Raw genomic sequence first — 55,933 nt, 5'->3', positions numbered from 1 at the left:
CCACAAGCGCATCACCTGTTCCAGCGGACGAAACGCAAAGACCGTCTGGAAAAACTCGCCCAAGGTTCCAATCGCCGCCATCACCCGTTCGCCGAGCCCGACAAAAAATGCCGAAATCGGCTTCCAGTTGGCAACGATCAAGCCTGCCGCCACGGCAATGCCTACAGCCACCAAAACTATCGGATTGGCGCTGAGCAGCAGCTGCATCAAGCCCAGTGCCTGAGACACGCCGGTGACGGCCGCCTGCATCGCGGTAAACGCTACTGCGCCGGCAGCCAGGCCCTGCACCAGTTGCGGATTTTCGGTGAGCACCTGGGCCACCGTCGTCAGCAACGGCTCCAACCCGACCACCACCGCCGTGACGGCCGGCAACAGCGCAGTACCAAACGCCACCGACACCTTGTCCAGCGACGCGTTGAAATCCTTCAGCCCTTGCGCCGCCGTTTCGGTAACGCCCTGCCCCACGGCGGCATTGACCTCGCCGACCTCAGCCTTGAACGCCAGCGCCGATTTGATACCGCTGATAAACGGTGCCGCCAGCCCACCGCCCTTTACCAAACCGGCGATATCCAGCTTGCCGAGACCGGTCTGTTCCAGGTTCTGCCTGAAGCGCCCGACCATGGCCTGCAGCGCAGCGAGCTTGGGCGACAGCTGGTCGATGCCGGTCAGGCGCACGGCGGTACTTTCTACTTTCTGAGCTTCTGCCATCACTGCACCTGCTGCATCGCATTGATCCGTTGCGCATGCTCCAGGGATTCCCGGAGCGTATCCAAAGGCCTGGCCAGCATCTGTTCGGGATCAACCTTCCAGAACCAGGCCAGGTCATAGGCCACCGCAATCAGCTCGGCGACGGAGCCTGCGCCGCACTCATGAAAAAACCGGCGACGGCCCAGCTCAGCGCGTTGAAGTCCATCAGGTCGAGCTGGTTGACCGACGACGGCGGGATACCCGCGCACACGGCGATGTACTTGGCGGCGACGTCAAGGTCCAGACTCACGTCTTCGCCCTTGTCGATCTTGTACGGCAGCGCCTTGATTGCCCGCACCTCTTGCACCGTCGGGCGGCGCAGGGTGAGTTCGGTCAATGACTCGCCGTGGGCCTCGATGGCCGCTTGCAGCTTCACCGTATCGGTCATTGCCAGGTCCCCTTGATGCCTTCGAATTTCAGCTCGATCACGGCATCGTCGCCCTTGGCCACCGGCTCTTCCACCAGGTAGGCACCGGCCAGCACGTAGACCTTGCCGTTGTTGAATTCGCAGGTGACGGTCATGTCGGTGCCGGCGATCAGTTGCTTCAATGGAAAGTCCGGCGTGTGCAGCGCGGTAACTTTGAAAGACGGGGTGATGTCGGTTTCCTTATAGAAACCCGGCACCACGGTTTCCCGCTTGACGGCCATCAACGGTGCTTCGCAGCCGCCGTTGATGGTCAGTTGAGCGCCGTCCACTTTGACGTAGCAGGTGCCCGCAATCAGTTGACCCATGATGTTTCTCCCAAAAATAAGCCCGCACTCGGCGGGCTGGAATCAGTTGCGAAAAGCGCGGGGCCTACACCGCCGCGTCGTACTGCAAACGGAACTGGTTGAGCAGCGCGAACACCCGCAGCCCGTTGACGTAATCCGGCGGAAACAGCACGTTGACCCGGCTCGGGTCCTGGCTGTCGCGCTCGACGATCAGGTGCTCGGCGAACAGCTCGGCGTTCTCCACATGGCCTTCCAGTTCGAGCTTGGCGTACTGGGCAATCAGCTCACCGCGGATAGTGCTCGGGGTGACGATCGGCTGGCCGGCGCCAAAGCGCGTGCCGTCAGCAGCGAGTTTGTGGCGCCCGTACTTGCTGGTGATCACGCTCTGCAGGCGGCGCACGATAAAGGCCGACTGGTGCAGGGTTTCGCTGTCCAGATAGGAATTGTCCGCCTGGCCGAACGCGTTCTTCTGGTAAGTGGTGATCGCCCGCTGAATGCGCACGTAACCGCCTTCGTAGTAAGCGGTGGCGATGCCGTAGTTGAGCAGCGATTGGCGCTCGGTCAGAGTGAAGCGCTCGCTCGCGTCGGCCGGATCGAGGCCCGGCAAGCTGCCGCTTTGGGTCGGACGACTGGCATCGGCAGAGATGAACACCGCCGTGCGTGCAGCCAATGCTGCGGCCTGGACCCAGAACGGTTGCGGCACGCCCGGCTCCATGGCCTGGATGGTCACGTGCTGGTCATTTCGCCCTTGCCCGGCCGCCACCAGGGTGCCGATAGTGCCGCGCTTGGCGGTGTAGACGTGGCCGAACAGTTGCTTGGCCCACGACCAACGACCGCTGTTGTCATCCATCACCGCTTGCCAGGCGTTGAGGCTGGTGGTGTCGGCCCAGGGCATGCAGATGAACTCGAACGGCTCGTCGCCCAGCGCAGCCAATGCCGCGAGCTGGTCCGGCACACCGGCGCCCGCCGCCATTTTTCCGAGCACGGCGGTCAGGCCGTCGGGGGTTTGTTCGCCGTTGCTCTGGCCCAGGCGGTTGAGCTGCAGGCTGATGTCGTTGCCACTCTCACCGGTCCACTTGGCGGTCAGGGTGACGGTGCCATCGGCGGCTACCGCATTGACCGGCAGGTCGGCACTGGCGTTGATTTTCAGCGCCAGGGCGGTGGCAGCCACGGCAGCCGTCGCACCATTGATCACGGTCGCTTGAACCCGGGTGCCGCCGACGTACAGGCTGAGAATGCCACCTTGGGTCGCGGCGCCGGTCAGCTTGAGCTCGGCCTTGGCCGCGCTGCCTTCGGTGCTGTGCAGCGGCAGGCACCAGATTTCGCCCACAGGATCACTCTTGCGGAACGTCTCGTACATCGATGCCAGCATCGAACCCTGGCCACCGATACGTTTGGCCATGGCCTCGCTCGACACCAGCACCAGACTGCCGATTTCCGGGCTGGTGACGTTGTCGTTGACCTGGGCCACGATCAATCGGCGCAAGGCGGACGACGCACTATTGGCTGCCGAATTGTCCATCTCGGCGTAGAACAGCGGCACACGAATGTCCGCCGGAATATGACTGAATCCGATCGCCATTACTTGGCTCCCTGTGTTTTTGCCGCCTTGACGGCTTTGGTTGTGATGTCGCCATCGGCCAGACGTCGACGCCACCAGGCGTTGTCCGGGACTTCGCGGCCTTCGGCGGGCAACAGATCGCCCGCCTCCGGGTCAGGTACGGCACGGCCGGAAACCGGCAGTACGGTGATGCGTTTGCTCATGGTTTTACCTCGGCAGAAAACGTCATTTCCAGGCGCCCGTCGGGGCCTGGGCGTTGCAGGTTGGGGTCGGCTGGGTCGATGGCATCGACCCGCACCGTCACCCCGTTGAAGGACGGCAAAGCGTCCAGTTCAAGCTCGAGCCAGGTTTCCGCCGGCTGCGTGCTGAGGTTGCGTCCCAACTGGCTCTCGAGAAAAAACCGCAGCCGGTACAACCCGCGAACCTTGCTGAGCAACAGCCATTCGCCAGCGTCGTACTGGATGGGCTCGTAGAACCCCTCGGGCCTGTAGCCCACCAGCGCCCGCCAGACCTCGGCGCGCAAGGCATGCAGCTGGTCCATCGCCTGGGCTTGCTGGCCCTCCGGCAAATCCAGCACCAGCACCACGCCAAAATGCTCGCGCAGGGATTGGCGACTGCTGTTTTGCGCAGCGTTAGGGCTGGCCTTGTCACTGATCGGCGTCACGACCGCCTGGGGTGAGTCGAGCACTGGCAGGTTTTGCAGCGCGTCGAGGTCGAGGCCGGCGCGGATGTGTTGGTTGAACGATGGACAGTGATCCCGAAGATGACTGACCAGGGAGGTGATCTTCATGGCATCTCACCGGGCAATAAAAAACCCGCAACGGCGGGTGGGTGAATGGGGATTATTGGAGGTGTCATTCAGGTGCGGACAACCCGCTCGCCTTGACTGTGCAGCGGTAGCTCTCTTTGCGCTTGCCGCTGGCCGTCACCGTATCGATCGACCAGCGCCCTTGCATGAAGCCGGGCCAGGTCTCATCCAGCAGTAACAGCCCTTCAGCCCCCAGCGCCGGATCGCCCGGGCAGACCACATTGATGACCAGACCTTCACGGCCAACCCTGCGCATCTCGCCTTCAGCCGCAGCCCGGGCTTCTTCTTCGCTTTGATAACGCTGCGACAGAATTTTGAACGGCGCGAAACCGACCTCTACTTCACGTTTTTTACCGGCAGATGCATCCCACCAGGACGCCTGACCACCATTGAATTTAGCGCGGCTTGTCTCGGTAAAGCTGGCACTGATGAACGCATGGTCGCCGGGGCGATTATCGCGGGTTACCGACAGCGGCACGTCTGGCAACACCTTGCCCGACAATGTGGTGATCTGGCCTTTGCGGCCCAGTACGTACAGCTCGTCAACCGGCTTGGCCACTGCATCAAAACGCCGGGCAAGCCGGGTCAGGAAGCTCATGTCGCTTTCATTGGTCTGGTCGATATGGCTGATCATCTGACCGTCCAGGTCCGGCGCCACGCGCGGTGAAAATCCATAGCGTGTCGTCAGTTGGCGAAACAGTGCGCCCAATGTGATCGGTCCATGGCTGGCGGTGCGACGCTGTTTGAATTCGTGCTCGTCAAACGGCGCCGCGGTGGCGACCAGTACCAGGCGCATGGGAAACAGGTATGGCGTGCGCTGAGTAATCTTGAACAGGCCTTTATCTACCAGGCCCGACTCGAGATACCCGACACGCAAACCGATCCTGCCGCCCAGATCGGGCAAGCCCTCAAGCCCTTCAATGTCGAGGGTCAGCTTGAGCTGGTCAGACACGAAACCCGCAGTGTCGGTATGTTCCCACTCCAGCAGTCGCTCGTTGAGCAACACGGCATTGGCCCCGTAAATCTCCACTACCGGTGTGAATCCTAGTGCCATGAATCCTCCTTAATCCCACGCCGAAACCGGACTTTTCGCCACAGGGCGCACGCTCAGTTCCGGCACGATCACGCCAATGCCGGCAGGCAATACCGCGCCATGCTCCGCAAGCTCGGGATTCAGGCTCCACAGTGCTTCCTCCGCCGCATCATCGCTGCGGCCCAGTTCACGGTAGAGCAGCAAGTTCACCGAGTCACCGGCAATACTTCGAACTTTACGCATTGACGAACTCCTCCAATGTCAGCGTCCAATTGATCAGCATCGCCGTGCCGTCGTCGATCACGTTAGCCTGCTTCTCGTCCACCGACTTGATCGTCCACAACCCCCAGTTACGACCTATGCCATCTACCAGCGGCAACGGCGTACGCATGGCTTGCAACGCACGAAGTTCATCCAGCCGCGCCATCCCTGTCGCCCGCGCCGCCTTGCCACCGAAGGTCAATGTCTCCAGGGCCTGGCCGGTCTGGCTGGATTTGGGTTTGCCGGCAATAATCTCCAGACTCACCCAACCACCACTGCTCACACGACCAAGCGTGTCGTAGGCAAACCCGCGCGACAGCCCGAAAATAAAACTACCCAACACCATTTGTTGTCGCATCACACCATTCCATCGGTCAGTGCTGCGTCGCGTCGCGTCGCCAGCAGGTTGTCCATCGATAACGGCCTGAACTGCGCCTCGATCTGCTGCACCACGATTGCCGCCAGCTGTTGATAGTTGGCCTGCTCGGGCGCGGTGATGGTGATCTGCGGGGCAAAGTTGATTTGCCGATTATCGGCTTGAGCATTGGAGAGGTTTTTGCTGACATCTGTGGGTGGAGGGAGGCGGTCGGCAGGGCTCGAAAACTTTTCACCTAACCACGCGCTGATGTTGCTGCCGATGTCGCTGCCGATGACAGTGCCCAAGGCACCACCGACATACCTACCGACTGCACCGCCCACAACCAACCCCACCCCATTGCCGATAACGGGTACAACGGTACCCAGCAACCCCCCGGCGGCTGCACCCACGACCTGGCCAATAGCCGCGCCGGCGAACTGGCCTGCAATCCCACCTGCCGCAGAACCGGCGGCGGAGCCCATCAGCTGTTTATCTCCCGTCACAGCACCCTTGACGAAATCGAAGCCGGCGTCTGCCATGACCATCGCAGGACCTGCCCATTTGGCGAGCTTGGCGGTTTTGCCGGACAAGCCCCACGTCGGGCCGGCAGAAGGCTTGGCATTTTTGGACGTGCCCTTGCCTTTTTGGCGGTTCTTGTTTGTGGAGTTGCCTTTCTTCCTGGAGCCGCTGCCGGGACTTGTATCGCCTTCGCGCAAAATCTTCCCGGCCACCTTGTCGAAAACCTTGTCCTTCACGGCATCGAACACGCCGCTTAAAAGCGGCCCCATTACCGCGGCAGCCACCGTGACAGTGGCAGTCGTCTTGGGCAAAGCTTCAGCCAACCAACCCACGCCGTTGACCAACGCGGTCATCGCCGTCAGCGTGGTATTCACGATCGGTGCCATCGCCGTATCGCTGGCAGTGTCCAGCCGTGTGGTGCTTGCGTCGAAGGCCTGCCGGCGCGCTTGTGTGGAGTCGGCACGAAGCTCCGCCGAACGCACGACTGAACCCTGCGCGCCCACGGCCGAGGTGGCATACGTCGACTTGTCCGCCACCAGCGAGAAGGCCTGCTTCACACTGTCGACTGCCGGCATCAGGCTCAGGATCGACTGGTTGCCGTCGAACAGCTGTGTGGCCAACGCCGCCTGTCGTTGCGCAGGCTGCGCCTTGAGCGCTTCAAGTACCGTCACCAACGTTTGCGGTGCGTCTTGCTTCATCTCGCCCGCGAGTACTTTGGGGTCAAGCTTGAGTTCTGCCCAAGCACTGCGCTGGGCCTCTGAGGCGTTTTCACCTTTTGCCAGGGCGGCGCTGATTTTTTCCACCCCAACACCCGTGGCACCTTTGCTGTTGCCAGCGTTGAGTAACGCTGCCGAGAGTGCCGCTATCTGTTCAGGGCGCATGCCAGCCGCCATCGCGGCGGCACCCTGGCCTTGTACAACGCTACCGATATCTGCAGCCTCAGCGTTCAGCGAGACGCTGGTGCCCAACACGTTTGTCGCGTCTGCCAGATCCAGAGCTTGCCCACGGTCGAGCTTCATCGACGCGCGCCACCCGCCGATGATTTCGCCAGCATTTTTAACGTCGATCTTGAAAGCCGTGGCCATGATCGCGGAGTCACGGGCGAACTGTGTCAGGTCAACCTGGCGCGCCGCGCGATCGATGTTCCCCGAAGCGTCGACGCGCTCACTGCCGATACCGGACTTTGCCGCCACATACTCGACCTTGGCCAGATCGACCGCACTTGCACCACTCGCCGCCACCACCGGCTCTGTCGCCATGGCAAGGTTAGTTTCGCGCAGATGTTTGCGCTCACGCCCTGCAAACCCCAGCAACTGATCCAGGTCGGTCATCGCCGCGTCCAACATCTGCGACCGCGTCCCCGAATCAGGAACTTCGGAGGCCTTGGCACCGCTCGCCGCGTTGCCAGATTCGATTTGTCGGGCGTCCATCAGGTTCAGCAGCGAGGCGTTGAACAACTCCAGCGTGTCAATAAGTCGAGCCTGCCCTGCAACCAGTTGGCTGATCTGCTGGCCGGCCGAGTCGCCCGGGACCGTATCCAGAAAGGAGGGTGTCACAAGCGTTGGCGCAATAGCGTTGATACTGGCGTAGGACTCTGCTCGATCAAGTGAGCCAAAAGGCGCCCCGCCATCCTTGGCGATGGCCGACCTCAGTCCATATTCACTGTTTGCCATCCGCTCTACTCCTGTTTGACGCCAAGGCGAGTGATCGCGATGTCGTAGCGGCGCAATGCTTTTCCAGCGTCCCAATCGAGGATCTCCGCTTCATTTACCGAGTAAATGAGCGGAACGATATCGAGGATTACTTCGATATCGCGCTCCGAAAGAAGTCCGCCGGCTTGTTTAAAAAATCGTCGATGCGCTCCTGCAGTTCCGTCCAGTCAGGCACGGTCAGGCCGGCGAGATCGGGAATCATCAAGCCAGTGCAGTGGGCGGTGATGAACTCGGCGCGCTCTTTGTTGGTGGCGAGTTTTTTCATCACTTTGGTGGCACGCAATGCAGGCATTTCCAGGGTGACGGCGGTGAGGCTGCGACCGGCCGTATCGAGTGGCAGCAGCAGCGAGACGTGCTCGCTGGTTTGCGACTCCCGTGGCTGATCGTTAGCGTTGAGGAAAAACGAGGCCGGGCGGGTCGACATCTCGTGCACGTACTGCGCGATGCTGACGTAGTCCGGACGCTTGAGCTGGTCGAGCTCATGTTCAGAAAGGCCGGTGGCGAGTTTTGCGAGTTCGAAAAATTGGTCGTCTTCGTCGTCGCCAGCGCGAGCCAGGGCTTCTTTCTGTGGCGCGTAGAACAGCGGCTTGAGTTGGATCTTCTCGATCGTCTCACCGGTATCGGCGGTGATCGGGGACAGCAGGATGTGCAGCGGAGGCATCCAGGCCATGGGACAATTCCTTGGTGAAGTATGGGAGCGAGCACACTCGCTCCCAGGGGCTTACGGCATCAGTACCGCGCGGCGGGCGTCGCCCAGGATGTCGACGCCATTGAGCACGAACTTCTGCGTTCGCACATCGATGTCGATCACCGGGATGCCGTTTTCGAGGCGGTTGTAGGTGCGGCAGGTCAGGATCAGCGTGGTGGTGACCTTATCGCCCATCTTCAGCTTGGATTCGGTCAGGGTTTTCAGCTTGCCGCCCACCGTGTGGTAGATGAAGTAGGTCTTGCCGTCCTGATCCTGGCCGGCTTCACGTACGTTCAGCAGGATGTCATCGCCTAGCTTCACACCCAACGCCAGCATGATTTCGGGCCCCACGCCCTGCAGCGCCAGGGTCGCGTTCAACACCTTGCCGCTCTTGGCCATTTCTTCGGCAATGAAGCGGCCACCGGTCATGGGTTCCATATCAAAATCAATCACCGGCGGGGTGAACTCTTCCACGGTTGCGGACAACGGCAGGCCTTGAAGGGTGGCCGCCATGGCCTGTCTGATTCGGTTGGTAAACATTAGAGAACGTCCTCCAGGAACTGCTCGATGATTTCATCGCGGGCGTTGAGTTGATAAATCATGTGTTCGTTCGGCGCGTAGCGGCCGTAGTCGATGACGATGAACCAGGTGCCGTTCTTGTACTTCTCGACACTGTTCAATTCCGGGTGCAGGTACACGCTGCCGCCGGGAATGGTCTCGTCGGCCACCAGGGTTTGCAGCCAGTCGTTGATGCGCTTGACCTCCTGGTCCATGAACGACTTGGTGAGGTTCTTGGCCATGGCTTTCTGCCCGGCCTTGACCAGCTTGCGGCTGATCGCATCTTCCAGGCCTACGTAGCTGATGAACTTGCCGGTGATGGAGCGGTTACCCAGCAGCGAGAAACCGCCGAGGATGGTGCGGGCGTAGTAGCTCACGCCGTAGCGGTTGAGCAGGTCGCCTTCGGTGGAGGTGTCGAGGATGTTGTACTCAACCACGCGGGACACGTCTTCGGCGAAGGTCACCTGATTGCCCGGGCTTTCCCATTGCTTGACCTTGGCCAGCGCGGCGATGGCCAGGGACGACGGCGCCAGGAACACGTTTTTCTTCGCGGCCTTGGAGTACACCGACGGCATGTTGTGCACCAGCAGGCAACGGTCGAAACCGAGATCGGCACCGCCCAGTTCGCCGCTGTAGGTCACCTGGTCGGCGACGGTTGCGTCCTTGCCGTCCAGCACCACACGGGCCTTGATGCGCTTGCCGAAGGAGGCGAATTCGCCGGCCACGGCCTTGGTGCCGGTGAAGCCCGGGGCGCCGATGATGGTCAGGTCTTCGGGGACGCTGGCCAGGGCGGCGAGGCCCAGTTTGCGGCCGGTGACCGGCTCTTCACCGCCGATTACGTTATTGATGGTGTCGGCCGGGGTGGTGCCCTCGTCGACGATCACAACGTAGACCGGCACCTTGACCACTTTGAGGATCTGGTACACGGCGTGGAACAGCGTGCCGGTTTCAGCGCCGGTGGGGTCCAGCAGCGCCTGGGTGGTGAAGCTGTTGATGCGGAACGGGGCATTTTTCGGAATCGACGCATGGGCGTTGGGGGCAGTGCCCACCAGGCCGATGACATTATCGCCCAGGCCACCCATGGCCTCGGGGGATTCGGTGGCATTCACGGTGATGCCGTTGTGCTCGAAGTTCAAAACCTCAGCCATGATCAGTCAGCCTTCTTCGGGGTGGAGTTGAGGACGCTGGTCAGTTCCAGGCGGCCAGCGGTGCGCAGGGCGGATGCTTCGACGTCCAGCAGTTCCAGCTCCTCGGCGGCGGTAGACCAGTGGCCGTTGCCGGTGGGGAATGGAATGAGGACGGTGTAGGTTTGGCGGTTAAACATGAGTGGGATTCTCCGGGTGGAAAACGCCAAAGCCCCTGCGAGAGGGGCTTTGGGCGGGCGAAAAAAACCGCTTTCGCGGTGGCTATCGTTATTTAAGGAAACCAGGCTTTTCTGGCCATACAACAGTGAAGGGATCGCCTACATCTTGCGGGACATCCCGCAACAGTTTGCGGTAAGCAGCGACTTCCGCACGCTGAACTTCACTCAGAGGGCTGTCCTGGACTTGGGTATGGTCTGTTTCTCGCAAAAGTTGATCGCGACGGACGCGAATGGAGGACCACTCCAAACATTCAAGACCTTCTTTGCTGGGAATATGAGATGGCGCTAGCGTAATAAGTGCTTCAGTCATTAGAAAACCACCGTAGGGGAAAGGGAAAGTTTCGACTTGATCTCACCAACTTTGATCGCGCGATAGCCACCAACCTGCATAGTGTCAATTCGCAAGGACGTCACATATACATTGGGAACTTTAATACGGCAGATTGCATTACCAGCCGTATCAGCATAAATAGCGGGTGCAAACTTCCCAAAGCAAGATTGATTTATGACCGCACGCTGAGGTGCATACACGTACCCAGCAAATGTCTCGTCCAACACCAACGAACTGCCGTAACTATAACCACGAATATTGAGCCAGAACATCTGGTCATCCGTATTGATGGAGAATGGCAACTTGAAGTGGACATAAACCTCCATCGAGGAGCCAAGATCCGTCGCTGTCATCCCCCCGGAAGCACCGACGTTATAAGGCGCTCCCGTCCCCCAAATCAGCCCTTGAAAGACGCTCATCAACAATGTCCCTGGGGCACCGGGCTCTCCGACAACGTCCTTAAGTGCACGAAACTGATCAAATTCCGCACGGGCTTGATCCATTCGTTTATCAATATCGCCAATCTTGCCATTTACGGCGGTGGTCAGGTTATTGGAGGCCTGAACCAAGTTGGCTATCTGCGTTTCCGTACTCAAAATAGAAGCTCCTTTACTTTGTCATTCTCAGACCACTCAGTACCGGTAATTAGCCATAACTAAAGAGGCCAGCCCAATATCTAGTTCGCAACCCTAGCATCTTCCAACTTCATAACACGAAACAAAACCCCCAGATGACGAGCCATATTATCAATATTGGCTGTAGCCACAGCGGCCAATTCTTCTGCAATTAAAATATTAAGATTTTCCATACCCACTACTACCGTGACACTATCGACCGGCAGTGGTGTTAGGTCCAGCGTGAACTTCTGCAATACACGGGCCGCGGCCGCTTTGTAGGTGAGCAGTTTCCCGGCAACAGAATAAACTGCCAGCAAGGTCCCGCTAGCCAGGTAAAACCCAAACTCTCCAATCTCATACTCAGCCTCGCCATCAAACAGCGCGGCCATTCTGAGTTGTTGATTACCCAGGTCTTCGTAATCGGCAATTGCTACCCGCTGGCGTTCATCCCGCAAGGCAATCTCACTGCCGTCGGGGTTATAACGGCCAGTCCCGGCGCCTATATGGGTAATTTCACCTTTCAAACCCTGGTTTTTTGCCTGCAACACTTCACCCAAACCTTTGGAGGTGAAGCGCACCAGCCGCGTAATATCTTCTGTCATGGCTGCGCCCTGAGGTCGTAATCGTTAATGGTGTAGTACCGGGCGACCCCGGTGCTGTGAAGTCGGGCGCCAAGCACGAGTACAGGCAGCGCCCCCGCAAGAGAAAGCTCGCTGTCGCAAAGTGCAGCATGAGCAACACCGCTCAGCGCCAGCCCACCAGCCGTCTCGTGCACGATGGTGATGGTGGCCAGGTCCCGCTCGCTCTTGGCCGCGTTGATGCGGCGGATCAAACGGTTGTGATCGCCACTGGACCAACTGCGACCGATGATTGCCTGCACATCAAAGGTGTAAGGCAGGCCGGTTGGCCGCTGTTGATACCAGGCACTGATATTGGGGGTGAATCCCAGGGATTCGACGGCGTAGCTCAGCGCCTTGGGCGTACCGGCCTGACGCTGGATTTGCCAGGACAAGGCCACGGTGAGGCGCTTCTCCGACTCGCTGGCAGCGGCGTCCCATTCACTGACGCCGCGATCAGCGGCCAGGTAGGGAAGGAATTCAGCCGGCGTCTGCAGCGGGTTCATCAGGGCGGGAAAAGGGGGCGTCACCCGATCGAGCAATTGCCCGAAACCCAGGTCCAGCGCCTTCTCCAACGGCGAACTGTTGGCGGGCAGCAAACTGCCTTTGGGCTCGTTCATAGCGTGCGCACCTCCACCTCGACGCCCGTGCAATACGGGGCCTGGAACGCGGTGGTGACGATCGGCTCCAGCGGTTCAAGGATTTGCAGTTGTGCAGCTCCCGCCGAGTGGATGGCGTAGTCGATCCAGCTCGGGTCCACCCGCCCTTCCAGGCGATGACAGGACTCTGCATAGTCTTGCAGCAGTTTCCGCGCGGCGACTTGAGTGAGCCCGGAATCCGGGCCCGCGTTGATCTTGGCCACCACGCGGATTTTGTAGCGCAGGATCTGCGCCCCCTGCACCGTGACGAGATCCGTTTCCGGTCGCACGTCAGGCCGGGCGAAATGCCGACGTACACCGTCAAGCAGATCAGCAGAAGGTGTGCCATCCCCGTCTCGGGACAGGACCGTGACCATCACTTCGCCGGGCGCGGTTCGACGGCCATTACCATCCTTGACCCGTGCCGCGTAGCCGTCCGGGTCGAAGGTATAAGTGACCGTCACCACACCCGGCGTAGCACTTTGCACTTTCACCGATGGACGCTCACCGAGGGTGAAAACCTCTCGGCGATACTGCATCCGCGAACCCGCCGCCGGAGCGTGAGGCGCGAGGTAATAACGCAACCGGGCGTCATCGTCGCTCTCCAATGTTGGCGGTACCGGCGGGAAAGCCGCCGGGTCACCATGGTCGAGCACCTGGCGCTGCAGGCCCATGTCCGCCAGGCGTGCATCGAGGTTGCTGCCGGTGGCCCACCACGCCAGCATCTGCTTGATGCGGGCGTTGTATTTGCGCTCGTGGGTTTGCAGGCGAACGCAAAAAGCTTCCAGCGCCAACGTCAGCAACTCGCTCTCGTTCTCCAGGCTGATCTTCAGCTTGGCGGCATTTTCTGGTGCACGAGTGGCGACGTAATCGACGACAAACGCCTTGAACTCCGCCAGCAACGGTTCGAACTCATCGACGGCAATGATCGCTGGCTCAGCCAACTGGTTCTGGCCGGGTATCAGCATGCTCATGTCACCACCTCGAAGGATTGCTTGCGGTTTTTCCAGGTGCCGGCGAAGCGCAGCAACAGGCCGGCGCCCTGGCGGTTGGCGACGATGACTTGCGGCTCGAAGTCGGCGATGCCGTTCTGCGGGTTGTAGAACGCCTGGGCGGCATGGCTCTGGGCGAGAATCAGCAGGTCATCGCCGAGGTTTTGCCCGAGCAGCTGCGGGATCATCGAGCCGTACAGCGGGCGCTTCTGGCGAGTGCCCAAGGGCGTGGTCAGCGCTCGGGTAGCGCGCTGCACAAATTGCAGCCAGTCATCGACCGCCGCCCCGGTGTTTCTATCGATTCCGATCATGGGATGTCCTTGTCAGGGGCTGATGACTCGACCCTGGTGGTCCACCACCGGGCCGCTGAAGTGCGCGCCGCCGGCGTCCAGCAACAGGCTGGTGCCGCCGACTTGCAGCGTGATGCCCTGGGCGCTCATCGTGAGGCTGGCGGCGCCGACCTTGATGTCGACCTGTTCGCGGGAACCTGTGAACGTGGTGGGGCCATTGACCCAGTTGAAGGTATGGCTGGCGTCGTCGTAGTCGCTCTGGGTACCGTCCTGATGGCGGCGCCGGGTCAGTGTCGAAGCGCTGGAGACCGGTGGAAAGCGGTCGCTGTTCAAGCCGAACAAGGCCACCGATTGCGCCCCGCCCTCCCCGGCACCGTAGTTGAGCAGCAAACATTGCTCGCCTACTGACGGGATGCGGGTTTCCGTCTGCGCTCCGGCGCTGGGGTTGAAAAAGCGGATCGCCGGGGTGAGCAGTTCGCCGTGGCTGACCTTGCAGGTATTGCTGGCGGCGTCGACCTCCTGGCACACGCCGATTCGGCAGAAACTTTCGGCGCGTCGATACAGGTCTTCGAGCTGGCTTTCCATTTCCGCCAGGCGCTCCACGATCGGCCCCAGCTGCATGCGTAACAGCGCGTCGAACATGGGCTACTCCGCCAGCGGCTTGTATTGGTCGGGGTCGTCGATGTTCGAGACGTCCCAGGTGCAGGCAAAAAGCGGCTTGCCTGTGGGATCGTTGAGCAACGGCGGCCCGATATAGAGGGTTTGGGTGAAGGTGACGGTCCAGGTGTCGTAGTCCGTCTCTGCGCTGGTGCGTATTGAAGGCGCAGCGACAATGCTGGTCGGCAGGTCGCACTGCGCCTGCGGCAGGTTCCAGCGGTTATCCAGCACCAGATCCATCAGTTGGCTGGCCAGGTCGCAGGCATCAAAGGGCAAAGCACCCGGGGCCACCATGGCCTTGAGTGAAATCCCCAGGGCATGTGCCTTGCGCCCCTCGCGGGAGCGAAGGCCCGGCCCATTGCCTTCGACCGTGATCAACACGCCGGTGTTGTTCGCGGCGCCCTGAAAGTCCTGATGAGTGCCGACCTTAAGTTCCGGAAACGCCCTGCGCAGTGCCTCGCTGATGGCCTGGGGCAATTGGGAGGGTTTTTCGATAAGTGTCATTTAAGTAGCGTCCTTGCAACGGTTACTGCGGGTCCCGGCCAGGGCCTTCGTTGACGCCGATGCGCTTGGCCGCCCAGCGTTCATAAAGGCCGATGGCCACGTCGGCGCCGGCCATGGCGGTCAGGCACCCAATGGCGCCGGCCGTCCAGATCGACATGCCGGCGGCGTAGCACAGCATCAGGGCCGATACCCCGCACACCATGCAGGCCCCCGAACGCAGGGCCAGGCGCCGCATAAGCGACCAACCGCGGGCGCCTTCCTTGTCGGCGCGCCACATTTCTCCGGAAACCCCGCCAATCACCGCCAATACGATGACCAGCCAGATAGGCATTTCCGCCAACGCTTGCTGCTCGTTTGTCATGTCACGCCTCCTGGAATGAGTGATACCGGCAGGTCGCCGGTTGTAGGTGTTTGTTTCAATTTGAATGGGTTCTCTAGGTAGGCATTCCAAAAAGCCCGGTTGCCCGGGCTTTTCAGTAATGATGTCCTCGAACTTTCGGCGCTACTGGCGCGGTACGGTTCTTTCCTCAATGTTTTTCCGACCACGATCCCTGTCTGCCGGATAACTGCTTCTGGTGCTTTACGCTGCACACCCGGGCCAGTTGCCAACCCTCTGAACCGTTAAGGCCGGTTCATCGCTGCCTGTTCTTGAAGCGGTTTGAAACTAAAGAGCGTCGGCATCCTTGCCGGTATTGCCTGGCATCCTTGCCATCGCTTCGATGGCGTCCTTGCCGGTGTTGCGTAACGTCCTTGTCTTCCTTGGCAGCATCCTTGCCGCCTCCACCAGGCCTTCTTGGCTGGCTTGAGATGAAGAATATGCATGTATGCATATACAGTCAATGCACAAATGCATTTATTTTTGCGCAATAAATGCACAGGTGCATTTATAGCCCCGCAGGCAAAGGGTTTGGTGGTTTTACGCAGACGAAAAAAAGCCCGCTCACTGGCGGGCTTTGTCTTACACAGAAGGGTTAGCGGGCGTACATGCCCCACCAGAAAACGTGACCAAGGATGCTGATCTGTTCATCCTGGATTTCCTGGAAGCTGTAGTCCTCGTCCGGATGTTCATCGCGGTTGAAGCTACGCAGGCGAATCCCGGAAGGCAGGCGATAGAGCTGTTTCACCCGTAGCTGGCCGTTGTGATTGATGGCGTAAAGATCGCCATCGACGATGTCACCAATCCCGCATTTGCCCGCATTGACACCTACGGTGGCGCCGTCGCGCAGCACCGGCAACATACTGTTGCCGCGCACCGTCACGCACTTGGCCTGGTCGAACTGCACACCGTTATGCCGCAGGCTGCGCTTGCCGAATCGCAGGCTGGCTTTCTCGCTTTCCTCGATGACGAATCTTCCTGATCCAGCAGCCAATTCAACCTCGCGCAGAAAGGGGATCGACACCTCGTCATCATTAACGGGTGTTTCGTCGTCCCACAGGCTTATGTCCTTGAGTTCCGAATGCATCGGGTCACGCTCGTCCGACCGCGCCGGCACCAGCCCTGCGCGCCCGCGCAGCTGATCGGTGCTGACCTGGAAGTAATCGGCGATGCGCGAGATGTGCTTGTCCGACGGATCCACGATCTTGCCGCTGAGGATCCGGGACAGTGTGGATTGAGGCACGCCGGTACGCCGGTGAAGCTCCGTGGGGGAGATCCGGTCGCGGTCCAGCAGCTCTCTTAAGACGATAGAAACGTTGCGTTTTTGCATAACGCGGATAGTGCAGGCAGTTTTGATGCTTGGCAAATGCTTATTTGCATATTTAATGCATTGATTGCAGATTTTTACCTAACCATTTGTGGTCTGCCTCGCATGCTAACCTGCGCCTATCGGAAAAATGCTGGGTTTGTTGATGACGCACTTTGCAGATCCAATCAGAAAAGTCATGACGCAGTCAGAGCAAGAAGTCTCAGACGAAGCGCTGCGCTTTGCTCGCTCAAACAAGAAAATGATTGCCAGGCGTCTGACCGACAAAGCTATCTATCCTCCGGAAGAGGCGCCTGTATCGGTCTACATGGCCGGCTCACCGGGTGCAGGAAAAACCGAGGCATCAATCGCGCTCGTGAATCTTTTTGCCGACACCCCGATCCTTCGAATTGACCCCGATGAGCTTCGTAGCGAATTTGTTGCCTATACCGGCGGTAACTCCTGGTTATTCCAGAGAGGGGTTTCTATTTTGGTGGAGAAGATTCTGGATTTTGCGATGGACCAACAGCAGTCGTTCCTCCTTGACGGAACATTTTCAAACATTGATGTCGCCAGGCGGAATGTGGATCGTTCCTTAAGAAAAGGCAGGTTCGTACAGATTCTGTACGTCTACCAGGATCCGAGGCTCGCTTGGGACTTCGTCAAAGCTCGCGAAGAAGCAGAAGGAAGAAGGATTCGTAAAGAGCATTTCATCGACCAGTACTTTGCCGCACGTGACGTCGTCAACGCACTTAAGCTAGAGTACGGCGGCGATATCCACGTGGATTTGCTGCTCAAGCACATTGACAACTCGGGACGATTGTACAAAGCCGGTGTCGAAAAAATTGACTACCATATTCCTGAGCGACACACGCGGGCCGATCTTGAGGCCAGACTCGGGCAACCATCAGGAGCGTAATGATGATTTCGATTAAGCTGGGCTTGACCAAAGGTGCAAAAAGCCCCTTTGCCGACTTTATTCGTAACGCTAAATCTGATCAAAAAAAGCGCGTATACAGCGAAGTGCTGACCGAAGCGACCAAACAGCAGAACCTTGTATTGATGGCAGCTGAGGCAAAACGAGCCTGACATCTACTAAGGCACTGCAATAAAGAACCCGACCCAGCGTCGGGTTTTTTTATTGATCAACCGAACCCGATCTGTCTTGGTTTCCATCGTAAACCATAGGACAAACACATCGTTTATAAGGCTCGTAGCGAGAATTCAACATCGTATAGCCGCCCACAATGCATAAAAAATCAATGTACCATTAGCCTATTTACCCTTGCCAAAAATCGACAGGAAGAGCTGAACCCCGCGTATGACCGACCTCTCCAGCCACACCCCGATGATGCAGCAGTACTGGCGCCTGAAAAACCAGCACCCTGATCAGTTGATGTTCTACCGCATGGGCGATTTCTACGAGATCTTCTATGAAGACGCGAAGAAGGCGGCCAAGTTGCTGGACATCACCCTGACCGCGCGCGGGCAGTCGGCCGGGCAGTCAATTCCGATGTGCGGGATTCCATATCATTCGTTGGAAGGTTACCTGGTCAAGCTGGTGAAGCTGGGCGAGTCGGTGGTGATCTGTGAGCAGATCGGCGACCCGGCCACCAGCAAGGGCCCGGTGGAACGCCAGGTGGTGCGTATCATTACGCCGGGTACGGTGAGTGATGAGGCGCTGCTGGATGAGCGTCGCGACAACCTGATCGCGGCAGTACTGGGGGACGAACGCCTGTTCGGCCTGGCAGTCCTGGATATCACCAGTGGCAACTTCACGGTGCTGGAGATCAAGGGCTGGGAGAATCTGCTGGCGGAGCTTGAGCGCGTCAACCCGGTGGAGTTGATGATCCCGGACGACTGGCCAAAGGACCTGCCGGCGGAACGTCGCCGTGGGACCAAGCGTCGTGCGCCGTGGGATTTCGAGCGTGATTCGGCGCTGAAAAGCCTGTGCCAGCAATTCTCCGTGCAAGACCTCAAGGGCTTCGGTTGCGAAACCCTGACCCTGGCCATCGGCGCCGCCGGTTGCCTGCTCAACTATGCCAAGGAAACCCAGCGCACTGCCCTGCCGCATTTGCGCAGCCTGCGTCATGAACGCCTGGACGACACCGTGGTGCTGGATGGCGCCAGCCGTCGCAACCTGGAACTGGACACCAACCTGGCCGGCGGGCGCGACAACACCCTGCAATCGGTGGTCGACCGTTGCCAGACCGCCATGGGCAGCCGCTTGCTGACCCGCTGGTTGAACCGCCCGCTGCGGGATTTGACCGTGCTGCAAGCCCGCCAGACCTCTATTACCTGCCTGCTCGACCGCTACCGCTTTGAAAAGCTGCAACCGCAGCTCAAGGAAATCGGCGATATCGAGCGGATCCTGGCGCGGATCGGCCTACGTAATGCGCGGCCCCGCGACCTGGCACGCCTGCGCGATGCCCTCGGCGCCCTGCCGCAACTGCAAGCGGCGATGACCGAGCTGGAAGCACCGCACCTGCAGCAACTCGCAGTCACCACCGGCACCTACCCGGAACTGGCGGCGCTGCTGGAAAAAGCCATCATCGACAACCCGCCCGCGATCATCCGTGACGGTGGCGTGTTGAAGACCGGTTACGACACCGAGCTGGATGAGCTGCAATCCCTGAGCGAGAACGCCGGGCAGTTCCTGATTGACCTGGAAGCCCGTGAAAAAGCCCGCACCGGCCTGGCCAACCTGAAAGTCGGCTACAACCGCGTGCACGGCTACTTTATCGAGTTGCCAAGCAAGCAGGCCGAGCAGGCGCCGATCGATTACCAGCGCCGCCAGACCCTCAAGGGTGCCGAGCGCTTTATCACTCCGGAGCTTAAAGAATTCGAAGACAAGGCGCTGTCGGCCAAAAGCCGCGCCCTGGCCCGGGAGAAAATGCTCTACGAAGCCTTGCTCGAAAGCCTGATCGACAAGCTGGCGCCGTTGCAGGACACCGCAGCCGCCCTGGCCGAGCTGGATGTACTGAGCAACCTGGCCGAGCGAGCCCTGAACCTTGACCTGAACTGCCCGCGCTTTGTCAGCGAGCCGTGCATGCGCATCGTGCAAGGTCGCCACCCGGTGGTGGAGCAGGTGTTGACCACGCCGTTCGTCGCCAACGACCTGTCGCTGGACGACGACACCCGCATGCTGGTGATCACCGGTCCGAACATGGGCGGTAAATCCACCTACATGCGTCAGACCGCGTTGATCGTGCTGCTGGCGCATATCGGCAGCTTCGTGCCGGCGGCAAGCTGCGAATTGTCACTGGTGGACCGCATCTTCACCCGGATCGGTTCCAGCGATGACCTGGCCGGCGGCCGTTCGACCTTTATGGTGGAAATGAGCGAAACCGCCAACATCCTGCACAACGCCACCGAACGCAGCCTGGTGCTGATGGACGAAGTGGGCCGCGGCACCAGCACCTTCGACGGGCTGTCCCTGGCGTGGGCGGCGGCCGAGCGTTTGGCGCACCTGCGGGCGTATACGCTGTTCGCGACGCACTACTTCGAATTGACCGTGCTGCCGGAAAACGAGCCGTTGGTAGCCAACGTGCACCTCAATGCCACCGAGCACAACGAGCGCATCGTGTTCCTGCACCACGTGCTGCCCGGCCCGGCAAGCCAGAGTTACGGCCTGGCCGTGGCGCAACTGGCGGGGGTGCCGGCCGAGGTGATTACCCGTGCTCGCGAGCACCTGAGCCGCCTGGAAGAAACCGCGCTGCCCCATGAGATTCCCGTGGCCAGCCCGGCCAAGGCCAGCAACAAACCCAGCGCGCCGCACCAGAGCGACATGTTCGCCAGCCTGCCTCATCCGGTACTGGATGAGTTGGCTAAGCTTGACCTGGATGACGTGACGCCGCGAAAAGCGCTCGAAATGTTATATGCACTGAAGACTCGGATATAACGCAGACGCTTGCAAGCTGGTAGACTCTCGCGCGGTTTGGGATGCTGCGGGCTTTTAGCCTGGCCTGCAGACTATCGCTCCCGAACCTCGCGAGCCCTGCCACAAAGGGTTTCGCTGCCGCCGCCTGAGGAGAAAATTAGAAATGACCTTCGTCGTCACCGACAACTGCATCAAGTGCAAGTACACCGACTGCGTAGAAGTGTGTCCGGTGGACTGCTTCTACGAAGGCCCGAATTTCCTGGTCATCCACCCGGACGAGTGCATTGACTGCGCCCTGTGTGAACCAGAATGCCCGGCCGTCGCTATTTTCTCCGAGGACGAAGTCCCGGCAGAGATGCAGGAATTTATTCAGTTGAACGTTGAGCTGGCGGAAATCTGGCCGAATATCACTGAGCGCAAAGACCCGATGCCGGATGCGGCAGAGTGGGATGGCAAAAAAGGCAAGATTGCCGACCTCGAACGCTGATAGCGTCGATGCCCTCCAAAAGGCCCCTTGCGGGCCTTTTTGCATTTCTGCGGGGCGGGTTTCACTTTTCTACAGGCAAAAAAAAGGGGCGGTATGACCCGCCCACATTTTTTCCCTAGTCCCTGTGTTCCTTTTCATCGTCCTGATGAATCGCATCCTGCGAGGTTCCCTGAATCATCGTTCCTTGATGACTGTGTCAATCCGTGGACACAGGGCTGATCTTAGAGAGTTCACGGGGAAGTTCAACGGGATCCAACCCGCCGGGTTTTCGATTCACGCGCTCAAACGCGAATAAATAATCGTTATATTTCAATAAGATATAAATATAGGCAATCAATTCAAGACGCCCCCGCCGACGAAAAAACCCAAACGCTTACGAAAAAGTAAGTGAATGCTTACACCAGCAATTACGTAAAAGAGTAAAAAACGCCTCGTTGCTGTTCATCAGGCAAGAAAAAGCCCCGACAAGGTCGAGGCTTTTTTCCCATCCGGTGGATCAGTCGTCGCTGACAGTAATCGTCGGCATTGCCTGGGCCTCTGCTTCCTGCAGGACGATTCGCGCGCCTACGTGGCGCGCCAGCTCCTGGTAGACCATGGCAATCTGGCCATCGGGCTCGGCAACGACCGTTGGCTTGCCGCCATCAGCCTGCTCACGAATCCCCATGGACAGCGGCAACGACGCCAGCAGTTCAACGCCGTACTGGGTCGCGAGCTTCTCGCCGCCGCCTTCACCGAACAGATGCTCGGCGTGGCCGCAGTTGGAGCAGATGTGCACCGCCATGTTTTCCACGACGCCCAGCACCGGGATGTTGACCTTGCGGAACATCTCCACACCCTTGCGGGCATCCAGCAGCGCCAGGTCCTGCGGTGTGGTGACGATCACCGCGCCGGCCACCGGCACTTTCTGCGCCAGGGTCAGCTGGATATCGCCGGTGCCGGGCGGCATATCGATCACCAGGTAGTCCAGATTGCCCCAGTCGGTCTGGGTGACCAGTTGCAGCAACGCACCGGATACCATCGGGCCGCGCCAGACCATCGGTGTGTTGTCGTCGGTCAGGAAGGCCATGGACATGACTTCCACGCCATGGGACTCGATCGGCACGAACCATTTCTGGTCCTTGATCTTCGGCCGGGTGCCTTCCGGGATGCCAAACATCACGCCCTGGCTCGGGCCATAGATGTCGGCGTCGAGAATCCCGACCCGCGCGCCTTCCCGGGCCAGCGCCAGGGCCAGGTTGGCGGCGGTGGTGGATTTGCCCACGCCGCCCTTGCCGGAAGCCACGGCCACCACGTTCTTGACGTTGGCCAGGCCCGGAACCTGCGCCTGGGCCTTGTGCGGGGCGATCACGCACTGGATGTCGACCCTGGCCGAGCTGACGCCGTCCAGGCCTTCGATGGCCATTTGCAGCATCTGCGCCCAGCCGCTCTTGAACAGGCCTGCAGCGTAGCCCAGCTCAAGCTGGACCGAAACCTTGTCACCCTGCACGTCGATGGCGCGTACGCACCCGGCGCTGACCGGGTCCTGGTTCAGGTAGGGGTCGGTGTACTGGCGAAGAACGGCTTCCACCGCTGCGCGATTGACGGCGCTCATGGGCTACTCCCGAAAAAAGACTGACTAAAACAGGCGGCTATCCTAACCGTTCCAGCGCCCCAGCGGCACGCTTTCGGCCTGCGGGAAAATCCGGAAACAGCCGCACGGGGTGAAATAAATTTCCCGGCGCTTTATAGTGGCCGACCTCCGTTTCATCAAGTAGCCGAGCCCCATGTCCGAGCCACGCAAGATCCTCGTCACCAGCGCCCTGCCCTATGCCAATGGTTCTATCCACCTTGGCCATATGCTTGAGTACATCCAGACCGATATGTGGGTGCGCTTCCAGAAGCATCGCGGCAATCAATGCATTTATGTCTGCGCGGACGACGCCCACGGTTCGGCCATCATGTTGCGCGCCGAGAAGGAAGGGATCACCCCGGAACAACTGATCGCCAATGTCCAGGCTGAACACAGCGCCGACTTTGCCGAGTTCCTGGTGGATTTCGATAACTTCCACTCGACCCATTCCGACGAAAACCGCGAGCTGTCGAGCCAGATCTACCTGCGCCTCAAGGACGCCGGGCACATTGCCACGCGTTCGATCACCCAGTATTTCGACCCGGAAAAGAAAATGTTCCTGGCCGACCGCTTCATCAAGGGCACCTGCCCGAAATGCGGCACTGAGGACCAGTACGGCGACAACTGCGAGAAATGCGGCGCCACTTACGCGCCCACCGACCTGAAGGATCCGAAGTCGGCCATCTCCGGTGCCACCCCGGTACTCAAGGATTCCCAGCACTTCTTCTTCAAGCTCCCGGATTTCCAGCAGATGCTGCAAACCTGGACCCGCAGCGGCACCCTGCAGGACGCCGTGGCGAACAAGATCGCCGAATGGCTGGACGCCGGCCTGCAACAGTGGGACATCTCCCGCGATGCGCCGTACTTCGGCTTTGAGATCCCGGGCGAGCCAGGCAAGTACTTCTACGTGTGGCTGGACGCGCCGATCGGCTACATGGCCAGCTTCAAGAACCTGTGCGACCGCACGCCGGAGCTGGACTTCGACGCGTTCTGGAACAAGGACTCCACGGCCGAGTTGTACCACTTCATCGGCAAGGACATCGTCAACTTCCACGCGCTGTTCTGGCCTGCAATGCTTGAAGGCTCGGGCTATCGCAAGCCAACCGGCATTGCCGTGCACGGTTACCTGACGGTCAACGGCCAGAAGATGTCCAAGTCCCGTGGCACCTTTATCAAGGCGCGCACCTACCTGGACCACCTGTCGCCGGAATACCTGCGCTACTACTACGCCTCCAAGCTGGGCCGTGGTGTCGACGACCTGGACCTGAACCTGGAAGACTTCGTACAGAAGGTCAACTCGGACCTGGTGGGCAAGGTGGTCAACATCGCCAGCCGTTGCGCCGGGTTTATCCACAAGGGCAACGCCGGGGTGCTGGTGGCTGAAAATGCCGCACCTGAGCTGACCGATGCGTTCCTGGCCGCGGCGCCAAGCATCGCCGATGCCTATGAAGCCCGCGACTTTGCCCGGGCCATGCGCGAAATCATGGGCCTGGCCGACCGCGCCAACGCCTGGATCGCCGACAAGGCGCCGTGGTCGCTGAACAAGCAGGAAGGCAAGCAGGCTGAAGTCCAGGCGATCTGCGCCACAGGCGTCAACCTGTTCCGTCAGTTGGTGATCTTCCTCAAGCCGGTATTGCCATTGCTGGCAGCCGACGCCGAGGCGTTCCTCAATGTGCCGCCGCTGACCTGGAATGACCACGCGACACTGCTCGGCAACCATCAGTTGAATGAGTTCAAGCCGCTGATGACCCGTATCGACCCGGTAAAAGTGCAGGCCATGACCGACGCATCGAAAGAAGACCTCGAGGCCAGCAAGACCGATACCGGCGACGCTGCACCTGCGGGCAATGGCGAACTGGCGAAAGATCCGTTGTCGCCGGAAATCGACTTCGACGCCTTCGCTGCGGTGGACTTGCGGGTGGCCCTGATCCTCAAGGCCGAAGCCGTGGAAGGCGCCGACAAGCTGCTGCGCCTGACCCTGGACATCGGTGATGAACAACGCAACGTGTTCTCGGGGATCAAGAGCGCCTATCCGGACCCATCCAAGCTCGATGGTCGCCTGACCATGATGATCGCCAACCTCAAGCCGCGGAAAATGAAGTTCGGTATCTCCGAAGGCATGGTGATGGCGGCCGGCCCTGGCGGTGAAGAGATCTACCTGTTGAGCCCGGACAGCGGCGCCAAGCCGGGTCAGCGCATCAAGTAACAATGGCTAACTGCCTCATGGTCTCGGCCATGGGGCGGTTTCAGCTAGTACCCCCTCCTCGCTTGCCGGATAATCGGATTCTGTTTGCTGTCGGCCCGTTGTTGGCTGTGGCTTTTCCGGGTTCCAACGCAATGATCAAACCATGAGCCTGATTCAACGTATCGACGCCCTGCTGCCGCAAACCCAGTGTGGCAAATGTGGGCATCCTGGCTGCAAGCCCTACGCAGAAGGCATTGCCCAAGGCGAGGCGATCAACAAGTGCCCTCCGGGCGGCCAGGAAACCATTACAGGCCTGGCGCAGCTGTTGAAGCTCCCGGTGCTGGAGTTGGACACATCTCGAGGGGAAGCGCCCGCACAGATCGCGTTTATCCGTGAAGCGGAGTGCATCGGCTGTACCAAATGCATCCAGGCCTGCCCGGTGGACGCTATCGTCGGTGCTGCCAAATTGATGCACACGGTGATTGTCGACGAGTGCACGGGTTGCGACCTGTGTGTAGCACCCTGCCCGGTTGATTGCATCGAAATGCGTCCGTTGAGCACCGTAATACCGATTGTCGGCGGGCTGGCCTCCAATGATCATGAACGCGAGGCACGCAGCCTCAAGCGCGACCGCGCCCGGCGACGGTTTGAACAGCGCAACGCGCGGCTGCAACGCGAAGAGGAACAGAAACTTGCCGAACGCCAGGCACGCTCCAAGCGCGCCGCCCCGGTAGCTGCGGCCACGGTCAACCCGGTCCAGGCGGCCATTGAGCGGGTTCGTGCACAAAAAGCCGCGGCCATGGACGCCGCCTTGAAGAAGGCCAAGATCAACCTGGCCATGAGCCGCGCCCAATTGCACAAATCCCTGAAAGCTTTCGGCCACCCGCCGACCTTTGAACAGCAGTCGCAGTTGATCATTCTGCAACAGCACTTCGAAACGGCAGAGCAGGCGCTTGCGGCACTGGTGGTGGCTGATGCCCGCACTTGACCCCCTTGAGCACCGGCCCCACGTGATGAAGCGTGTACTGCCGGTGCACGCCGCGTTTATCCTGCTTGGGTTATTGGGCCCGTTTTTCGTAACCACACTGACTGTCCGCAAGGAACCGCTCGCCCCATGAACGCCGCAAAACGCCTGGAAATTTTCCGCCGGCTTCACGAAGACAACCCGGAACCGAAAACCGAACTGGCCTACTCCTCGCCGTTCGAGTTGCTGATCGCCGTGATTCTCTCGGCCCAGTCCACAGACGTCGGCGTCAACAAGGCCACCGCCAAGTTGTATCCGGTGGCGAACACCCCGGAGGCGATCTACGCGCTGGGGGTTGAGGGCTTGTCCGAATACATCAAGACCATCGGCCTGTACAACAGCAAGGCGAAGAATGTCATCGAGACATGCCGGCTGCTGGTGGAACTGCACGGCAGCGAAGTACCGCAAACGCGCGAAGCCCTGGAAGCCCTTCCGGGTGTTGGCCGAAAAACCGCCAATGTGGTGCTCAATACGGCATTTCGCCAGTTGACCATGGCGGTGGACACGCACATCTTTCGGGTCAGCAACCGAACCGGTATTGCCCGCGGAAAAAATGTGGTGGAGGTGGAAAAACAGCTGATGAAGTTCGTGCCCAAGCCGTATCTGCTGGACTCGCATCACTGGTTGATCCTTCACGGACGCTATGTCTGCCAGGCCCGCAAGCCGCGCTGTGGCAGCTGCCGCATCGAAGACCTGTGCGAATACAAGGAAAAGACTTCCGACGATTGAGCCATCATTGCTTTTATCGATGAGTCGATTGAAAAAATCTTTTTTACCAGGCCCGAGATTATCGTTATAAGGAGCGCCAACGGCAGTCTTAGCCTGGAGTTAACCTTATGAGCACTGGCAAAGAACAACTGGATGTAGAAGACGACGTTGTTGGCGCTGAATCCGACGATGATGCAGCAGAAGCACCGGTAGAGGTGGCCAAGACCAATTTGAGCAAACGCCGCACCATCGACAACCTTCTGGAAGAGCGGCGCTTGCAAAAACAGTTGGCCGATTACGACTTCGATCTCTAATCGATCCAACGATAAACAGAAGCCTCCCTTGCGGAGGCTTTTTTCTGACTGGATGTAAATGTGAGGCCGGCCTACACCAGGCCGTTTCGCTGGGCCAGCTCGATCAAGTCCACCAGCGAGCGGGCGTTGAGCTTGAGCAGCAAGCGGGTCTTGTAGGTGCTCACAGTCTTGTTGCTCAGGAACATGCCATCGGCGATCTCCTTGTTGGTCTTGCCGCGGGCCAACTGCTGCAACACCATCATCTCCCGGCCGGACAGGCGCTCGACCATGTCCGCTTCGCTGGCGTTACCCATTGTGGAGCGCACCGAGTTCAACGCCTGGTTGGGGAAGTAGCTGTACCCGCACAGCACCGCCTTGACCGCGCTCAACAGCTCGGTGAGATCCTGTTGCTTGCACACGTAGCCGGCAGCACCCGCCTGCATGCACCGCATCGAGAAATGCCCGGGCGCCTGGGACGTCAGCACCAGCACCTTGAAGGGATGTGCCTGTTTGGTTGATGACAGCCGGCATATAACTTCCAGGCCATCGAGTTTGGGAATTCCAATATCCAGTATGACAATGTCCGGCATATGCTCGCGCGCAAGTTGCAAGGCATCGACACCGTTATCGGTCTCGGCAACGACCTCATAACTATGACGTTCCATTAGCATACGCACAGCAAGACGAATGACGGGATGATCATCCACGATCAGCACTTTATTCATGGGCAAGTCCAATTTCGCTGTTCGAATTATTAAGAGTAAGCACAATAGCCTAGTCGTTTCTCGCTTGGCATAGCGCTCCCCCCCAAGCAACAGCAAGCAGAGACCTAACCCACAAAGACATAGGATTTAACCTACAAAAAAACGCCAGATCGGAGCTATTCAGTTTTGTTGGGGCTTTCAGAACTTTCCGAGCACAAACATATTTTGAGTGAAAATTCCCAGGATTACGCGGGCCCGGGTAAACGCGCCGTACACAAGTTTCAGGAAATGCCCCTTGTGCGCTGTCAGAAGACCTGTGAACCCGGAGGGAAATCGGGTTTTTAAAAGTTCCATTCGACATAATTACTAACGCTCCATAAATCCTACAGGCATGTCAGCATCTGACATATTCGCGGTACATTTCTGAGTGAATTTTCTGTAGTACATAGTTCCTGCCTACAAGAAAAAATCTCACTTTCAACAATGCATCACTTATCGAGCGAAATTAATAAACATTGCCCCCGTAAAAATATAAACACTCCAGATCATCTCCTGGAGTACCTGAACTTTTTCGAAGCGAACAATAAACACAGGCGCGCGCCCGATGATTCCGGATGTATTTTCAACCAAAAAAAATGGCCCCTTGAGGGGCCATTTTTCATTGCAACTTACAACACTCAGAACAACTTGCGACCTTTGTTGGCCGCAATGCGCATGCGCAACGCGTTCAGCTTGATGAAGCCTGCCGCGTCTGCCTGGTTGTAGGCGCCGCCATCTTCTTCAAAAGTGGCGATGTTGGCGTCGAACAGCGACTCATCGGACTTGCGACCGGTCACGATCACATTGCCCTTGTACAGCTTCAGGCGCACAACGCCGTTCACGTGGACCTGGGAAGCGTCGATCATCTGTTGCAGCATCAGACGCTCAGGGCTCCACCAGTAGCCGGTGTAGATCAGGCTGGCGTACTTGGGCATCAACTCGTCTTTGAGGTGAGCCACTTCACGGTCCAGGGTGATGGACTCAATGGCGCGGTGAGCGCGCAGCATGATGGTGCCGCCCGGGGTTTCGTAGCAACCACGGGACTTCATGCCCACGTAACGGTTCTCGACGATGTCGAGGCGGCCGATACCGTGTTCGCCACCGATACGGTTCAAGGTCGCCAGTACGGTGGCCGGGGTCATTTCGACGCCGTCCAGCGCGACGATGTCGCCGTTGCGGTAGGTCAGTTCCAGGTACTGGGCCTTGTCAGGAGCGTTCTCCGGGGAGACGGTCCATTTCCACATGTCTTCTTCGTGCTCGGTCCAGGTGTCTTCCAGCACGCCGCCTTCATAGGAGATGTGCAGCAAGTTGGCGTCCATCGAGTACGGGGACTTCTTCTTGCCATGACGCTCGATCGGGATCGCGTGCTTTTCGGCGTAGTCCATCAGCTTTTCACGGGACAGCAGGTCCCATTCACGCCACGGAGCAATCACTTTTACGCCTGGCTTCAAGGCGTAGGCGCCCAGTTCGAAACGCACCTGGTCGTTGCCCTTGCCGGTGGCGCCATGGGAAATGGCGTCAGCGCCGGTTTCGTTGGCGATTTCGATCAGGCGCTTGGCGATCAGCGGACGTGCGATGGAAGTACCCAGCAGGTACTCGCCTTCGTAGACAGTGTTGGCGCGAAACATCGGGAAAACGAAATCGCGGACGAACTCTTCGCGCAGGTCGTCAATGTAGATCTCTTTCACGCCCATGGCTTGCGCCTTGGCACGTGCAGGTTCGACCTCTTCGCCCTGACCCAGGTCAGCGGTGAAGGTCACCACTTCACAGTTATAAGTATCCTGCAGCCACTTGAGGATCACCGAAGTGTCCAGGCCGCCGGAATACGCGAGAACGACCTTGTTTACGTCGGCCATGCCATCACTCCACGGGGTTGTACGGAAAGGCGTCGATTCTACCGACCAAAACCGTGAAATTACAGAGGCGCGACAGCAAATGAAGATAAAGCGACAGATTATGTCGAGCGGGCGACGAAACGCCGCACCTTATGAGGTGGCGGCAGCGTTGCCTGGCGCCTTGGCCTGGGGCGCCGGTTTCTCGGGGGCTGCCACCCGTTCGAGCTGAATATTCACCCGGCGGTTTTTCGCCCGGTTGGCCGCGTTGGTGTTCGGCGCCAGCGGATAGCTTTCGCCATGAAAGCGCAGGGTAATCTGCGATTCCTGGATGCCATTGGCCTTGAAGTAGTCCATCACCGCCAATGCACGACGCCGCGAAACGTCGCGATTGGTCAGGCGATTGCCGCTGTTGTCGGAGTGGCCATTCAACTCGACGTGGTTAACCGTCGGGTCGGCTTTCATGAATTCGAGAATCACCGAGAGCTTTTTCCTGGCCGCCGCGTCCAGTTCGATGCCGCCACCCGGGAAACCCACCTCGGTCTGTTTGACCTGCTCGAAATTCATCGGCAGCAGCTTGGTGGTGCAGAGTTGGTAGTCGTTGTAGGCCTTGCTGAATTTCGCCGGCAGCAGGCGGATCTCGGAGTAACCGCCGTCGCGGCTATAGTGGCGCACCGTCGGGCTGCGCCCTTCGAGCAGGCCGGTAAACAAACGCCCGGCCTGGGCCTGGGAGCTGTTGAACAGCACATCGCCACTGCCGACACGCACCGCCCCCAGGTTGATATCGCCACGCCCCGGCTGCCACGGCGCAGCCGCCGCCAACAGGGTTGCGGAACCGGCACCCAACGAGCCGTTAAAGGCTTTCAGGCGAAACGTCGCCTGCTCGCCGGCCCGGCGCACGAACTCGCCCGAGCCGAAATCGGTGATCGGCTGGGTCAAGCGGCACTCGAATTTATCGCCCTCCACTTTCCACTCAATATTCTCCAGACGTGTCTGGAACGTGAGGGCCATCGCGGGCAGGCTGGCGAACACACTGAGCAGGGCTAGATAATGCTGGCGCACGGGAGGCTCCACTGGTTTCTACAACACATCAAGGCGTCATACATCGTTAAGGCATACCCAGGGATATCGGTCGCATCCTGCAAAACTTGATAGCGAGTGCCTGCAAGAGTCTTTTCCGGTAGCATTCCCACCAGATTGACCCGCCTGGAATCCCCAATGTCCGACCGCCTGACCCTGCTGCGTCCCGACGACTGGCATATTCATCTTCGCGATGGTGCTGCGTTGCCCCAAACCGTGGCCGATGTAGCGCGCACGTTTGGCCGCGCCATCATCATGCCTAACCTGGTACCTCCGGTGCGTAACGCCGCGGAAGCCGACGCCTATCGCCAGCGCATTCTCGCTGCACGACCGGCCGGCAGCCGCTTCGAACCGTTGATGGTGCTGTACCTGACCGACCGCACCCAGCCCGAAGAAATCCGCCAGGCCAAGGCCAGTGGTTTCGTGCACGCCGCCAAGCTGTACCCGGCCGGCGCGACCACCAACTCCGATTCCGGCGTCACCAGTATCGACAAGATCCTGCCGGCCATCGAAGCCATGGCCGAAGTGGGCATGCCGTTGCTGATCCACGGTGAAGTCACCCGTGGCGATGTCGATGTGTTCGATCGTGAAAAGATCTTCATCGACGAGCACATGCGCCGAGTTGTCGAGCTGTTCCCGACCCTCAAGGTGGTGTTCGAGCACATCACCACCGCCGATGCCGTGCAGTTCGTCACCGAGGCTTCGGCCAACGTCGGCGCGACCATCACCGCGCATCACCTGCTGTACAACCGCAACCACATGCTGGTGGGCGGGATTCGGCCGCACTTCTATTGCCTGCCGATTCTCAAGCGCAACACGCACCAGGTAGCGCTGCTCGATGCCGCCACCAGTGGCAGCGAGAAATTTTTCCTCGGTACCGACTCTGCACCTCACGCCCAACACGCCAAGGAAGCCGCGTGTGGTTGTGCCGGTTGCTATACCGCCTATGCGGCGATCGAGTTGTATGCCGAAGCGTTCGAACAACGCAACGCCCTGGACAAGCTTGAAGGGTTCGCCAGCCTCAACGGCCCGCGTTTCTATGGCCTGCCGGCGAATACCGACCGCATTACCCTGGTCCGTGAAGACTGGACCGCCCCCACCAGCCTGCCGTTTGGCGAGCTGACCGTTATCCCGCTGCGCGCCGGTGAAACACTGCGCTGGCGCCTGCTGGAGGAACACCCGTGAGTGAAGACCATTACGACGACGACCAGGAACACGGCGGCGGTGGTGGCGGTTCCCGTCACCCGATGGCCGAGCGTTTCCGTGGCTACCTGCCCGTTGTCATCGACGTAGAAACCGGCGGTTTCAATTGCGCCACTGATGCGTTGCTGGAAATCGCCGCCACGACCATCGGCATGGATGAACAGGGTTTCGTGTTCCCGGAACACACCCACTTCTTCCGCGTCGAGCCGTTCGAAGGCGCCAACATCGAAGCGGCGGCCCTGGAGTTCACCGGGATCAAGCTTGATCACCCACTGCGCATGGCCGTCAGTGAAGAAGCGGCGCTGACCGACATCTTCCGTGGCGTACGCAAGGCCCTGAAGGCCAATGGCTGCAAACGCGCGATCCTGGTGGGCCACAACAGCAGCTTCGACCTGGGCTTCCTCAACGCCGCCGTGGCGCGCCTGGACATGAAACGCAACCCGTTTCACCCGTTCTCCAGCTTCGACACTGCGACCCTGGCCGGTTTGGCCTATGGCCAGACCGTGCTGGCGAAGGCCTGCCAGGCTGCCGGTATCGACTTCGACGGTCGTGAGGCCCACTCGGCCCGCTACGACACCGAGAAGACCGCCGAGCTGTTCTGCGGCATCGTCAACCGTTGGAAACAGATGGGCGGCTGGGAAGACTTCGGCGACTGAAGCCAAATCCCGCACATAAAAAAACCGGCCTTCTCAGGCCGGTTTTTTTTGCTTCGAACGTGGCTTACAGCTTGCCAGCGTTCTCGGTCAGGTAAGCCGCAACGCCTTCTGGCGAAGCGTTCATGCCCTTGTCGCCTTTTTTCCAGTTGGCAGGGCAAACTTCGCCGTGCTCTTCGTGGAATTGCAGGGCGTCGACCAGACGGATCAGCTCTTCCATGTTACGGCCCAGCGGCAGGTCGTTGATGATCTGCGAGCGTACAACGCCCTTGTCGTCGATCAGGAACGCGCCACGGAATGCCACGCCGCCTTCGGACTCAACGTCGTAGGCCTTGGCGATGTCGTGCTTCATGTCGGCAGCCATGGTGTATTTGACTTTGCCGATGCCGCCATCATTGATAGCGGTGTTGCGCCAGGCGTTGTGGGTGAAATGGGAGTCGATGGAAACGGCAACCACTTCAACATTACGCGCCTTGAAATCGTCCATGCGGTGATCCAGGGCGATCAGCTCCGATGGGCAGACGAAGGTGAAGTCCAGCGGGTAGAAGAACACCAGGCCGTATTTGCCTTTGATGGCTTCAGACAGTTTGAAGCTGTCTACGATTTCGCCATTGCCGAGGACGGCGGGTACGTCGAAATCCGGGGCTTGTTTGCCGACGAGTACGCTCATTGGGTATCTCCTGATGGTGGTGACTGAAGTAAAAGGATCCGTCCCAGTGTGCCGCAGCTAAAAGACAGGCCTGTGACGTGATCACGCTTCGTGAAGACCGACCATCATACCGGAAAAAAGCCGTTCGTCAGTGAAGCCGCGTGCAAACACCAAGGCTTGAGAAACTACTTTGACAATCATTCTCGTTAACATTAAGATCCGTCGCACTTAAGCCTTAAACCGCGATGGTTCTCCCTTATGTATGTCTGCCTTTGCACTGGCGTCACCGACGGACAAATCCGCGAAGCAATCTACGAAGGTTGCTGCAGCTACAAGGAAGTACGTGAAACCACCGGCGTTGCCAGCCAATGCGGCAAATGCGCCTGCCTCGCCAAGCAAGTGGTACGGGAAACCCTGACGCAGCTGCAAACTGCCCAGGCTGCGATCCCCTACTCAGCAGAATTTACACACGCTTAATCAGCGTGTTTTAAAGAACCGGACTTAGTGTCCGGTTTTTTTATGCCCGAAATTCAAACAGTTAGCGCCAAGACGCGGAACACAAACATTCTTATTCCGATTAATTTTCATTTATTATTCAATAACTTAGGTTTGACAGTAGTAAATGCGCAGCTCAAACTCCGCCTTATATACAGCGAATACAGGGCAGGACCCCAATCATGAAAGGCGACATCACAGTCATCCAGCAACTCAACAAAATCCTTGCCAATGAACTGGTCGCGATCAATCAGTACTTCCTGCATGCGCGCATGTATGACGATTGGGGCCTGGAAAAGCTGGGCAAGCGTGAATACAAAGAATCCATCAAGGCCATGAAGGACGCTGACGCGCTGATCAAGCGCATCCTGTTCCTGGAAGGCCTGCCGAACGTGCAGGACCTGGGCAAGCTGAACATCGGCGAGCACACCCAGGAAATGATCAACTGCGACCTGAACTTCGAGCGCAAGAGCCACACCGACCTGAAGGCCGCCATTGCTCATTGCGAATCCAAGGGCGACTTCGGCAGCCGTGAACTGCTGGAAGATATCCTTGAAGACCAGGAAGAACACATCGACTGGCTGGAAACCCAAATCGGCCTGATCGACAAAGTGACTATCGAGAATTACCTGCAATCGCAGATGGGTGAATAACCCTTCAATTCCCGGCCACTAAAAAGCCCCGCTCTCTTTCGAGAAGCGGGGCTTTTTATTGCCGCGGCCTAAAACAAATCAGGCTTCGGTCTTCGCAGCTGCTTTGGCCGCTGCGTCTTTGATCAGTGCCTGCAACGAACCATCAGCCGCCATTTCGGTGATGATGTCGCTACCGCCGACCAGCTCACCGGCAACCCACAGCTGCGGGAAGGTTGGCCAGTTGGCGTACTTCGGCAGGTTGGCGCGGATTTCCGGGTTCTGCAGGATATCCACGTAGGCGAACTTCTCGCCACATTGCATGATTGCCTGGGAAGCCTTTGCGGAGAAGCCACACTGGGGAGCGTTAGGGGCGCCCTTCATGTAAAGCAGAATAGTGTTGTTGGCAATCTGCTCTTTGATCGTTTCGATGATATCCATGGAACACCTCGGCTGGAACTTTCCGACTCATGGGTCGGCACGGTGGCGCATTGTAACGCAAACCCCAGCGTGACGCTCGGACTCCCCGACAGACAATCCTTACGCCGCCGCCACCTGCACCGGCACGCCGTTCAACGCTGCGTTGCCCGACAGCTCATCCAGTTGCCGCTCATCCGTCAGGTCATTCGCGCTCGCCCCCGGCTGCCCGCTGGCGATGGTCATCTGCACGCCAGGGCGGCCGTGGCCCCAACCGTGAGGCAGGCTGACCACGCCGGGCATCATGTCGAGACTGGCCAACACTTCCACCTCGATCATGCCGATCCGCGAGCTGACCCGTACCCGCTGCCCGTCAGTCAACTGGCGATGGGCAAGGTCATCCGGATGCATCAGCAGTTGATGGCGAGGCTTGCCCTTCACCAGCCGGTGGTAGTTATGCATCCAGGAGTTGTTGCTGCGCACATGCCGGCGGCCGATCAGCAGCAACTCATTCACCTCGGGCACCGGCTGCGCGGCAAAGCGCGCCAGGTCGGCGACGATTACCGATGGTGCGGCCTGCAGATGGCCATTGGCGGTTTTCAGGCGGCCTGCGAGGTTGGGTTTCAGCGGCCCGAGGTCCAGGCCATGAGGGTGATCGGCCAGCGCGGCAATGGACAACCTGTCGCCATAAGGCCCGGCCCGCAGCCCGAAGTCGATCATCTGCGCAGGCGGCATCGTCGGTTTGAGTGTATTACCCGTCTTCTCGGCAAACGCCCGGGCCAGGCCGACGAAGATTTCCCAGTCATGCAACGCACCCTCGGGTTTCGGCAGGATGGCGCGATTGAAACGGGTGACGTTACGTACCGCGAACATATTGAAGGTGGTGTCGTAGTGATCGTTTTCCAGGGCCGAGGTGGACGGCAGGATCAGGTCGGCGTAACGCGTGGTCTCGTTGATATACAGGTCGATGCTGACCATGAACTCCAGGCCATCCAGCGCCTGTTCCAACTGCCGGCCGTTAGGCGTGGAGAGCACCGGATTGCCCGCCACCGTCACCAGCGCACGGATTTGTCCTTCACCCTCAGTGAGCATTTCTTCAGCCAGCGCCGACACCGGCAACTCGCCCCCGTACTCGGGTCGCCCGGAAACCCGGCTTTGCCAGCGATTGAAATGCCCGCCGGAAGTCGAGGCCACCAGGTCGACGGCCGGCGTAGTGCACAAGGCCCCGCCGACTCGATCCAGATTACCGGTCACCAGGTTGATCAACTGCACCAGCCAATGGCACAGCGTGCCGAACGCCTGGGTCGAAACGCCCATGCGGCCATAACACACAGCCCTTTCAGCCGCCGCAAAGTCCCGGGCCAACTGGCGGATCTGCTCGGCGGGTACCGCACATTGACGGCTCATGGCCTCGGCGGTGAATCCGGCCACGGCGTGGCGCACGTCATCCAGGCCGTCCACCGGCAGGTGACTGTCACGGGTCAGGTTCTCGGCAAACAGTGTATTGAGCAATCCGAACAATAACGCCGCATCGCCGCCCGGGCGCACGAACAGATGCTGGTCGGCCATCGCCGCCGTCTCGCTGCGGCGCGGATCAACCACCACGACTTTACCGCCGCGAGCCTGGATGGCCTTCAGGCGTTTCTCCACATCCGGCACGGTCATGATGCTGCCGTTGGACGCCAACGGGTTGCCGCCGAGGATCAGCATGAAATCGGTATGGTCGATGTCCGGGATCGGCAGCAACAGGCCGTGGCCGTACATCAGGTGGCTGGTGAGGTGGTGGGGTAACTGGTCCACCGAGGTGGCGGAAAAACGATTGCGGGTCTTCAGCTGGCCAAGGAAGTAGTTGCTGTGGGTCATCAGGCCATAGTTGTGCACGCTCGGATTGCCCTGGTACACCGCCACAGCATTCTGCCCGTGACGCGCTTGAATCGCGGCCAGGCGCTCGGCTACAAGTACAAAGGCGTCTTCCCACGGGATCGGCTGCCATTCGCTGCCCACCCGCAACATGGGCTGGTGCAGGCGGTCCGGGTCATTCTGGATGTCTTGCAGGGCCACGGCCTTGGGGCAGATATGGCCACGGCTGAACGTATCCAGGGGGTCGCCCTTGATCGAGGTGATCGCCAGGCTTGCGTCTTCGCCCTGGGTAGTTTCCAGTGTGAGGCCGCAGATGGCTTCGCACAGATGGCAGGCACGGTGGTGGAGAGTCTTGGTCATGGCCAGTCTCTTTTATTGTGGGCTAGGCACTTCGGACGAAAACTATGGCCCGCCGGGGGCAGCAGCGCCAGCAACGTTCGTCGTGTGAATCGAGCGGCATCAGGCCAGGCCATGAGGAAACATCAGGAAATGTTTCAGAAGCTTCCGGCAGCCCGCTGAAACCGACGCAGCCCGGCCTCAGCCTGCCCTCACGCATTGCAATGTGGCGCAGCGCCAGTGTACAAATGACCCGCTGCTGTCAGGAAACAGGCTTCAAAAGCGCCCTCCCCGCGTCCTTGAACTCCCCTAAAAACTGTAGCCCTATTGGTAAGACGCGACATTTAATTATAAGATCGCGCCTTCCCCTATTTCGTCGCCCCGTGCGGCTTTCGCCGCAGGTCTCGCCCGTTTTCAAAATAAACCAGGCTTTGAGTATCTGCGGTCTGTTGCAAAAAGGTAGTTAATGATGAGCGCAAGGCACTTTCTCTCCCTGATGGATTGCACGCCCGAAGAGCTGGTCAGCGTGCTCCGTCGAGGCATTGAGCTTAAAGACCTGCGTAACCGCGGCGTACTGTTCGAGCCTTTGAAAGGCCGCGTGCTCGGGATGATTTTCGAGAAGTCGTCCACCCGCACCCGCGTGTCTTTCGAAGCCGGCATGATTCAGCTCGGCGGCCAGGCTATCTTCCTGTCACCTCGCGATACCCAACTGGGCCGTGGCGAGCCGATCAGCGATTGCGCGATCGTGATGTCGAGCATGCTGGATGCGGTGATGATCCGTACCTTCGCCCACAGCACCCTGACCGAATTTGCCGCCAACTCCCGAGTGCCCGTGATCAACGGCCTGTCCGATGACCTGCACCCCTGCCAGTTGCTGGCCGACATGCAAACCTTCCTCGAACAGCGCGGCTCGATCCAGGGCAAGACCGTGGCCTGGATCGGCGACGGCAACAACATGTGCAACAGCTATATAGAAGCGGCGATCCAGTTCGACTTCAAATTGCGCGTTGCCTGCCCTGAAGGCTACGAGCCGGATGCACGTTTCCTGGCCCAGGCCGGCGACCGCGTGACCATCGTCCGCGACCCGCGTGAGGCGGTCATCGGCGCACACCTGGTGAGCACCGACGTGTGGACCTCCATGGGCCAGGAAGAGGAAACCGCCAAGCGCCTCAAGCTCTTCGCCCCGTTCCAGGTCACCCGCGCCCTGCTCGACCTGGCCGCGCCGGACGTGCTGTTCATGCACTGCCTGCCCGCCCACCGTGGCGAAGAAATCAGTCTCGACCTGCTGGACGATCAACGTTCAGTAGCCTGGGCCCAGGCGGAAAACCGCCTGCACGCACAAAAAGCCCTGCTCGAGTTTCTGGTTGCGCCGGCGTACCGTCCTGCATGAGCCAGCCACTACTGCTGAACCTGCGCAATCTGGCATGCGGCTATCAAGACCAACGGGTGGTGCAGAACCTCAATCTGCACCTCAACGCCGGCGACATCGGTTGCCTGCTGGGCTCCTCGGGCTGCGGCAAGACCACCACCCTGCGAGCGATTGCCGGGTTTGAGCCGGTGCATGAAGGCGAGATCAGCCTGGCAGGCGAAGTCATTTCCAGCGCCGGTTTCACACTGGCCCCGGAGAAACGTCGGATCGGCATGGTGTTCCAGGACTACGCGCTGTTTCCACACCTCAGCGTGGCTGACAACATCGCCTTCGGCATTCGCAAGCACCCGCAAAAAGAGCGTGTGGTCGCTGAATTGCTAGAACTGGTGAACCTGAAGAACCTCGGCAAGCGCTTCCCCCACGAACTCTCGGGCGGCCAGCAGCAACGCGTCGCCCTAGCTCGCGCCCTGGCGCCGGAACCGCAATTGTTGCTGCTGGACGAACCCTTCTCCAACCTCGACGGCGAACTGCGGCGCAAACTCAGCCACGAAGTACGCGATATCCTCAAGGCGCGGGGCACCAGTGCGATTCTGGTGACCCACGACCAGGAAGAAGCCTTCGCAGTGAGTGACCATGTCGGCGTGTTCAAGGAGGGTCGCCTGGAGCAGTGGGATACGCCCTACAACCTCTATCACGAACCGCTGACACCCTTTGTCGCCAGCTTCATTGGCCAGGGTTACTTCATTCGCGGGCAGTTGAACACGCCGGAATCGGTTACCACCGAACTGGGGGAGTTGCGCGGCAATCGTGCCTACACCTGGCCAACCGGCGGCGCGGTGGATGTGTTGCTGCGCCCGGACGACATCGTTTATGCACCGGACAGCGCCTTGAAGGCGCGGATTGTCGGCAAGACGTTCCTCGGCGCGTCGACCCTGTATCGCTTGCAGCTGCCGACAGGCGCTCAGTTGGAGTCGATCTTCCCCAGCCACGCCGATCACCAGGTCGGTGCCGACGTGGGCATTCGCGTGGCAGCCGAGCACCTGGTGTTGTTCCAGGCCTCAGGCAGCACCGCAGCACAAATCCCTCAGGTTGAGTCAGGCGTTCGCCGCTACAGCACCGCCTCCTGACGTCAACGCATCACGCCCGGCCAATTTCCGCGAACTTGGCCTGGGTGTGTTCGGCCAGCACTGTCGCTGCCAACTCCACCTCAAGCCCCCTTCTCCCCGCACTGATAAAAATTGTCGGAAACGACTGCGCCGTCACATCGATGAAGGTGCGCAGGCGTTTCTTCTGCCCCAGCGGGCTGATGCCGCCCAACAAGTAACCGGTGGCCCGTTGCGCCGCTGCCGGGTCTGCCATCTCGACCTTTTTTACCCCTGCCGCCTGCGCCAACGCCTTTAAATCCAAACTTCCGACGACCGGCACAACCGCCACCAACAGCTCGGCTTTTTCACTGCTGGCCAGCAGGGTCTTGAACACCTGCGCCGGGTCCAGGCCCAATTTTTCCGCGGCCTCCAGACCATAGGACGCTGCCTTGGGGTCATGTTCGTAACTGTGAATTCGATGTTCGGCGCGAACTTTTTTCAACAGGTCCAATGCGGGCGTCATGTGGGCTCCAGGCTTGGCAAAAAGGTGAAAAAACAGACAGCCAATTCTAGGCCAACAACAAGCAAAAGGCTCTAGTCCGAAGCCCTCTGCCACCCGCTCACGCGCACCTTCCCTGCCGCTTCCCGCGCCCACGGCACGATCATTCATCACACCAATAATTACAAAATGACCGATCGTTCACTTTCGACCTTTGACAGCCGTCATTCTTGTCTATATTTTTTCGTTTACGAATACTGTAGGAATGCACCTACGGATTCACAGCAGTAAGCCGCGAACAGGATGGGGATCCTCGCCACGGTGAAAATCGCCGATTGCCCGTTGCGGCAAAACGCCAGACAACAACAAAAACAGAGGTTTTCCATGACAACTGCTCTTCAACAGCCTTCACTTTCAAGTCAATGCATGGCCGAATTCCTGGGCACTGCGTTGCTGATCTTCTTCGGTACCGGATGTGTTGCTGCGCTCAAGGTCGCGGGTGCCAGCTTTGGGTTGTGGGAAATCAGTATCATCTGGGGGATCGGCGTCAGCATGGCGATCTACCTGAGCGCCGGTATTTCCGGGGCTCACCTGAATCCGGCGGTCAGTATCGCGCTGTGCATCTTTGCCGATTTCGACAAGCGCAAACTGCCGTTCTACATCATCGCCCAGGTCGCCGGGGCCTTCTGTTCGGCCGCGTTGGTTTACACGCTCTACAGCAACCTGTTTTTCGATTACGAACAAACTCACCACATGATTCGCGGCACCCAGGCCAGCCTGGAATTGGCGTCGGTGTTCTCCACCTACCCGCATCCGCTGCTGGGCACGGCCCAGGCGTTCCTGGTGGAAATGGTCATCACCGCGATCCTGATGGGCGTGATCATGGCCCTGACCGATGACAACAACGGCCTGCCCCGCGGCCCGTTGGCGCCGCTGCTGATTGGTTTGCTGATTGCCGTGATCGGCAGTGCCATGGGCCCGCTGACCGGCTTTGCGATGAACCCGGCCCGTGACTTCGGCCCCAAGCTGATGACCTTTTTCGCCGGTTGGGGTGAAATGGCTTTCACTGGCGGGCGCGACATTCCTTACTTCCTGATTCCGATCTTTGCGCCGATTGTCGGCGCCTGCCTCGGTGCTGCCGCCTATCGCGGGCTGATTGCCCGTCACCTGCCCAGCGCCGCACCTGCTACAACTGATGCAACCGAAGCGGCTGCCACCGCCAAAACCCGTACTTCCTGATGCGATAGCCTGGACCGTACTGCCCTTTTGCGGCCCAGGCTGTTTACTGACTTCCCTATTCTCCGTCCAAGGCAATCGACATGACCGACATTCAGAATAAGAACTACATCATTGCCCTCGATCAGGGCACCACCAGTTCCCGGGCGATCATCTTCGATCGTGACGCCAACGTGGTCTGCACCGCCCAGCGTGAATTCACTCAGCATTACCCGCAAGCCGGCTGGGTCGAACATGACCCGATGGAGATTTTCGCTACCCAGAGCGCGGTGATGGTCGAGGCCCTGGCACAAGCCGGCCTGCACCATGACCAGGTCGCGGCCATCGGTATCACCAACCAGCGTGAAACCACCGTGGTCTGGGACAAAATCACCGGCCGCCCGATCTACAACGCGATCGTCTGGCAATGCCGCCGCAGCACCGAGATCTGCCAGCAGCTCAAGCGCGACGGCCACGAACAATACATCAACGACACCACCGGCCTGGTCACCGATCCGTACTTCTCCGGCACCAAGCTCAAGTGGATCCTCGACAACGTCGAAGGCAGTCGCGAACGTGCGCGTAACGGCGAGCTGCTGTTCGGCACCATCGACAGCTGGCTGATCTGGAAATTTACCGGCGGCAAGACCCACGTCACCGACTACACCAACGCCTCGCGCACCATGCTCTTCAACATCCACACGCTGGAGTGGGATGCCAAGATGCTGGAGATTCTCGACGTGCCGCGCGAAATGCTGCCGGAAGTGAAGTCTTCCTCGGAAATCTATGGTCGCACCAAAAGCGGTATCGCCATCGGCGGTATCGCCGGTGACCAGCAGGCGGCGCTGTTTGGCCAAATGTGCGTAGAACCGGGCCAGGCGAAAAACACCTACGGCACCGGCTGCTTCCTGCTGATGAACACCGGCGACAAGGCGGTGAAATCCAAGCACGGCATGCTCACCACCATCGCCTGCGGCCCGCGTGGCGAAGTGGCCTACGCCCTGGAAGGCGCCGTGTTCAACGGCGGTTCCACCGTGCAATGGCTGCGTGATGAGTTGAAGATCATCGCCGATGCCACCGACACCGAATACTTCGCCGGCAAGGTCAAGGACAGCAACGGCGTGTACCTGGTGCCAGCCTTCACCGGCCTGGGCGCTCCGTACTGGGACCCGTATGCCCGTGGCGCGCTGTTCGGACTGACCCGTGGCGTACGCGTGGATCACATCATCCGTGCAGCCCTGGAGTCGATTGCCTACCAGACCCGTGACGTACTCGATGCCATGCAGCAGGATTCCGGCGAACGCCTCAAATCCCTGCGGGTAGACGGTGGCGCGGTCGCCAACAACTTCCTGATGCAGTTCCAGGCCGACATCCTCGGTACCCAGGTTGAACGCCCACAAATGCGCGAAACCACCGCGTTGGGCGCCGCCTACCTGGCCGGCCTGGCGTGCGGTTTCTGGGGCAGCCTGGACGAACTGCGTGGCAAGGCGGTAATCGAGCGTCAATTCGAACCTCAGTTGGAAGAAGCAGCGAAGGAAAAACTCTACGCCGGCTGGCAGAAAGCAGTCAGCCGCACCCGCGACTGGGAACCCCACGAAGGCGCTGAATAAGCCAAGCGCCGGACGCGCATAGGGTTGTAACTGGCAGGGAGCAGATTCCTGCGTCATCATGGGCCACTTTTTACGGCAGCCCAAAGGACGCACCATGAATCTGCCTCCCCGCCAGCAACAAATCCTCGAACTGGTTCGCGAACGCGGCTATGTGAGTATCGAGGAAATGGCGCAGCTCTTCGTTGTCACCCCGCAAACCATCCGCCGCGATATCAATCAACTGGCGGAAGCCAATCTGTTGCGCCGCTACCATGGCGGCGCAGCCTATGATTCCAGCGTTGAAAACACCGCGTACGCCATGCGTGCCGACCAGATGCGCGACGAAAAACAGCGCATCGGCGAAGCCATCGCCGCGCAAATCCCCGATCACGCCTCGCTGTTTATCAACATCGGTACCACCACCGAATCGATCGCGCGTGCGCTGCTTAACCACAGCCACCTGAAAATCATCACCAATAACCTCAACGTCGCCATGATGCTGAGTGCCAAAGACGACTTCGACGTACTCCTGACCGGCGGCAACGTGCGCCGGGATGGCGGTGTGGTAGGCCAGGCCAGCGTTGATTTCATCAACCAGTTCAAGGTCGATTTCGCCTTGGTGGGCATCAGCGGTATCGATGAAGACGGCAGCCTTCTGGACTTCGATTATCAGGAAGTACGGGTTTCCCAGGCGATCATTGCCAATGCGCGCAAGGTGATCCTGGCGGCGGACTCCAGCAAATTCGGGCGCAACGCCATGATTCGCCTGGGACCCATCAGTTTGATTGATTGTTTAGTCACCGATCAGCAGCCGGTCCCGGCACTGGTGCAGTTGCTGAATCAGCACAAGATTCGGCTGGAAGTGGTGTAAGCCTATACAGGGGGTGTCCTGCCCCCTGATGTTCACAAATTTTCCTTTCTTCGCCCTTCGATCAGTATTTTCAATCGAAGCGGGCTGGCTGTACCTGCGTTTATAAGCTACCATTTTCGCAAATGAACATTTATGTTCGAATTCCAATACGAAAAAGATTGCGAGGCCAGCCGATGAACCCTTCTACCTTGCCTGCCCCACCGCTTGCCGAAGTCTATGACGTCGCCGTTATCGGTGGCGGGATCAATGGCGTCGGGATTGCAGCAGACGCAGCCGGTCGCGGTTTGTCGGTATTCCTTTGCGAAAAGGACGACCTGGCCAGCCACACTTCCTCCGCGAGCAGCAAGCTGATCCACGGTGGCCTGCGTTACCTGGAGCATTACGAATTCCGCCTGGTGCGCGAAGCCCTGGCTGAACGTGAGGTGCTGTTGGCCAAGGCCCCGCACATCGTCAAGCAGATGCGCTTTGTATTGCCCCACCGCCCGCACCTGCGTCCGGCATGGATGATTCGCGCCGGCCTGTTCCTGTATGACCATCTGGGCAAGCGGGAAAAACTCGAAGGCTCCAAGAGCCTCAAGTTCGGCCCCGACAGTCCGCTGAAAAGCGAAATCACCAAAGGCTTCGAATACTCCGATTGCTGGGTCGACGACGCCCGCCTTGTAGTACTCAACGCCATGGCTGCGCGGGAAAAGGGTGCGCACATCCACACCCAGACCCGTTGCGTCAGCGCACACCGCAGCAAAGGCCTGTGGGAAATGAACATGGAACGTGCCGACGGCAGCCTGTTCTCGATCCGCGCCCGAGCGCTGGTGAACGCCGCCGGCCCGTGGGTGGCCAAGTTCATCAAGGATGACTTGAAGCTGGATTCGCCCTACGGCATCCGTCTGATCCAGGGCAGCCACCTGATCGTACCGAAGCTGTATGAAGGCGCCCACGCGCACATCCTGCAGAACGAAGACCAGCGTATCGTCTTCACCATTCCGTACCTGAACCACCTGACCATCATCGGCACCACCGACCGCGAATACACCGGCGACCCGGCGAAAGTGGCGATTACCGAAGGTGAAACCGACTACATGCTCAATGTGGTCAACGCGCACTTCAAGAAACAACTGAGCCGCGATGACATCGTGCACACCTATTCCGGCGTGCGCCCGCTGTGCAACGACGAGTCCGACAACCCGTCGGCCGTGACTCGCGACTACACCCTGGCGCTGTCCGGCACCTCGGGCGAGGCGCCGTTGCTGTCGGTGTTCGGCGGCAAGCTGACCACCTACCGCAAGCTGGCCGAATCGGCGATGGCACAACTGGCGCCTTACTTCACGCAGATGCGCCCAAGCTGGACGGCTACAGCCACCCTGCCCGGCGGCGAAAACATGAGCACGCCAGAAGCCCTGGCCGATGCAATCCGTAGCAAATACGACTGGGTGCCGAGCGAGATTGCCCGTCGCTGGTCCACCACTTACGGCAGCCGCACCTGGCGCCTGCTGGAAGGCGTGCAATCGCTGGCGGACATGGGTGACCACCTCGGTGGCGGCCTGTACACCCGCGAAGTCGATTACCTGTGCGCTGAAGAATGGGCCACTCAGCCCCAGGACATCCTGTGGCGCCGCAGCAAGCTAGGCCTGTTCACCACGCCGCAGGAGCAGGAGAACGTGCAGCGTTACCTGTCCAAGGTTGAGCACAACCGCGGCAAGATCGAAGCGGCCTGATCAGCCCGACGTAAAAAAGCCCCTGCACCGAAAGGTCCAGGGGCTTTTTCATGCCTGCAGATGACGCTGATAGCGCAGGCCCATTTCACGAATCCCGCTGAAGGCTGAGCCCAGCAACACGGGATAAGCCGCCTGCAAAAAGCCCGGTGTGGCCGTCGCGAGGGCCCGCTCCAACCATAGGCAGGCCTGCACTTCGTCGCCGTCGTGAGCCAGCTCCGCAGCATGGTTGTATTGCCCGCGGAAATCCCCGGCCTCGGCTGAGCGCTGATACCACTGGCGCGCCAGTTGAACATCCTTGGGCACCACCACGCCTTCATGGTGGAACCGACCCAACAGGTTCATCGACTTGGCGTGCCCCTTGGCCGCAGCCTGGCGGAACAGTTCATATGCCGCGACAAGGTCACGCTCCACACCACGGCCACGCGTCAGCAACTGGCCGTAGTTATACAAACCCCAATCCAGCCCCAGATCGGCGGCCTTGCGGTAATGCCGCGCACTGTCTTCCAAGTCGACCTCGCAGCCCCAGCCATTCTCCAGGCAGCGCCCGATCATGTTGATCGCCATGGGGTGACGCTGCCGCGCAGCGATGCGAAACCAGCTCAACCCCAGCGCCTCATCCTTCTGCACGCCACGACCGTCGAGCAGCAGCTGGGCCAGGGTCGCCTGTGCGTCGGCATCTCCCAGCTGTGCCGCATGCATCACCCAGCGCACATAGGCACGCGGGTTATCACCGATATCCGAGGGCTCGCTGCCTGGCTGTGCGCTCTGCATTCCTGCCCCGAGTAGCGATCAAGGACCGCAAAAAGTTTCATGATTTATTTGGTTACAAAGTATTACATTTGAGATCGCTTATCAATTACGATCGCATCTCACTAACACTAACAAGAGATTACTCAATGGCTACCGGCATCAGTTCTGCCCCCCTCTCATCGCGGCATTTGCTCGCGTCGGCAGTGGGCCTGGCAGTGGCTGCGCAAGGAGGATTCAGTTACGCGGCGGAGCCCGCACCAGAAGACAACACAGGGGTCATCCAACTCGGCGCGACCAGCATCGAAGGCCAGGCCCCGAGCCAGAGCGTCTACAACCCTGTGGCGCCTTCTTCCCCCAAGTACACCGAGGCCCTGCGCGACACGCCGCAGACCATCACGGTGGTGCCCAAGGAAGTCATTCATGACCAGAACCTGCTGACCCTGCGCGACGTGCTCAGCACCGTGCCGGGGATCACCTTCGGGGCCGGCGAAGGTGGCAGCGGGTATGGCGACAGCATCAACCTGCGCGGCTTCTCCGCCAGCGGCGACATCTACGTGGACGGCGTGCGCGACAGCGCGCAGTACAGCCGCACCGACCCGTTCAACCTGGAGCAGGTCGAAGTCGTCAGCGGCGCAAGTTCGGTGTATTCCGGCTCCGGCGCGGTCGGTGGCACCATCAACCTGGTGAGCAAACAGCCGGAATTACGCGACAAAACCACCATCAGTGCGGGCATCGGCACCGATAACTACAAGCGCACCACCCTGGACACCAACCAGACGCTCAACGACACCACCGCGTTCCGCCTGAACCTGATGGCCCATGGTAACGACGTGCCTGGCCGCGATTATGAAGATTACGAACGCTGGGGCATCGCGCCCTCCATCGCGTTTGGCCTGGGAACGCCGACACGTGTCACCGTCAGTTATGAGCACCAGAAAGACGACAACACACCGCAATACGGTATCCCGATCTACAACGGCAAGCCCATGCCGGGCGTGGGTTGGAGTGACTACTACGGCTACCACAACATCAATGACCAGCAAATCACATCGGACTCGTTCAGCCTGAAGCTCGAACACGACTTCAACGACGCCGTCTCGGTGCGCAACTTCACCCGCGTCGAGCGGGTGCGCCAGGACCTGCGCGCCTCAGGCCCCGAAGGTGCATTGACCGGCTGTCTGGCCAGCGGCACCCAGATCACCGGCGCCCCTTGCGCCGCAGGCCTGCAGCCGGGCTACTTCCAGCCAAGCGGCGGCTCACTGGGTAACGAGCGCAACACCCAGAACAAGATGTTCACCAACCAGACCGACGTCACCAGCCACTTCAGCACCGGGTTCATCGACCACACGCTGGTGACCGGCATCGCCATCAGCCGCGAGGAATACGAGGCGGATACCGGTAAATGGCTGACCAACGCCAACGGCAGCACCATCGTCCCACCACCGGTCAGCTACAGCGATCCGAACTCCGAATGGTCCGGCCCCGTCAACTTCACCCGGGCCGCCCACATTGACGGCGCGCTGAACAACCGCGCCGCCTATGCCTTCGACACGCTCAAGCTCAACCCACAGTGGGAAATCAACGGCGGCCTGCGTTACGAGCACAACGCCGGCAGCTCGGTGACCAATGCCTATTCCAGCACTGGCGTGGAAACGCCCGGCACTCGCTACGGCCAGGCGGATGACCTGACCTCCTACCGCCTGGCGCTGGTCTACAAACCGGTGGAAAACGGCAGCCTCTATATCGCCTACGGCAACAGCAAGACGCCGTCCCAGGCCAGCGTCAATGGGGGTTGCTACACCCCGGCCAAAAGCTCAAGCATCGCCACCAACAACTGCGATGTTTCCCCGGAAACCGCCGTCAGCTATGAGATCGGCACCAAGTGGGACCTGCTCGACAACGCCCTGTCGCTGACGGGCGCGATCTTCCGCAATGACCGCACCAACTATAAAGTCGCCGACAACGACCCGAGCAACCTGAGCGGCACCCAGACCCTCGACGGCAAGGCACGTGCAGACGGCGTGGCGCTGGGCCTGAGCGGCCAACTTACTGACCGCTGGAAAGTCTTCGCCAACTACACCTACCTGAACACTCGTGTGCTGCGCAGCGCCAGCGATTACACCCTGGCGACCACCGGCATCGACGTGCAGAAAGGCGAGCCGCTGACCTTCACCCCCAAACATGCAGCCAGCATCTGGACGGTGTACGACCTGCCCTACGACTTCCAGGTGGGCTACGGCATTACGGCGCAAACCAAGCAGTACCTGGTCAGCGCCGCCAACTCGCCGACTTCCCCCGGCTATGCGGTGCAGCGTGCGATGCTCGGTTACAAGGTCAACAAACAGTTGAACCTGCAGCTGAACATCAACAACCTGTTCGACAAGGAGTACCTCACCCGTATCCGCAACAACGGTTGGGCAGTGCCCGGCGATGGCCGCGCGGCAGTGGTGTCGGCCGACTATACGTTCTGACAGAGCCACACCCAAAAGCCCCGGGAGCCACACTCCCGGGGCTTTTTCATGGGCGATACAGGCCCACGCCGCCATTCGGTTTTCCGAACGCCATAGCTCAACCTATTCGGTTTGCCGGACCCAAACAGGAGAAAAAACCCGTAACACAAAGTTAATCTCTATATAAATCATATGGTTAACCTTTTATTTCTGGTCTGGCACGACTCATGCTCTACACTCGTAGGCGATTGCCTGAGGCGCCTCAGGAGCCGTCACAGGCTTTCGCAGTACTGTTTATATAAAAACGTGGCCGTCCCAACCGGTCTCATAAAAAAAACAAATGTCGAGGAAGTATTGATGCGCATCGTTCCCCATATCCTGGGCGCAGCTATCGCTGCTGCTCTGATCAGCACTCCAGTTTTCGCCGCCGAACTCACCGGCACACTGAAGAAAATCAACGACTCCGGCACGATCACTCTCGCTCACCGCGACAGCTCCATTCCGTTTTCCTATATCGCGGATGGTTCGGGCAAACCCGTGGGCTACTCCCACGACATTCAGCTGGCTATCGTTGAAGCCCTGAAAAAAGACCTGAACAAACCCGACCTGAAGACCAAGTACAACCTGGTCACCTCGCAAACCCGTATCCCGCTGATCCAGAACGGCACCGCGGATATCGAGTGCGGCTCCACCACCAACAACGCCGAACGCGCCCAGCAGGTTGACTTCACCGTCAATATCTTCGAAATCGGCACCCGCCTGCTGGTCAAGAAAGACAAGGAAGGCAAGCCGTCCTACAGCGATTTCGCCGACCTGAAAGGCAAGAACGTCGTGACCACCGCCGGCACCACGTCCGAGCGCATCATCAAGGCGATGAACGCCGACAAGCAGATGGGCATGAACGTCATCTCCGCCAAGGACCACGGCGAATCCTTCCAGATGCTGGAAAGCGGCCGCGCCGTTGCCTTCATGATGGACGACGCCCTGCTGGCCGGTGAAGAAGCCAAGGCCAAGAAGCCGGACGACTGGGTCATCACCGGTACTCCACAGTCCTTCGAAGCCTACGCCTGCATGGTTCGCAAAGACGACCCAGCCTTCAAGAAGGCCGTGGATGACGCGATCGTCGGCCTGTACAAGTCCGGCGAGATCAACAAGATCTACAGCAAGTGGTTCGAGAGCCCGATTCCACCAAAAGGCCTGAACCTCAACTTCCCGATGAGCGACAAGGTCAAGGATCTGATCGCCAACCCAAGCGACAAGCCAGCGCCTGACGTAAAAATCTGATACCTGACTAAGCTTATGTCCTGAGGGAGCCAACCCTCCCTCAGGCGTCTGTTGCTACCTGCTGGCTTTAATTTTGGAACACTCGACCTGGCGGTTTTCGAGCCGATCGCGTGTGCCTGGCGTTCACCGTCGGGCGGGAAAGGACCTTCCCCAAGCGGGTGCTTGTACATCGATCGATCTCGAGGGGAGACCCTAATGAATTACAACTGGGACTGGGGCGTGTTCTTCAAGTCCACCGGCGTGGGCAGCGAGACTTATCTCGACTGGTACATCGCCGGCTTGGGCTGGACCATTGCCATCGCCGTCGTGGCATGGATCATCGCCTTGCTGCTGGGGTCCATTCTGGGCGTCATGCGCACCGTGCCAAACCGCATCGTATCGGGCATCGCGACCTGCTACGTGGAACTGTTTCGCAACGTACCGCTGCTGGTTCAGCTGTTCATCTGGTATTTCCTGATACCCGACCTGCTGCCGCAGAACCTGCAGGACTGGTACAAACAAGACCTCAACCCGACCACCTCGGCCTACCTGAGCGTTGTGGTGTGCCTGGGCCTGTTCACCGCCGCCCGTGTGTGCGAACAAGTGCGTACCGGCATCCAGGCGCTGCCACGGGGCCAGGAATCCGCCGCACGCGCCATGGGCTTCAAGCTGCCGCAGATCTACTGGAACGTGCTGCTGCCCCAGGCCTACCGGATCATCATTCCGCCGCTTACCTCGGAATTCCTCAACGTCTTCAAGAACTCCTCCGTGGCGTCCCTGATCGGCTTGATGGAACTGCTGGCGCAAACCAAACAGACCGCCGAGTTCTCGGCCAACCTGTTCGAGGCCTTCACCCTGGCCACGCTGATCTATTTCACCCTGAACATGAGCCTGATGCTGCTGATGCGCGTGGTCGAGAAGAAAGTCGCCGTGCCCGGCCTGATCTCCGTGGGGGGTAAATAATGGACTTCGATTTCAGCGGCATCATCCCCGCCATCCCGGGCCTGTGGAACGGCATGGTCATGACCTTGCAGTTGATGGTCATGGGCGTGGTCGGCGGCATCATCCTGGGTACGATCCTCGCGCTGATGCGCCTGTCGTCCAGCAAACTGCTGTCGCGCCTGGCCGGCGCCTACGTGAACTACTTCCGCTCGATCCCGCTGCTGCTGGTGATCACCTGGTTCTACCTGGCGGTGCCGTTCGTGCTGCGCTGGATCACCGGCGAAGACACCCCGATCGGTGCGTTCACCTCCTGCGTCGTGGCCTTCATGATGTTCGAGGCGGCGTACTTCTGCGAAATCGTGCGGGCCGGCGTGCAGTCGATCCCCAAGGGCCAGATGGCCGCGGCGCAAGCGATGGGCATGACCTACGGCCAGACCATGCGCCTGATCATCCTGCCCCAGGCGTTCCGCAAGATGACCCCGTTGCTGCTGCAACAGTCGATCATCCTGTTCCAGGACACCTCGCTGGTCTACACCGTGGGCCTGGTGGATTTCCTCAACTCCGCCCGCTCCAACGGCGACATCATCGGCCGCTCCAATGAGTTCCTGATCTTCGCCGGTGTCGTCTACTTCATCATCAGCTTTTCCGCCTCGCTGCTGGTCAAGCGTCTGCAAAAAAGGTTTGCCGTATGATCTCTATCAAGAATATCAACAAGTGGTATGGCGACTTCCAGGTGCTGACCGATTGCAGCACCGAGGTTAAAAAAGGCGAAGTGATCGTGGTGTGCGGGCCGTCCGGCTCGGGCAAATCGACCCTGATCAAGTGCGTCAACGCCCTGGAACCGTTCCAGAAAGGCGACGTGGTGGTCGATGGCACCTCCATTGCCGACCCGAAGACCAACCTGCCGAAACTGCGCTCGCGCGTCGGCATGGTGTTCCAGCACTTCGAGCTGTTTCCGCACCTGACCATCACCGAAAACCTGACCATCGCGCAGATCAAGGTATTGGGCCGCAGCAAGGAAGAAGCCACCAAGAAGGGCCTGCAACTGCTGGAGCGCGTCGGCCTGTCGGCTCACGCCCACAAGCACCCGGGCCAGCTTTCCGGCGGCCAGCAACAGCGTGTGGCGATTGCCCGTGCGCTGGCGATGGACCCGATCGTCATGCTGTTCGACGAACCGACCTCGGCCCTCGACCCGGAAATGGTCAACGAAGTGCTCGACGTGATGGTGCAGTTGGCCCAGGAAGGCATGACCATGATGTGCGTGACCCACGAAATGGGTTTCGCCCGCAAGGTAGCCGACCGGGTGATCTTCATGGACGCCGGCAAGATCATCGAAGACTGCCCGAAAGAGGAATTCTTCGGCGACATCAGCGCCCGCTCCGAGCGTGCGCAGCACTTCCTCGAGAAAATCCTGCAGCACTAAAAGCACCACTGCTCCCCAGTGAAAACCGGGCTTGTGTGGGAGCTGGCTTGTGTGGGAGCCGGGCTTGCCCGCGATGCAGGCGCCTCGATGTGACAGTTACACCGAGGTGATGCAATCGCAGGCAAGCCAGCTCCCACACAAGCCAGCTCCCACACGTGACCGCGCAAGCTGGCAGCTCTGGTTGACCCAAGGCATCTGTGATGAAATGCGACCCCAACCTCTTTCGCGCCGCGCCGCCATCACTTGCCGTGAAGCCTCGTCTGATTCGCCAATTGTTCCTGCCGCCGCTGATCATCGCCCTGATGATCGGACTGGGTTACGTCGGCTTCTGGATCAGCGAGTTCTATGGGATCCGCACCCTCAGCGATACCGGCGAACGCCAACTGGAATTGCACGCCCGCACCGTCGAGAGCGAACTCAGCAAATACACCTACCTGCCCAGTCTCCTGGAGCTGGAATCCAGCGTCTCCAGGCTGTTGGCCGACCCGAATCAAGAAACCCGCAAAACCGTCAACGACTACCTCGAAGGCCTGAACCGGCGCAGTCGCAGCCGGGCGATCTACGTGATGGACACCACCGGCCGTGTGCTGGCGACCAGTAACTGGCGCGATGCCGACAGTTACCAGGGTGAAGACCTGTCCTTCCGTGCCTATTTCCAGAATGCCGTGCGCGGCCAGCCCGGCCGGTTCTACGGCATCGGCAGCACCAACGGCGAACCCGGCTATTACCTGGCCCATGGCCTGGAAGAGCACGGCAAGATCATCGGCGTCGCCGTGGTCAAGGTACGCCTGGAAGCGCTGGAAGAGCGCTGGCAGCGGGCGCGCCTGGAGGCCTTCGTCAGTGACGAGAACGGCATCATCATTCTCTCCAGCGACCCGGCCCGTCGCCTCAAGTCCGTGCGGCCATTGAGCGATGACACCAAGGACCGCCTCGCCCACAGCCTGCAATACTACTGGGCGACGCTCAACGAGCTGGAACCACTGGCCCGCGAACGCCTCAACGAAGGCACCGAGAAATTGACCTTCCCGGCCAACAGCGAAGTGGTGGCCGACGAGCATGAGGTCAGCTACCTGGCCCAGACCCGCCCACTGAACGACACCCCCTGGAATTTCACCCTGCTCACCCCGCTGAACGACCTGCGCCGGGCCGCCATCAACCAGGGCATCCTGGTGGCTGTAGCCTTTGCGCTGGTGGCATTCCTGCTGATTGCCTGGAACGAGCGCCGCAAGGTGATTGCCACCCGCCTCGCCGCCCGGGAAGCCCTGCAGGAAGCCAATAACCAGCTGGAGCGACGGATTGCCGAACGCACCACCGACCTGCGGGCCAGCAACGAGCGGCTCAAGAGCCAGATTCGCGAGCGGCGCCAGGCCGAGGAAACCTTGCGCCGGGCCCAGGACGAACTGGTGCAGGCCGGCAAACTCGCGGCCATCGGCCAGATGTCCACCAGCATCGCCCATGAATTGAACCAGCCACTGGCCGCCCTGCGTACCCTGTCGGGCAACACCGTGCGCTTCCTTGAGCGTGGGGCGCTGGACACCGCCAGTGCCAACCTCAAGACCATCAACGAACTGATCGACCGCATGGGTCGCATCACCGCCAGCCTGCGCTCCTTTGCCCGGCGTGGCGATGACCAGGGCGAAGCCAATCTGGGCAAGGCCGTGGACGCTACGTTCCAGATCCTCGGCAGTCGCCTGGAGACCCTGCCGCTGACGGTGCACCGCCACTTCAGCAGCGCGCAGTTGCAGATCGACCAGACACGCCTGGAGCAGATCCTGGTCAACCTGATGGGCAACGCCCTGGACGCGATGCAGGCGCAACCGGCCCCCGAACTGTGGCTGGAAGGCGACATCGCCGACGGCAAATATCGCCTGCGGGTGCGCGATAACGGCCACGGGATTGATCCCGAGACCCGCAAGCATTTGTTCGAACCGTTCTTTACCACCAAACCCGGCGAACAAGGCCTGGGCCTCGGCCTGACGCTGTCGGCCAGCCTCGCGGCGGCGACCGGCGGCAACCTCGCCGTCGAGCATCCGGCCAGCGGTGGTACTGCCTTTGTCCTGAGTTTGCCGCTGGCGAGCCCTCAACAAGTCGAGTCGAAATGAACGCAGAAAAAACCACCGACCTGACCGTCCTGATCGTCGAAGACGACCCCCATGTATTGCTCGGCTGCCAGCAAGCCCTGGCCCTGGAAGACATTCCCAGCGTGGGCGTGGGCAGTGCCGAAGAAGCCCTGACCCTCGTCGGTGAAAACTTCGCCGGCATCGTCATCAGCGATATTCGCCTGCCGGGTATCGACGGCCTGGAGTTGCTGACCCGGCTCAAGGCCCTGGATAAAAGCCTGCCGGTGGTGCTGATCACCGGCCACGGCGATATCTCCATGGCCGTGGGCGCGATGCGCAACGGCGCCTATGACTTCATGGAGAAACCCTTCTCTCCCGAGCGCCTGGTGGACGTAGCCCGCCGCGCCCTGGAACAACGCGGTTTGGCCCGGGAAGTCTGGTCGCTGCGCCGGCAACTGGCCGAGCGCGATTCGCTGGAAGGCCGGATCATCGGTCGCTCTCCGGCCATGCAGAACCTGCGGGAATTGATCGCCAACGTCGCCGACACCTCGGCCAACGTGTTGATCGAGGGCGAGACCGGCACCGGCAAGGAATTGGTCGCGCGCTGCCTGCACGATTTCAGCCGGCGCCACTCCCACCAGTTCGTCGCCTTGAACTGCGGCGGCCTGCCGGAGAACCTGTTCGAAAGCGAAATCTTCGGCCACGAAGCCAACGCGTTCACCGGTGCCGGCAAGCGCCGCATCGGCAAGATCGAACACGCCCACGAAGGCACGCTGTTCCTCGACGAAGTGGAAAGCATGCCGATGAACCTGCAGATCAAGCTGCTGCGGGTGTTGCAGGAACGCACCCTGGAACGCCTGGGCTCGAACCAGAGCGTGGCGGTGGATTGCCGGGTGATCGCCGCGACCAAGTCCGACCTCGACGACCTGAGCCGCGCCAACCAGTTTCGCAGCGACCTGTACTACCGCCTCAACGTGGTGACCCTGGAACTGCCGCCGCTGCGTGAACGCCGCGAAGACATCCTGCAGTTGTTCGAACACTTCCTGCAGCAGTCGTCGCTGCGTTTCGACCGCACCGCGCCGGACCTCGACAACCAGACCCTGTCCAGCCTGATGAGCCATGACTGGCCGGGCAACGTGCGTGAACTGCGCAACGTGGCCGAGCGGTTTGCCCTCGGTTTGCCGGCGTTCAAGAAGAGCGGCGCCAGCAGCGGCAACCATGGGCTGGCCTTTACCGAAGCGGTGGAGGCGTTCGAGCGCAACCTGCTCAACGATGCCTTGCAACGCAGCGGCGGCAACCTGACCCAGGCCAGCCAGGAACTGGGGATGGCCAAGACCACGTTGTTCGATAAGGTCAAGAAGTACGGGCTGAGCCACTAGGAGCGCATTGTGGATTTATTGTTGAAGGCGGCATTGGGTGCGGGGGTGGTGTTGATTCTGGCGGCGCTGGCCAAGACCAAGAACTACTACATTGCAGGGTTGGTGCCGCTGTTTCCGACGTTCGCGTTGATTGCGCATTACATTGTCGGCAAGGGTCGGTCGGTGGAGGATTTGAAGACCACCATCGTGTTCGGGATGTGGTCGATCATTCCGTACTTTGTGTACCTGGCGACGTTGTATGTGATGGTTGACCGGATGCGTCTGGAGGCTTCGCTGGCGGTGGCGGCGGTGGCGTGGTTGATGGCGGCTACGATTTTGGTCAGCGTTTGGGTTCGCATGCACGCCTGACATGTGGAGCCGAATGAGTGTGTTTGTCCATTTTTTAGGTAACGGCTGATATTGGTTCCGCTCTTACAGCGGCTCACTTTTGAACAGCGCAAAAGTAAGCAAAACGCTCTTGCCCCACCACTCGGCACCTCGCCTAGGCTCGGTGTGCCCTCACTCCGGCTTTGGACCGTGGGCCGCCGCGATGGGCCATCCTTGGCCCAGCGCGGCTAACCCGGCGTCCTGCCGGGTTACCCACGCTCCAAAGCCTG

The 55,933-nt window shown here is 59.8% G+C and carries 59 protein-coding genes and 1 pseudogene (1 of these 60 cut by a window edge); 26 read left to right on the top strand and 34 right to left on the bottom strand.

Annotated features, from left to right (window positions below):
• From ACW9I6_RS04225 to ACW9I6_RS04105, 25 genes are all read right to left on the bottom strand, one after another.
• On the bottom strand, positions 1-708 hold the 5' end (the start) of the coding sequence (locus ACW9I6_RS04225) for a hypothetical protein (protein WP_457338926.1). Its footprint begins 909 nt before the window's first position; only the first 708 of its 1,617 coding nucleotides appear in the window; its start codon is at positions 706-708; its stop codon lies beyond the left edge, outside the window.
• On the bottom strand, positions 708-833 hold the full coding sequence (locus ACW9I6_RS04220; RefSeq protein WP_010170085.1) for a hypothetical protein: 126 nt from the start codon (positions 831-833) through the stop codon (positions 708-710). The genes ACW9I6_RS04225 and ACW9I6_RS04220 overlap by 1 nt, the downstream gene beginning before the upstream one ends.
• A gap of 5 nt (positions 834-838) precedes the next feature.
• Positions 839-1,135, bottom strand: coding sequence for a phage tail assembly protein (locus ACW9I6_RS04215; protein ID WP_102369827.1), 297 nt, complete (start codon positions 1,133-1,135; stop codon positions 839-841).
• Positions 1,132-1,479: a phage tail tube protein gene (locus ACW9I6_RS04210; RefSeq protein WP_010170089.1), complete on the bottom strand. Its 348-nt coding sequence runs from the start codon at positions 1,477-1,479 to the stop codon at positions 1,132-1,134. The genes ACW9I6_RS04215 and ACW9I6_RS04210 overlap by 4 nt, the downstream gene beginning before the upstream one ends.
• Positions 1,480-1,543: 64 nt before the next feature.
• On the bottom strand, positions 1,544-3,040 hold the full coding sequence (locus tag ACW9I6_RS04205; RefSeq protein ID WP_177044511.1) for a phage tail sheath subtilisin-like domain-containing protein: 1,497 nt from the start codon (positions 3,038-3,040) through the stop codon (positions 1,544-1,546).
• Positions 3,040-3,222 (bottom strand): DUF2635 domain-containing protein, encoded by a 183-nt coding sequence (locus ACW9I6_RS04200; RefSeq protein ID WP_087695298.1) that lies wholly within the window; start codon positions 3,220-3,222, stop codon positions 3,040-3,042. The genes ACW9I6_RS04205 and ACW9I6_RS04200 overlap by 1 nt, the downstream gene beginning before the upstream one ends.
• On the bottom strand, positions 3,219-3,809 hold the full coding sequence (locus tag ACW9I6_RS04195) for a phage tail terminator protein (RefSeq protein WP_457338925.1): 591 nt from the start codon (positions 3,807-3,809) through the stop codon (positions 3,219-3,221). Before ACW9I6_RS04195 ends, ACW9I6_RS04200 begins: the two co-directional genes overlap by 4 nt.
• A 64-nt stretch (positions 3,810-3,873) precedes the next feature.
• Entirely contained in the window at positions 3,874-4,881 is a 1,008-nt protein-coding gene (locus ACW9I6_RS04190) for a phage tail protein (RefSeq protein ID WP_087695296.1), read from the bottom strand.
• A gap of 9 nt (positions 4,882-4,890) precedes the next feature.
• The gene (locus ACW9I6_RS04185; protein ID WP_087695295.1) at positions 4,891-5,103 is read right to left on the bottom strand and encodes a tail protein X; all 213 of its coding nucleotides are present in this window, start codon (positions 5,101-5,103) and stop codon (positions 4,891-4,893) included.
• Positions 5,096-5,479, bottom strand: a complete 384-nt coding sequence (locus tag ACW9I6_RS04180; protein WP_087695294.1) for a phage tail protein — start codon at positions 5,477-5,479, stop codon at positions 5,096-5,098. Before ACW9I6_RS04180 ends, ACW9I6_RS04185 begins: the two co-directional genes overlap by 8 nt.
• Entirely contained in the window at positions 5,479-7,671 is a 2,193-nt protein-coding gene (locus tag ACW9I6_RS04175) for a phage tail tape measure protein (RefSeq protein WP_177122746.1), read from the bottom strand. Before ACW9I6_RS04175 ends, ACW9I6_RS04180 begins: the two co-directional genes overlap by 1 nt.
• Before the next feature lie 127 nt (positions 7,672-7,798).
• Entirely contained in the window at positions 7,799-8,380 is a 582-nt protein-coding gene (locus ACW9I6_RS04170) for a phage tail assembly protein (RefSeq protein WP_087695292.1), read from the bottom strand.
• Between the two features lie 51 nt (positions 8,381-8,431).
• A complete protein-coding gene (locus ACW9I6_RS04165; RefSeq protein WP_087695291.1) occupies positions 8,432-8,938 on the bottom strand; it encodes a phage major tail tube protein in 507 nt (168 codons plus the stop codon).
• Entirely contained in the window at positions 8,938-10,104 is a 1,167-nt protein-coding gene (locus ACW9I6_RS04160) for a phage tail sheath protein (protein ID WP_003208663.1), read from the bottom strand. Before ACW9I6_RS04160 ends, ACW9I6_RS04165 begins: the two co-directional genes overlap by 1 nt.
• Positions 10,105-10,106: 2 nt before the next feature.
• On the bottom strand, positions 10,107-10,280 hold the full coding sequence (locus tag ACW9I6_RS04155; RefSeq protein ID WP_457338924.1) for a hypothetical protein: 174 nt from the start codon (positions 10,278-10,280) through the stop codon (positions 10,107-10,109).
• Positions 10,281-10,368: 88 nt separating this feature from the next.
• Entirely contained in the window at positions 10,369-10,629 is a 261-nt protein-coding gene (locus ACW9I6_RS04150) for a tail fiber assembly protein (protein WP_043225896.1), read from the bottom strand.
• Positions 10,629-11,246: a hypothetical protein gene (locus ACW9I6_RS04145; protein WP_003208668.1), complete on the bottom strand. Its 618-nt coding sequence runs from the start codon at positions 11,244-11,246 to the stop codon at positions 10,629-10,631. Before ACW9I6_RS04145 ends, ACW9I6_RS04150 begins: the two co-directional genes overlap by 1 nt.
• A gap of 80 nt (positions 11,247-11,326) precedes the next feature.
• Positions 11,327-11,869 carry a hypothetical protein gene (locus ACW9I6_RS04140; RefSeq protein WP_003208670.1) on the bottom strand — a complete coding sequence of 181 codons (543 nt, stop codon included), beginning with the start codon at positions 11,867-11,869 and terminating at the stop codon, positions 11,327-11,329.
• Positions 11,866-12,504, bottom strand: a complete 639-nt coding sequence (locus ACW9I6_RS04135; RefSeq protein ID WP_177044507.1) for a phage tail protein I — start codon at positions 12,502-12,504, stop codon at positions 11,866-11,868. The genes ACW9I6_RS04140 and ACW9I6_RS04135 overlap by 4 nt, the downstream gene beginning before the upstream one ends.
• Positions 12,501-13,496 carry a baseplate J/gp47 family protein gene (locus ACW9I6_RS04130; RefSeq protein WP_457338923.1) on the bottom strand — a complete coding sequence of 332 codons (996 nt, stop codon included), beginning with the start codon at positions 13,494-13,496 and terminating at the stop codon, positions 12,501-12,503. Before ACW9I6_RS04130 ends, ACW9I6_RS04135 begins: the two co-directional genes overlap by 4 nt.
• Positions 13,493-13,825: a phage baseplate protein gene (locus ACW9I6_RS04125; protein WP_003208675.1), complete on the bottom strand. Its 333-nt coding sequence runs from the start codon at positions 13,823-13,825 to the stop codon at positions 13,493-13,495. Before ACW9I6_RS04125 ends, ACW9I6_RS04130 begins: the two co-directional genes overlap by 4 nt.
• Positions 13,826-13,837: 12 nt before the next feature.
• A complete protein-coding gene (locus tag ACW9I6_RS04120; RefSeq protein WP_177041848.1) occupies positions 13,838-14,446 on the bottom strand; it encodes a phage baseplate assembly protein V in 609 nt (202 codons plus the stop codon).
• A 3-nt stretch (positions 14,447-14,449) separates the two neighbouring features.
• The gene (locus ACW9I6_RS04115; RefSeq protein WP_087695285.1) at positions 14,450-14,965 is read right to left on the bottom strand and encodes a hypothetical protein; all 516 of its coding nucleotides are present in this window, start codon (positions 14,963-14,965) and stop codon (positions 14,450-14,452) included.
• 22 nt (positions 14,966-14,987) lie between these two features.
• Positions 14,988-15,326, bottom strand: coding sequence for a phage holin family protein (locus ACW9I6_RS04110; protein WP_003208680.1), 339 nt, complete (start codon positions 15,324-15,326; stop codon positions 14,988-14,990).
• Positions 15,327-15,936: 610 nt separating this feature from the next.
• Complete coding sequence (locus tag ACW9I6_RS04105) at positions 15,937-16,671, bottom strand: LexA family transcriptional regulator (RefSeq protein ID WP_023659216.1); 735 nt, start codon at positions 16,669-16,671, stop codon at positions 15,937-15,939.
• A 142-nt stretch (positions 16,672-16,813) separates the two neighbouring features.
• Here ACW9I6_RS04105 and ACW9I6_RS04100 point away from each other — a divergent pair, with 142 nt between their 5' ends.
• The 4 genes from ACW9I6_RS04100 (at position 16,814) to fdxA (ending at position 21,014) form a co-directional block, all read left to right on the top strand.
• Complete coding sequence (locus ACW9I6_RS04100; protein ID WP_256344341.1) at positions 16,814-17,566, top strand: zeta toxin family protein; 753 nt, start codon at positions 16,814-16,816, stop codon at positions 17,564-17,566.
• On the top strand, positions 17,566-17,736 hold the full coding sequence (locus tag ACW9I6_RS04095; RefSeq protein WP_003208685.1) for a hypothetical protein: 171 nt from the start codon (positions 17,566-17,568) through the stop codon (positions 17,734-17,736). The genes ACW9I6_RS04100 and ACW9I6_RS04095 overlap by 1 nt, the downstream gene beginning before the upstream one ends.
• A 232-nt stretch (positions 17,737-17,968) precedes the next feature.
• Positions 17,969-20,548, top strand: coding sequence for a DNA mismatch repair protein MutS (mutS, locus tag ACW9I6_RS04090; protein ID WP_457338922.1), 2,580 nt, complete (start codon positions 17,969-17,971; stop codon positions 20,546-20,548).
• A 142-nt stretch (positions 20,549-20,690) separates the two neighbouring features.
• Positions 20,691-21,014: a ferredoxin FdxA gene (gene fdxA / locus ACW9I6_RS04085; RefSeq protein WP_003208688.1), complete on the top strand. Its 324-nt coding sequence runs from the start codon at positions 20,691-20,693 to the stop codon at positions 21,012-21,014.
• A 496-nt stretch (positions 21,015-21,510) separates the two neighbouring features.
• Here the strand turns inward: fdxA and apbC are convergent, their stop codons facing one another.
• A complete protein-coding gene (apbC, locus tag ACW9I6_RS04080) occupies positions 21,511-22,605 on the bottom strand; it encodes an iron-sulfur cluster carrier protein ApbC (RefSeq protein WP_177055192.1) in 1,095 nt (364 codons plus the stop codon).
• Positions 22,606-22,777: 172 nt separating this feature from the next.
• Between apbC and metG the strand changes: the two genes are divergently transcribed.
• The 4 genes and pseudogenes from metG (at position 22,778) to ACW9I6_RS04060 (ending at position 26,854) form a co-directional block, all read left to right on the top strand.
• Positions 22,778-24,829 (top strand): methionine--tRNA ligase, encoded by a 2,052-nt coding sequence (gene metG, locus ACW9I6_RS04075; protein ID WP_003208690.1) that lies wholly within the window; start codon positions 22,778-22,780, stop codon positions 24,827-24,829.
• Between the two features lie 121 nt (positions 24,830-24,950).
• Positions 24,951-25,772: pseudogene (gene rsxB, locus ACW9I6_RS04070) on the top strand (electron transport complex subunit RsxB); the annotation flags it as partial.
• A gap of 150 nt (positions 25,773-25,922) precedes the next feature.
• Positions 25,923-26,561: an endonuclease III gene (nth, locus tag ACW9I6_RS04065; RefSeq protein ID WP_010170146.1), complete on the top strand. Its 639-nt coding sequence runs from the start codon at positions 25,923-25,925 to the stop codon at positions 26,559-26,561.
• A 107-nt stretch (positions 26,562-26,668) separates the two neighbouring features.
• On the top strand, positions 26,669-26,854 hold the full coding sequence (locus ACW9I6_RS04060) for a PA3496 family putative envelope integrity protein (RefSeq protein ID WP_003208696.1): 186 nt from the start codon (positions 26,669-26,671) through the stop codon (positions 26,852-26,854).
• Between the two features lie 71 nt (positions 26,855-26,925).
• Here ACW9I6_RS04060 and ACW9I6_RS04055 read toward each other — a convergent pair whose 3' ends face one another.
• From ACW9I6_RS04055 to ACW9I6_RS04045, 3 genes are all read right to left on the bottom strand, one after another.
• The gene (locus ACW9I6_RS04055) at positions 26,926-27,558 is read right to left on the bottom strand and encodes a response regulator transcription factor (RefSeq protein ID WP_003208698.1); all 633 of its coding nucleotides are present in this window, start codon (positions 27,556-27,558) and stop codon (positions 26,926-26,928) included.
• A 656-nt stretch (positions 27,559-28,214) separates the two neighbouring features.
• On the bottom strand, positions 28,215-29,432 hold the full coding sequence (locus ACW9I6_RS04050) for an argininosuccinate synthase (protein WP_003208700.1): 1,218 nt from the start codon (positions 29,430-29,432) through the stop codon (positions 28,215-28,217).
• Positions 29,433-29,561: 129 nt separating this feature from the next.
• The gene (locus ACW9I6_RS04045; RefSeq protein ID WP_087695280.1) at positions 29,562-30,470 is read right to left on the bottom strand and encodes a flagellar protein MotY; all 909 of its coding nucleotides are present in this window, start codon (positions 30,468-30,470) and stop codon (positions 29,562-29,564) included.
• A 156-nt stretch (positions 30,471-30,626) separates the two neighbouring features.
• Here ACW9I6_RS04045 and pyrC point away from each other — a divergent pair, with 156 nt between their 5' ends.
• Both pyrC and rnt read left to right on the top strand, forming a co-directional pair.
• Positions 30,627-31,673 carry a dihydroorotase gene (pyrC, locus tag ACW9I6_RS04040; protein ID WP_003208703.1) on the top strand — a complete coding sequence of 349 codons (1,047 nt, stop codon included), beginning with the start codon at positions 30,627-30,629 and terminating at the stop codon, positions 31,671-31,673.
• Positions 31,670-32,347: a ribonuclease T gene (gene rnt / locus ACW9I6_RS04035; RefSeq protein ID WP_003208704.1), complete on the top strand. Its 678-nt coding sequence runs from the start codon at positions 31,670-31,672 to the stop codon at positions 32,345-32,347. The genes pyrC and rnt overlap by 4 nt, the downstream gene beginning before the upstream one ends.
• Before the next feature lie 64 nt (positions 32,348-32,411).
• On the opposite strand, the gene ACW9I6_RS04030 is transcribed toward rnt, so the two are convergent.
• Complete coding sequence (locus tag ACW9I6_RS04030; protein WP_003172097.1) at positions 32,412-33,014, bottom strand: peroxiredoxin; 603 nt, start codon at positions 33,012-33,014, stop codon at positions 32,412-32,414.
• A 237-nt stretch (positions 33,015-33,251) separates the two neighbouring features.
• On the opposite strand from ACW9I6_RS04030, the gene ACW9I6_RS04025 reads away from it, so the two are divergent.
• Both ACW9I6_RS04025 and bfr read left to right on the top strand, forming a co-directional pair.
• On the top strand, positions 33,252-33,470 hold the full coding sequence (locus ACW9I6_RS04025) for a bacterioferritin-associated ferredoxin (RefSeq protein ID WP_003208706.1): 219 nt from the start codon (positions 33,252-33,254) through the stop codon (positions 33,468-33,470).
• Positions 33,471-33,670: 200 nt separating this feature from the next.
• Positions 33,671-34,141 (top strand): bacterioferritin, encoded by a 471-nt coding sequence (gene bfr / locus ACW9I6_RS04020; RefSeq protein WP_008433502.1) that lies wholly within the window; start codon positions 33,671-33,673, stop codon positions 34,139-34,141.
• Between the two features lie 78 nt (positions 34,142-34,219).
• Here the strand turns inward: bfr and grxD are convergent, their stop codons facing one another.
• Positions 34,220-34,558, bottom strand: coding sequence for a Grx4 family monothiol glutaredoxin (gene grxD, locus ACW9I6_RS04015; RefSeq protein WP_003208710.1), 339 nt, complete (start codon positions 34,556-34,558; stop codon positions 34,220-34,222).
• A gap of 99 nt (positions 34,559-34,657) precedes the next feature.
• The gene (locus ACW9I6_RS04010; RefSeq protein ID WP_457338921.1) at positions 34,658-36,754 is read right to left on the bottom strand and encodes a molybdopterin oxidoreductase family protein; all 2,097 of its coding nucleotides are present in this window, start codon (positions 36,752-36,754) and stop codon (positions 34,658-34,660) included.
• A 445-nt stretch (positions 36,755-37,199) separates the two neighbouring features.
• Here ACW9I6_RS04010 and argF point away from each other — a divergent pair, with 445 nt between their 5' ends.
• Positions 37,200-38,120, top strand: coding sequence for an ornithine carbamoyltransferase (gene argF / locus ACW9I6_RS04005; RefSeq protein WP_457338920.1), 921 nt, complete (start codon positions 37,200-37,202; stop codon positions 38,118-38,120).
• Complete coding sequence (locus ACW9I6_RS04000; protein WP_457338919.1) at positions 38,117-39,226, top strand: ABC transporter ATP-binding protein; 1,110 nt, start codon at positions 38,117-38,119, stop codon at positions 39,224-39,226. The genes argF and ACW9I6_RS04000 overlap by 4 nt, the downstream gene beginning before the upstream one ends.
• 10 nt (positions 39,227-39,236) lie before the next feature.
• Here the strand turns inward: ACW9I6_RS04000 and ybaK are convergent, their stop codons facing one another.
• The gene (gene ybaK / locus ACW9I6_RS03995; RefSeq protein WP_003208718.1) at positions 39,237-39,707 is read right to left on the bottom strand and encodes a Cys-tRNA(Pro) deacylase; all 471 of its coding nucleotides are present in this window, start codon (positions 39,705-39,707) and stop codon (positions 39,237-39,239) included.
• A 360-nt stretch (positions 39,708-40,067) separates the two neighbouring features.
• On the opposite strand from ybaK, the gene ACW9I6_RS03990 reads away from it, so the two are divergent.
• From ACW9I6_RS03990 to glpD, 4 genes are all read left to right on the top strand, one after another.
• Entirely contained in the window at positions 40,068-40,922 is an 855-nt protein-coding gene (locus ACW9I6_RS03990; protein WP_008433490.1) for an MIP/aquaporin family protein, read from the top strand.
• An 80-nt stretch (positions 40,923-41,002) separates the two neighbouring features.
• Positions 41,003-42,508: a glycerol kinase GlpK gene (gene glpK / locus ACW9I6_RS03985; RefSeq protein WP_003208721.1), complete on the top strand. Its 1,506-nt coding sequence runs from the start codon at positions 41,003-41,005 to the stop codon at positions 42,506-42,508.
• Positions 42,509-42,602: 94 nt separating this feature from the next.
• The gene (locus ACW9I6_RS03980) at positions 42,603-43,358 is read left to right on the top strand and encodes a DeoR/GlpR family transcriptional regulator (protein ID WP_003208723.1); all 756 of its coding nucleotides are present in this window, start codon (positions 42,603-42,605) and stop codon (positions 43,356-43,358) included.
• A 173-nt stretch (positions 43,359-43,531) separates the two neighbouring features.
• Positions 43,532-45,070, top strand: coding sequence for a glycerol-3-phosphate dehydrogenase (gene glpD, locus ACW9I6_RS03975; protein WP_008433488.1), 1,539 nt, complete (start codon positions 43,532-43,534; stop codon positions 45,068-45,070).
• A 48-nt stretch (positions 45,071-45,118) separates the two neighbouring features.
• Here the strand turns inward: glpD and ACW9I6_RS03970 are convergent, their stop codons facing one another.
• Positions 45,119-45,841: a tetratricopeptide repeat protein gene (locus ACW9I6_RS03970; protein WP_003208726.1), complete on the bottom strand. Its 723-nt coding sequence runs from the start codon at positions 45,839-45,841 to the stop codon at positions 45,119-45,121.
• Positions 45,842-45,966: 125 nt separating this feature from the next.
• Here ACW9I6_RS03970 and ACW9I6_RS03965 point away from each other — a divergent pair, with 125 nt between their 5' ends.
• From ACW9I6_RS03965 to ACW9I6_RS03930, 8 genes are all read left to right on the top strand, one after another.
• The gene (locus ACW9I6_RS03965) at positions 45,967-48,291 is read left to right on the top strand and encodes a TonB-dependent receptor (RefSeq protein ID WP_457338918.1); all 2,325 of its coding nucleotides are present in this window, start codon (positions 45,967-45,969) and stop codon (positions 48,289-48,291) included.
• Positions 48,292-48,627: 336 nt separating this feature from the next.
• Positions 48,628-49,554, top strand: a complete 927-nt coding sequence (locus ACW9I6_RS03960) for a glutamate/aspartate ABC transporter substrate-binding protein (protein ID WP_008433481.1) — start codon at positions 48,628-48,630, stop codon at positions 49,552-49,554.
• 195 nt (positions 49,555-49,749) lie between these two features.
• Complete coding sequence (locus ACW9I6_RS03955) at positions 49,750-50,496, top strand: amino acid ABC transporter permease (protein ID WP_003208731.1); 747 nt, start codon at positions 49,750-49,752, stop codon at positions 50,494-50,496.
• Positions 50,496-51,167 (top strand): amino acid ABC transporter permease, encoded by a 672-nt coding sequence (locus tag ACW9I6_RS03950; protein WP_003208733.1) that lies wholly within the window; start codon positions 50,496-50,498, stop codon positions 51,165-51,167. The genes ACW9I6_RS03955 and ACW9I6_RS03950 overlap by 1 nt, the downstream gene beginning before the upstream one ends.
• The gene (locus tag ACW9I6_RS03945; protein WP_003208734.1) at positions 51,164-51,898 is read left to right on the top strand and encodes an amino acid ABC transporter ATP-binding protein; all 735 of its coding nucleotides are present in this window, start codon (positions 51,164-51,166) and stop codon (positions 51,896-51,898) included. The genes ACW9I6_RS03950 and ACW9I6_RS03945 overlap by 4 nt, the downstream gene beginning before the upstream one ends.
• Before the next feature lie 200 nt (positions 51,899-52,098).
• Complete coding sequence (gene aauS, locus ACW9I6_RS03940; protein WP_003208735.1) at positions 52,099-54,000, top strand: two-component sensor histidine kinase AauS; 1,902 nt, start codon at positions 52,099-52,101, stop codon at positions 53,998-54,000.
• A complete protein-coding gene (aauR, locus tag ACW9I6_RS03935) occupies positions 53,997-55,337 on the top strand; it encodes a two-component response regulator AauR (protein ID WP_003208736.1) in 1,341 nt (446 codons plus the stop codon). Before aauS ends, aauR begins: the two co-directional genes overlap by 4 nt.
• 18 nt (positions 55,338-55,355) lie before the next feature.
• Positions 55,356-55,685: a GlpM family protein gene (locus ACW9I6_RS03930; RefSeq protein WP_174717800.1), complete on the top strand. Its 330-nt coding sequence runs from the start codon at positions 55,356-55,358 to the stop codon at positions 55,683-55,685.
• Positions 55,686-55,933: the final 248 nt, after the last annotated feature.

The sequence above is a fragment of the Pseudomonas sp. SDO5522_S412 genome, from assembly GCF_054071215.1.
The sequence above is the reverse complement of the archived record's forward strand: the minus strand, read 5'-3'. Positions and strand labels throughout refer to the sequence as shown.

Coding starts and splice junctions, on each gene's coding strand:
- ACW9I6_RS04160 (WP_003208663.1), bottom strand. CDS start 10,104: ATGGCTGAGGTTTTGAACTTCGAGCACAACGGCATCACCGTGAATGCC.
- ACW9I6_RS04135 (WP_177044507.1), bottom strand. CDS start 12,504: ATGAACGAGCCCAAAGGCAGTTTGCTGCCCGCCAACAGTTCGCCGTTG.
- fdxA (WP_003208688.1), top strand. CDS start 20,691: ATGACCTTCGTCGTCACCGACAACTGCATCAAGTGCAAGTACACCGAC.
- ACW9I6_RS04170 (WP_087695292.1), bottom strand. CDS start 8,380: ATGGCCTGGATGCCTCCGCTGCACATCCTGCTGTCCCCGATCACCGCC.
- ACW9I6_RS04210 (WP_010170089.1), bottom strand. CDS start 1,479: ATGGGTCAACTGATTGCGGGCACCTGCTACGTCAAAGTGGACGGCGCT.
- ACW9I6_RS04155 (WP_457338924.1), bottom strand. CDS start 10,280: ATGTTTAACCGCCAAACCTACACCGTCCTCATTCCATTCCCCACCGGC.
- ACW9I6_RS03950 (WP_003208733.1), top strand. CDS start 50,496: ATGGACTTCGATTTCAGCGGCATCATCCCCGCCATCCCGGGCCTGTGG.
- ACW9I6_RS03955 (WP_003208731.1), top strand. CDS start 49,750: ATGAATTACAACTGGGACTGGGGCGTGTTCTTCAAGTCCACCGGCGTG.
- ACW9I6_RS03980 (WP_003208723.1), top strand. CDS start 42,603: ATGAATCTGCCTCCCCGCCAGCAACAAATCCTCGAACTGGTTCGCGAA.
- ACW9I6_RS04150 (WP_043225896.1), bottom strand. CDS start 10,629: ATGACTGAAGCACTTATTACGCTAGCGCCATCTCATATTCCCAGCAAA.
- ACW9I6_RS04200 (WP_087695298.1), bottom strand. CDS start 3,222: ATGAGCAAACGCATCACCGTACTGCCGGTTTCCGGCCGTGCCGTACCT.
- ACW9I6_RS04000 (WP_457338919.1), top strand. CDS start 38,117: ATGAGCCAGCCACTACTGCTGAACCTGCGCAATCTGGCATGCGGCTAT.
- ACW9I6_RS04180 (WP_087695294.1), bottom strand. CDS start 5,479: ATGCGACAACAAATGGTGTTGGGTAGTTTTATTTTCGGGCTGTCGCGC.
- ACW9I6_RS04055 (WP_003208698.1), bottom strand. CDS start 27,558: ATGAATAAAGTGCTGATCGTGGATGATCATCCCGTCATTCGTCTTGCT.
- ACW9I6_RS04060 (WP_003208696.1), top strand. CDS start 26,669: ATGAGCACTGGCAAAGAACAACTGGATGTAGAAGACGACGTTGTTGGC.
- ACW9I6_RS04115 (WP_087695285.1), bottom strand. CDS start 14,965: ATGACACTTATCGAAAAACCCTCCCAATTGCCCCAGGCCATCAGCGAG.
- aauR (WP_003208736.1), top strand. CDS start 53,997: ATGAACGCAGAAAAAACCACCGACCTGACCGTCCTGATCGTCGAAGAC.
- ACW9I6_RS04140 (WP_003208670.1), bottom strand. CDS start 11,869: ATGACAGAAGATATTACGCGGCTGGTGCGCTTCACCTCCAAAGGTTTG.
- mutS (WP_457338922.1), top strand. CDS start 17,969: ATGACCGACCTCTCCAGCCACACCCCGATGATGCAGCAGTACTGGCGC.
- nth (WP_010170146.1), top strand. CDS start 25,923: ATGAACGCCGCAAAACGCCTGGAAATTTTCCGCCGGCTTCACGAAGAC.
- ACW9I6_RS04175 (WP_177122746.1), bottom strand. CDS start 7,671: ATGGCAAACAGTGAATATGGACTGAGGTCGGCCATCGCCAAGGATGGC.
- ACW9I6_RS04125 (WP_003208675.1), bottom strand. CDS start 13,825: ATGATCGGAATCGATAGAAACACCGGGGCGGCGGTCGATGACTGGCTG.
- ybaK (WP_003208718.1), bottom strand. CDS start 39,707: ATGACGCCCGCATTGGACCTGTTGAAAAAAGTTCGCGCCGAACATCGA.
- ACW9I6_RS04205 (WP_177044511.1), bottom strand. CDS start 3,040: ATGGCGATCGGATTCAGTCATATTCCGGCGGACATTCGTGTGCCGCTG.
- ACW9I6_RS04100 (WP_256344341.1), top strand. CDS start 16,814: ATGACGCACTTTGCAGATCCAATCAGAAAAGTCATGACGCAGTCAGAG.
- ACW9I6_RS04215 (WP_102369827.1), bottom strand. CDS start 1,135: ATGACCGATACGGTGAAGCTGCAAGCGGCCATCGAGGCCCACGGCGAG.
- ACW9I6_RS03945 (WP_003208734.1), top strand. CDS start 51,164: ATGATCTCTATCAAGAATATCAACAAGTGGTATGGCGACTTCCAGGTG.
- ACW9I6_RS04010 (WP_457338921.1), bottom strand. CDS start 36,754: ATGACCAAGACTCTCCACCACCGTGCCTGCCATCTGTGCGAAGCCATC.
- apbC (WP_177055192.1), bottom strand. CDS start 22,605: ATGAGCGCCGTCAATCGCGCAGCGGTGGAAGCCGTTCTTCGCCAGTAC.
- ACW9I6_RS04120 (WP_177041848.1), bottom strand. CDS start 14,446: ATGTTCGACGCGCTGTTACGCATGCAGCTGGGGCCGATCGTGGAGCGC.
- ACW9I6_RS04195 (WP_457338925.1), bottom strand. CDS start 3,809: ATGAAGATCACCTCCCTGGTCAGTCATCTTCGGGATCACTGTCCATCG.
- ACW9I6_RS04165 (WP_087695291.1), bottom strand. CDS start 8,938: ATGTTTACCAACCGAATCAGACAGGCCATGGCGGCCACCCTTCAAGGC.
- ACW9I6_RS04110 (WP_003208680.1), bottom strand. CDS start 15,326: ATGACAAACGAGCAGCAAGCGTTGGCGGAAATGCCTATCTGGCTGGTC.
- ACW9I6_RS04130 (WP_457338923.1), bottom strand. CDS start 13,496: ATGAGCATGCTGATACCCGGCCAGAACCAGTTGGCTGAGCCAGCGATC.
- ACW9I6_RS04030 (WP_003172097.1), bottom strand. CDS start 33,014: ATGAGCGTACTCGTCGGCAAACAAGCCCCGGATTTCGACGTACCCGCC.
- ACW9I6_RS03990 (WP_008433490.1), top strand. CDS start 40,068: ATGACAACTGCTCTTCAACAGCCTTCACTTTCAAGTCAATGCATGGCC.
- aauS (WP_003208735.1), top strand. CDS start 52,099: ATGAAATGCGACCCCAACCTCTTTCGCGCCGCGCCGCCATCACTTGCC.
- ACW9I6_RS03960 (WP_008433481.1), top strand. CDS start 48,628: ATGCGCATCGTTCCCCATATCCTGGGCGCAGCTATCGCTGCTGCTCTG.
- ACW9I6_RS04105 (WP_023659216.1), bottom strand. CDS start 16,671: ATGCAAAAACGCAACGTTTCTATCGTCTTAAGAGAGCTGCTGGACCGC.
- bfr (WP_008433502.1), top strand. CDS start 33,671: ATGAAAGGCGACATCACAGTCATCCAGCAACTCAACAAAATCCTTGCC.
- argF (WP_457338920.1), top strand. CDS start 37,200: ATGAGCGCAAGGCACTTTCTCTCCCTGATGGATTGCACGCCCGAAGAG.
- ACW9I6_RS03970 (WP_003208726.1), bottom strand. CDS start 45,841: ATGCAGAGCGCACAGCCAGGCAGCGAGCCCTCGGATATCGGTGATAAC.
- ACW9I6_RS04025 (WP_003208706.1), top strand. CDS start 33,252: ATGTATGTCTGCCTTTGCACTGGCGTCACCGACGGACAAATCCGCGAA.
- metG (WP_003208690.1), top strand. CDS start 22,778: ATGTCCGAGCCACGCAAGATCCTCGTCACCAGCGCCCTGCCCTATGCC.
- glpD (WP_008433488.1), top strand. CDS start 43,532: ATGAACCCTTCTACCTTGCCTGCCCCACCGCTTGCCGAAGTCTATGAC.
- ACW9I6_RS04095 (WP_003208685.1), top strand. CDS start 17,566: ATGATGATTTCGATTAAGCTGGGCTTGACCAAAGGTGCAAAAAGCCCC.
- glpK (WP_003208721.1), top strand. CDS start 41,003: ATGACCGACATTCAGAATAAGAACTACATCATTGCCCTCGATCAGGGC.
- grxD (WP_003208710.1), bottom strand. CDS start 34,558: ATGGATATCATCGAAACGATCAAAGAGCAGATTGCCAACAACACTATT.
- pyrC (WP_003208703.1), top strand. CDS start 30,627: ATGTCCGACCGCCTGACCCTGCTGCGTCCCGACGACTGGCATATTCAT.
- ACW9I6_RS03965 (WP_457338918.1), top strand. CDS start 45,967: ATGGCTACCGGCATCAGTTCTGCCCCCCTCTCATCGCGGCATTTGCTC.
- ACW9I6_RS04190 (WP_087695296.1), bottom strand. CDS start 4,881: ATGGCACTAGGATTCACACCGGTAGTGGAGATTTACGGGGCCAATGCC.
- ACW9I6_RS04185 (WP_087695295.1), bottom strand. CDS start 5,103: ATGCGTAAAGTTCGAAGTATTGCCGGTGACTCGGTGAACTTGCTGCTC.
- ACW9I6_RS04050 (WP_003208700.1), bottom strand. CDS start 29,432: ATGGCCGACGTAAACAAGGTCGTTCTCGCGTATTCCGGCGGCCTGGAC.